This window comes from Micromonospora sp. NPDC085948 (genome assembly GCF_040686315.1).
Classification (GTDB): Bacteria; Actinomycetota; Actinomycetes; order Mycobacteriales; family Micromonosporaceae; genus Micromonospora.
Genome location: NZ_JBFBJW010000017.1, coordinates 1 through 57,671, shown reverse-complemented (window position 1 = coordinate 57,671; position 57,671 = coordinate 1). Strand labels below are relative to the sequence as shown.

At 67.0% G+C, this 57,671-nt stretch carries 51 protein-coding genes and 2 pseudogenes (1 of these 53 running past the window's edge); 31 read left to right on the top strand and 22 right to left on the bottom strand.

The features are described 5' to 3' along the window. The 10 genes from AB0O48_RS30390 to AB0O48_RS30345 form a co-directional block, all read right to left on the bottom strand. Positions 1-778, bottom strand: partial view of a hypothetical protein gene (locus tag AB0O48_RS30390; RefSeq protein WP_365069386.1) — the 5' portion only. 257 nt of this gene lie to the left of the window's left edge; 778 of the gene's 1,035 nt are visible here — the first part of the coding sequence; the start codon lies at positions 776-778; its stop codon lies beyond the left edge, outside the window. After that, on the bottom strand, positions 772-2,490 hold the full coding sequence (locus tag AB0O48_RS30385) for a carbamoyltransferase C-terminal domain-containing protein (RefSeq protein WP_365069385.1): 1,719 nt from the start codon (positions 2,488-2,490) through the stop codon (positions 772-774). Before AB0O48_RS30385 ends, AB0O48_RS30390 begins: the two co-directional genes overlap by 7 nt. Continuing rightward, on the bottom strand, positions 2,487-3,443 hold the full coding sequence (locus AB0O48_RS30380; protein ID WP_365069384.1) for a thymidylate synthase: 957 nt from the start codon (positions 3,441-3,443) through the stop codon (positions 2,487-2,489). The genes AB0O48_RS30385 and AB0O48_RS30380 overlap by 4 nt, the downstream gene beginning before the upstream one ends. Beyond that, positions 3,431-4,450 (bottom strand): NAD-dependent epimerase/dehydratase family protein, encoded by a 1,020-nt coding sequence (locus AB0O48_RS30375; RefSeq protein ID WP_365069383.1) that lies wholly within the window; start codon positions 4,448-4,450, stop codon positions 3,431-3,433. Before AB0O48_RS30375 ends, AB0O48_RS30380 begins: the two co-directional genes overlap by 13 nt. A 618-nt stretch (positions 4,451-5,068) precedes the next feature. Continuing rightward, a complete protein-coding gene (gene ribD / locus AB0O48_RS30370; RefSeq protein WP_365069382.1) occupies positions 5,069-5,950 on the bottom strand; it encodes a bifunctional diaminohydroxyphosphoribosylaminopyrimidine deaminase/5-amino-6-(5-phosphoribosylamino)uracil reductase RibD in 882 nt (293 codons plus the stop codon). A gap of 26 nt (positions 5,951-5,976) precedes the next feature. Then, positions 5,977-7,128, bottom strand: coding sequence for a hypothetical protein (locus AB0O48_RS30365; RefSeq protein WP_365069381.1), 1,152 nt, complete (start codon positions 7,126-7,128; stop codon positions 5,977-5,979). Positions 7,129-7,305: 177 nt separating this feature from the next. Next, entirely contained in the window at positions 7,306-8,013 is a 708-nt protein-coding gene (locus AB0O48_RS30360) for a creatininase family protein (protein WP_365069463.1), read from the bottom strand. 27 nt (positions 8,014-8,040) lie between these two features. Beyond that, complete coding sequence (locus tag AB0O48_RS30355; RefSeq protein WP_365069380.1) at positions 8,041-9,315, bottom strand: hypothetical protein; 1,275 nt, start codon at positions 9,313-9,315, stop codon at positions 8,041-8,043. A 216-nt stretch (positions 9,316-9,531) separates the two neighbouring features. Then, the gene (locus AB0O48_RS30350; protein ID WP_365069379.1) at positions 9,532-9,726 is read right to left on the bottom strand and encodes a DUF397 domain-containing protein; all 195 of its coding nucleotides are present in this window, start codon (positions 9,724-9,726) and stop codon (positions 9,532-9,534) included. Further along, the gene (locus AB0O48_RS30345; RefSeq protein WP_365069378.1) at positions 9,723-10,616 is read right to left on the bottom strand and encodes a helix-turn-helix transcriptional regulator; all 894 of its coding nucleotides are present in this window, start codon (positions 10,614-10,616) and stop codon (positions 9,723-9,725) included. Before AB0O48_RS30345 ends, AB0O48_RS30350 begins: the two co-directional genes overlap by 4 nt. Positions 10,617-11,128: 512 nt before the next feature. On the opposite strand from AB0O48_RS30345, the gene AB0O48_RS30340 reads away from it, so the two are divergent. From AB0O48_RS30340 to AB0O48_RS30265, 16 genes and pseudogenes are all read left to right on the top strand, one after another. Then, complete coding sequence (locus AB0O48_RS30340) at positions 11,129-13,582, top strand: nitrate- and nitrite sensing domain-containing protein (RefSeq protein WP_365069377.1); 2,454 nt, start codon at positions 11,129-11,131, stop codon at positions 13,580-13,582. After that, positions 13,579-13,986, top strand: a complete 408-nt coding sequence (locus AB0O48_RS30335; RefSeq protein WP_365069376.1) for a roadblock/LC7 domain-containing protein — start codon at positions 13,579-13,581, stop codon at positions 13,984-13,986. Before AB0O48_RS30340 ends, AB0O48_RS30335 begins: the two co-directional genes overlap by 4 nt. Before the next feature lie 16 nt (positions 13,987-14,002). Further along, a complete protein-coding gene (locus tag AB0O48_RS30330) occupies positions 14,003-14,569 on the top strand; it encodes a hypothetical protein (protein WP_365069375.1) in 567 nt (188 codons plus the stop codon). Beyond that, the gene (locus AB0O48_RS30325; protein ID WP_365069374.1) at positions 14,566-15,915 is read left to right on the top strand and encodes an ABC transporter substrate-binding protein; all 1,350 of its coding nucleotides are present in this window, start codon (positions 14,566-14,568) and stop codon (positions 15,913-15,915) included. Before AB0O48_RS30330 ends, AB0O48_RS30325 begins: the two co-directional genes overlap by 4 nt. 20 nt (positions 15,916-15,935) lie before the next feature. Further along, positions 15,936-16,748 (top strand): methyltransferase domain-containing protein, encoded by an 813-nt coding sequence (locus AB0O48_RS30320; protein ID WP_365069373.1) that lies wholly within the window; start codon positions 15,936-15,938, stop codon positions 16,746-16,748. A 24-nt stretch (positions 16,749-16,772) separates the two neighbouring features. Continuing rightward, positions 16,773-17,651 (top strand): branched-chain amino acid ABC transporter permease, encoded by an 879-nt coding sequence (locus AB0O48_RS30315; RefSeq protein ID WP_365069372.1) that lies wholly within the window; start codon positions 16,773-16,775, stop codon positions 17,649-17,651. Next, on the top strand, positions 17,648-18,637 hold the full coding sequence (locus tag AB0O48_RS30310; RefSeq protein WP_365069371.1) for a branched-chain amino acid ABC transporter permease: 990 nt from the start codon (positions 17,648-17,650) through the stop codon (positions 18,635-18,637). The genes AB0O48_RS30315 and AB0O48_RS30310 overlap by 4 nt, the downstream gene beginning before the upstream one ends. After that, positions 18,634-20,145, top strand: coding sequence for an ATP-binding cassette domain-containing protein (locus AB0O48_RS30305; RefSeq protein ID WP_365069370.1), 1,512 nt, complete (start codon positions 18,634-18,636; stop codon positions 20,143-20,145). Before AB0O48_RS30310 ends, AB0O48_RS30305 begins: the two co-directional genes overlap by 4 nt. A gap of 201 nt (positions 20,146-20,346) precedes the next feature. After that, a complete protein-coding gene (locus AB0O48_RS30300; protein WP_365069369.1) occupies positions 20,347-20,709 on the top strand; it encodes a hypothetical protein in 363 nt (120 codons plus the stop codon). 16 nt (positions 20,710-20,725) lie between these two features. Beyond that, positions 20,726-21,517, top strand: a complete 792-nt coding sequence (locus tag AB0O48_RS30295; RefSeq protein ID WP_365069368.1) for a methyltransferase domain-containing protein — start codon at positions 20,726-20,728, stop codon at positions 21,515-21,517. A 126-nt stretch (positions 21,518-21,643) separates the two neighbouring features. Beyond that, the gene (locus AB0O48_RS30290; protein WP_365069367.1) at positions 21,644-22,315 is read left to right on the top strand and encodes a hypothetical protein; all 672 of its coding nucleotides are present in this window, start codon (positions 21,644-21,646) and stop codon (positions 22,313-22,315) included. A 252-nt stretch (positions 22,316-22,567) separates the two neighbouring features. Beyond that, the gene (locus AB0O48_RS30285) at positions 22,568-23,479 is read left to right on the top strand and encodes a tetratricopeptide repeat protein (protein WP_365069366.1); all 912 of its coding nucleotides are present in this window, start codon (positions 22,568-22,570) and stop codon (positions 23,477-23,479) included. After that, positions 23,469-24,206 carry a hypothetical protein gene (locus AB0O48_RS30280; protein WP_365069365.1) on the top strand — a complete coding sequence of 246 codons (738 nt, stop codon included), beginning with the start codon at positions 23,469-23,471 and terminating at the stop codon, positions 24,204-24,206. Before AB0O48_RS30285 ends, AB0O48_RS30280 begins: the two co-directional genes overlap by 11 nt. 209 nt (positions 24,207-24,415) lie before the next feature. Then, entirely contained in the window at positions 24,416-24,676 is a 261-nt protein-coding gene (locus tag AB0O48_RS30275) for a hypothetical protein (RefSeq protein WP_365069364.1), read from the top strand. Between the two features lie 347 nt (positions 24,677-25,023). Then, positions 25,024-25,716, top strand: coding sequence for a hypothetical protein (locus AB0O48_RS30270; protein WP_365069363.1), 693 nt, complete (start codon positions 25,024-25,026; stop codon positions 25,714-25,716). Positions 25,717-26,161: 445 nt separating this feature from the next. Next, positions 26,162-28,444: pseudogene (locus AB0O48_RS30265) on the top strand (EAL domain-containing protein); the annotation flags it as partial. 105 nt (positions 28,445-28,549) lie between these two features. On the opposite strand, the gene AB0O48_RS30260 reads toward AB0O48_RS30265, so the two are convergent. Then, positions 28,550-29,566, bottom strand: a complete 1,017-nt coding sequence (locus AB0O48_RS30260; RefSeq protein WP_365069362.1) for a DUF6545 domain-containing protein — start codon at positions 29,564-29,566, stop codon at positions 28,550-28,552. 579 nt (positions 29,567-30,145) lie between these two features. Here AB0O48_RS30260 and AB0O48_RS30255 point away from each other — a divergent pair. Beyond that, positions 30,146-30,610: a helix-turn-helix transcriptional regulator gene (locus AB0O48_RS30255; RefSeq protein WP_365069462.1), complete on the top strand. Its 465-nt coding sequence runs from the start codon at positions 30,146-30,148 to the stop codon at positions 30,608-30,610. 51 nt (positions 30,611-30,661) lie between these two features. On the opposite strand, the gene AB0O48_RS30250 is transcribed toward AB0O48_RS30255, so the two are convergent. After that, positions 30,662-31,180, bottom strand: coding sequence for a phosphoesterase PA-phosphatase (locus tag AB0O48_RS30250; RefSeq protein WP_365069361.1), 519 nt, complete (start codon positions 31,178-31,180; stop codon positions 30,662-30,664). A gap of 467 nt (positions 31,181-31,647) precedes the next feature. Here AB0O48_RS30250 and AB0O48_RS30245 point away from each other — a divergent pair, with 467 nt between their 5' ends. Genes AB0O48_RS30245 through AB0O48_RS30235 form a run of 3 tightly spaced genes read left to right on the top strand, consistent with a single transcriptional unit; the run spans position 31,648 to position 34,168 of the window. Continuing rightward, entirely contained in the window at positions 31,648-32,088 is a 441-nt protein-coding gene (locus AB0O48_RS30245) for a hypothetical protein (RefSeq protein WP_365069360.1), read from the top strand. A gap of 11 nt (positions 32,089-32,099) precedes the next feature. Then, positions 32,100-33,329 carry an MAB_1171c family putative transporter gene (locus AB0O48_RS30240; protein ID WP_365069359.1) on the top strand — a complete coding sequence of 410 codons (1,230 nt, stop codon included), beginning with the start codon at positions 32,100-32,102 and terminating at the stop codon, positions 33,327-33,329. Positions 33,330-33,337: 8 nt separating this feature from the next. Further along, the gene (locus AB0O48_RS30235; protein ID WP_365069358.1) at positions 33,338-34,168 is read left to right on the top strand and encodes an SAM-dependent methyltransferase; all 831 of its coding nucleotides are present in this window, start codon (positions 33,338-33,340) and stop codon (positions 34,166-34,168) included. Between the two features lie 962 nt (positions 34,169-35,130). Here the strand turns inward: AB0O48_RS30235 and AB0O48_RS30230 are convergent. Then, positions 35,131-35,985 carry a hypothetical protein gene (locus tag AB0O48_RS30230; RefSeq protein WP_365069357.1) on the bottom strand — a complete coding sequence of 285 codons (855 nt, stop codon included), beginning with the start codon at positions 35,983-35,985 and terminating at the stop codon, positions 35,131-35,133. Positions 35,986-36,026: 41 nt separating this feature from the next. Next, positions 36,027-36,125, bottom strand: a complete 99-nt coding sequence (locus tag AB0O48_RS30225) for an LPXTG cell wall anchor domain-containing protein (protein WP_357567816.1) — start codon at positions 36,123-36,125, stop codon at positions 36,027-36,029. 271 nt (positions 36,126-36,396) lie between these two features. On the opposite strand from AB0O48_RS30225, the gene AB0O48_RS30220 reads away from it, so the two are divergent. From AB0O48_RS30220 to AB0O48_RS30180, 9 genes are all read left to right on the top strand, one after another. Beyond that, entirely contained in the window at positions 36,397-36,603 is a 207-nt protein-coding gene (locus tag AB0O48_RS30220) for a hypothetical protein (RefSeq protein WP_365069356.1), read from the top strand. Between the two features lie 497 nt (positions 36,604-37,100). Beyond that, positions 37,101-37,679, top strand: a complete 579-nt coding sequence (locus AB0O48_RS30215; protein ID WP_365069355.1) for a hypothetical protein — start codon at positions 37,101-37,103, stop codon at positions 37,677-37,679. Between the two features lie 79 nt (positions 37,680-37,758). Beyond that, positions 37,759-38,481 (top strand): tryptophan 2,3-dioxygenase family protein, encoded by a 723-nt coding sequence (locus AB0O48_RS30210; protein WP_365069354.1) that lies wholly within the window; start codon positions 37,759-37,761, stop codon positions 38,479-38,481. Between the two features lie 125 nt (positions 38,482-38,606). Then, positions 38,607-39,647 (top strand): aminotransferase class V-fold PLP-dependent enzyme, encoded by a 1,041-nt coding sequence (locus tag AB0O48_RS30205; RefSeq protein WP_365069461.1) that lies wholly within the window; start codon positions 38,607-38,609, stop codon positions 39,645-39,647. Next, positions 39,644-40,882, top strand: a complete 1,239-nt coding sequence (locus tag AB0O48_RS30200) for a tryptophan 2,3-dioxygenase family protein (RefSeq protein WP_365069353.1) — start codon at positions 39,644-39,646, stop codon at positions 40,880-40,882. The genes AB0O48_RS30205 and AB0O48_RS30200 overlap by 4 nt, the downstream gene beginning before the upstream one ends. After that, complete coding sequence (locus AB0O48_RS30195) at positions 40,879-42,114, top strand: nitric oxide synthase oxygenase (RefSeq protein ID WP_365069352.1); 1,236 nt, start codon at positions 40,879-40,881, stop codon at positions 42,112-42,114. Before AB0O48_RS30200 ends, AB0O48_RS30195 begins: the two co-directional genes overlap by 4 nt. An 8-nt stretch (positions 42,115-42,122) precedes the next feature. Further along, a complete protein-coding gene (locus AB0O48_RS30190) occupies positions 42,123-42,614 on the top strand; it encodes a hypothetical protein (RefSeq protein WP_365069351.1) in 492 nt (163 codons plus the stop codon). After that, a complete protein-coding gene (locus AB0O48_RS30185; RefSeq protein ID WP_365069350.1) occupies positions 42,611-44,266 on the top strand; it encodes an oxidoreductase in 1,656 nt (551 codons plus the stop codon). Before AB0O48_RS30190 ends, AB0O48_RS30185 begins: the two co-directional genes overlap by 4 nt. A gap of 772 nt (positions 44,267-45,038) precedes the next feature. Further along, positions 45,039-46,142, top strand: coding sequence for a site-specific integrase (locus AB0O48_RS30180; protein WP_365069349.1), 1,104 nt, complete (start codon positions 45,039-45,041; stop codon positions 46,140-46,142). A gap of 746 nt (positions 46,143-46,888) precedes the next feature. On the opposite strand, the gene AB0O48_RS30175 is transcribed toward AB0O48_RS30180, so the two are convergent. Together AB0O48_RS30175 and AB0O48_RS30170 are read right to left on the bottom strand one after the other, a co-directional pair. Continuing rightward, the gene (locus AB0O48_RS30175; RefSeq protein WP_365069348.1) at positions 46,889-47,545 is read right to left on the bottom strand and encodes a cation transporter; all 657 of its coding nucleotides are present in this window, start codon (positions 47,543-47,545) and stop codon (positions 46,889-46,891) included. Further along, positions 47,545-47,910: a metalloregulator ArsR/SmtB family transcription factor gene (locus tag AB0O48_RS30170; protein ID WP_269683527.1), complete on the bottom strand. Its 366-nt coding sequence runs from the start codon at positions 47,908-47,910 to the stop codon at positions 47,545-47,547. The genes AB0O48_RS30175 and AB0O48_RS30170 overlap by 1 nt, the downstream gene beginning before the upstream one ends. 786 nt (positions 47,911-48,696) lie before the next feature. On the opposite strand from AB0O48_RS30170, the gene AB0O48_RS30165 reads away from it, so the two are divergent. Further along, positions 48,697-49,368, top strand: coding sequence for a 4'-phosphopantetheinyl transferase superfamily protein (locus AB0O48_RS30165; RefSeq protein WP_365069347.1), 672 nt, complete (start codon positions 48,697-48,699; stop codon positions 49,366-49,368). Positions 49,369-49,463: 95 nt separating this feature from the next. Here the strand turns inward: AB0O48_RS30165 and AB0O48_RS30160 are convergent, their stop codons facing one another. Next, entirely contained in the window at positions 49,464-50,633 is a 1,170-nt protein-coding gene (locus tag AB0O48_RS30160; protein WP_365069346.1) for a lipase family protein, read from the bottom strand. A 603-nt stretch (positions 50,634-51,236) separates the two neighbouring features. Here AB0O48_RS30160 and AB0O48_RS30155 point away from each other — a divergent pair. Continuing rightward, positions 51,237-52,778, top strand: a complete 1,542-nt coding sequence (locus AB0O48_RS30155; protein ID WP_365069345.1) for an MFS transporter — start codon at positions 51,237-51,239, stop codon at positions 52,776-52,778. A 59-nt stretch (positions 52,779-52,837) separates the two neighbouring features. Here AB0O48_RS30155 and AB0O48_RS30150 read toward each other — a convergent pair whose 3' ends face one another. From AB0O48_RS30150 to AB0O48_RS30130, 5 genes and pseudogenes are all read right to left on the bottom strand, one after another. Then, positions 52,838-53,233 (bottom strand): metalloregulator ArsR/SmtB family transcription factor, encoded by a 396-nt coding sequence (locus tag AB0O48_RS30150; protein ID WP_365069460.1) that lies wholly within the window; start codon positions 53,231-53,233, stop codon positions 52,838-52,840. 74 nt (positions 53,234-53,307) lie between these two features. After that, a complete protein-coding gene (locus tag AB0O48_RS30145; RefSeq protein WP_365069344.1) occupies positions 53,308-54,081 on the bottom strand; it encodes an alpha/beta fold hydrolase in 774 nt (257 codons plus the stop codon). A gap of 138 nt (positions 54,082-54,219) precedes the next feature. Next, positions 54,220-54,456, bottom strand: coding sequence for a DUF5988 family protein (locus AB0O48_RS30140; RefSeq protein ID WP_365069343.1), 237 nt, complete (start codon positions 54,454-54,456; stop codon positions 54,220-54,222). Between the two features lie 108 nt (positions 54,457-54,564). Beyond that, positions 54,565-57,303 (bottom strand): type I polyketide synthase, encoded by a 2,739-nt coding sequence (locus tag AB0O48_RS30135; RefSeq protein WP_365069342.1) that lies wholly within the window; start codon positions 57,301-57,303, stop codon positions 54,565-54,567. Beyond that, a pseudogene (locus AB0O48_RS30130) lies at positions 57,300-57,671 on the bottom strand (hypothetical protein); the annotation flags it as partial. The pseudogene AB0O48_RS30130 and the gene AB0O48_RS30135, both read right to left, overlap by 4 nt.

The window sequence follows — 57,671 nt, the reverse complement described above, 5'->3', positions numbered from 1 at the left end:
CCTCGGCAAGGCGCTGGGTCATCTGCCCGGTGTGCCGGTAGCGGTCGGGCAGGAGCAGGACGGTGGTTAGGGCGTGGCGGTAGAGTCCGTCGACGTGTTCGAACGCAAGTCGGCCGAGATAGCTGACGTGCGGCCAGCGTTCGGTGCGGGTCCATTTGCCTGCGACCGCGTGTTCGTTGGTGCGAGCGGCTGGTGCGAAGTATTGGTCGAAGGCTTCGTCGCGGTCGTACTGGTTGCCGATGTATACCAACGGCAGGGTTCGAGGTAAGCGGGCCAGAGCGTCGGGGTCGGCGGTGTCGAGTGTGTGGTCGTCGACGGGGAACAGCAGCCGCACCGCACCCGGGGTGGGATGCAACGCCGCTTCGCAGACAGTCACGTTGTCCATCGCGCGTAACCGGTGGCCTGCGGGGAGTTGCCGGTCCTTGTCCCAGAGCAGGGTTGGGGTTCCGGCGGCGGTGTAGTGCGCCAGGAGGTGTCGCTGGCGGTGCAGGTCGCAGGTGTGCCCGGTGGTGCCGCAAACGGTGGTGTTGCGGCCGGGGATGGGCCACCGCCATTCCAGAAGAAGCGCGTCGATGGTCGGCAAACCGTGGTCCCACTGGTAGGTGTCGGTCAGGTCGTGACCGGCCTCGTTGAGGTCGCGGTTGGCTTGCACAAAGACGACCTCGTGGCCGCTGGCGCGTAGGCCGTCGATGAGGGTGCGGCGATGGCTGCGGCCCCCGTCGGGGGTTTCTCGGATGCCGCTGCCGAGGAAGCCCCAGAAGCTGTAGCCGATCAGCACTTTGTTACCCACCAGCCTTCCACCATCAGGGCGTCGAGTCCGCTCTCGGCCAGGCAGTCCAGGGCCATGTCGGGAGTTCCACAAATCGGCTTGCCCTTGATGTTGAGGGAGGTGTTGATCAGCACGGGATGACCCGTGAGTGCGGCGAATTCGACCAGCAGGTCAGCCAGGAAGCGGTTACCTTCTGGCGTGACTGTCTGTACTCGAGCTGTGTCATTGGTATGGACTACGGGGGGAATGGCAGCTCGGGTCAGGTCGGTGACGCCCGACGCGAATGACATGTACGGAGCGGATTGCCCAAGGGTGAAGTACCTTGCCGCCGCGCTGGCCAGGACAACCGGGGCGAACGGGCGGAACGGCTCGCGGAACTTCACCGTTGAGTTGAGCCGGTCGACGACGTCCGGTAGTAGCGGGGATGCCAGGATTGATCGGTTGCCCAGTGCGCGTGGTCCAGCTTCGAGGGCGCCCCGAAATAGCCCGACCGTGTGGCCCTCGGCGAGCTTCATGGCCAGGTGTTTGAGTGGCGCCGCCGGCTGGAGTGCTCTCAGCCCTGGCCGGGGACGCTCCGGAAGTTCGAGCCCGGCGTAGGAGGGCCCGAGGTAGCAGCGATCGATGACTCCTCCGGGCAATGAACCGGTCGCGCGCAGAGCAACTGACATCGCCGCGCCGATCGCCGTCCCCGAGTCGCCGGGAGCTGGAGGAACATGCACCTCGTCGAAGATCCCTTCCTCGACGATCTTAGCGACGGCAACACAGTTCGCGGCAACGCCGCCGCCTACGCACAGCAGCCGCATGCCGGTGATGGCACGAGCGCGGCGGGCAAGATGCACCATCACCTGTTCGGTACGTTCCTGCAGCGCAGCAGCAACGTCGGCGTGTACCTGCTCAACGGCATCGTCTGGGCGGCGAGTCGGGCAGGTAGCGGCGGCGAGTTCGTTGCTTACCCTCGGATAGCCGGTGGTCATGACCCGCAGCGGGAACCAGCGTGGGTCGAGGCAGAAACCACGATCGGTCAGCGGGATCGCGTCGCGGAGCAGGGCGCGAAAGCGGCTCGGGTCGCCGGTGGCGGCCAGGGCCATCACCGTGCCCTCCTCGTCGTTGCGCCGCCAGCCGAGGTGCTCGGTGATCGCTCCGTACGCGTAGCCCAAGGATGCAGGATCGGTAATGTCTTCGGTGATCGTGTATCGGCAACCGCCGCCGGCCATCCGAAGCCCAGATCCGATGCTTGTTGTCTGCACTTCACCGAGGCTGTCCACCACCAGCACGGCTGCGGCATCGTAGTGGCTCGACGCGAAGGCGTACAGGCCGTGCGCGCGATGGTGCAACACCGGTGTGATCACCGCCTGCGGAAATTTCACGCGCAGCGTGTCGATACGTTTTCCGAACCGTGCATGGACCTTTCGAAAGCTGTCTGCCCGCGCCTGCGCACGGTCGCGGGTTTGCGGCATTCGTGCCCATAGTTCTGTTGCGGGCAGCGCATCCAGGTACCGAGCGCCGTCGAAGTTGTAGGCCACCTCGTCCACGGCGCTCGCATCCAGGCCCGCCTGGGCCACGAGCCAGGCGACCGCTCGCTCGGGAAATGCACGCGTGTGCTTCTCGCCCGACAGGCGCTCTTCCTCAGCGAAGCCGACCAGCGTGTTGTCGACGAACAGCGCAGCCGCGGAGTCATGAGTGAACGAGCACAGTCCGAGCACGATCTTGCTTGCGGTCATCGGGCGGCCCCCGTCACAGCGGCCGGTTGGCTCAGCCGGGCATACCAGCCGCGCAGGGCATCACCGAGTTCACCGCGGATGGCGTCGGCCGTCTCGCGGGCCGCAGGACGTTCTCCGGCGCTCCACTGCCGGTAGCTCGCCAGGGTGGCTGCCATGTCGCGCCAGGGCGATCCGGGGCCGGTGCTAACAGTGCCGTTGACAACTGCACTCAGGAACTCGGTCGTCGCCTCAGCGGGTACCGCCAGAGCTGGCATCACCGGCGACGGTGCGACCGGGGACGACACGAGGTCGGCGGCATTCTGGGCGTGCTGGTCGTAGAGGTGCAACGAATCGACGTGATGGTGGTAGGTGCCAAGCTTCACGCCAAGCCAGCCAGCCATCAGCTCGTGCAAGATCGTCGCAGTGAACAGGTCATACGGCAGACCAAGCCACACATCGTTGCTGCGCATCGTGGTGTGCATGTGCAGCTGGCCGTCGCGCAGGAAGAACCGATAGTTCAGGGTGCACGGCACGTCGCGGTGCCCAACGGTGTCTTGCTGGGGGTCGTAGATCTGGATGACTGCCTGGCGGCTGTCCGGGTCTCGCGTCAGGACGTTGCGTACGTGATCGAGCTGGTCGATCGTCCCAGCCCACCGGCGGATCCGAGGTCCGTAGGCGCCCCGGAGTCTACCGTCGTCGGCGTACCGCTCCAGCGAGCGGTTGTAGGTGAAAATCCACGGATCGTCAGACCCGGAAAGGATCCATAGTGCTTCCGCGACCGCGAACGCGGGGTTCAGAACGCGGGTCGGTGGTACAAAAACGAATCGACGTCGGGGTTCGGTCAGGATCAGATGTGCGCCGATTACCTCAGTGGTCGCCATGCCGCGCGGGTTAACCCGCTGTCCCTGCCGCACAACTTCTCGGCATACCGCCGCGTAGAGATCGTTCGCCGACGTGGCACTCAGATGGAGCATGCCGCAACCTCCTCGTTTTGCAGACGCGAGATGTAGCGACCTAAGAGCTCGGGCGGAAGTTGGCGCAGCCATTCGGCCTGTCGCGAAATGCCTGTCCGCAGATCCACCTTCGGCTGGTAACCGATCAGGGTGCGGGCCAGAGTCAAATCCGCCTCGGTGGCCGTCACGTCACCGAATTGCTCGGACGTGACCTTCACTGGAACGGGTTTCCCAGTCGCTTCCCGGGCAAGAGCAATCAGATCGGTCATCGAAACGCTTGTACCGCCGCCGACATTCACGACCGCCGCGTTTTCCCGGACATCGGCCGCCGCAATCGTGGCGTCTATGACGTCGCTGACGTAGGTGAATTCACGACGTTGAGCGCCGTCACCATAAAGGGTGTACTGGCCGCCGGTCAGAGCAGCCGCCAAAATTCGCCCGGTCGCCATGTCCGGCCGCTGCCGTGGCCCATAGACAGTGAAGTACCGCAAGGCTGTAACTCGTAGGCTGCTACCCGGCCGCTTGGCGTACGCCAAGCTCAGCTGCTCGCCAGCCAGCTTGCTGACCCCGTATGGGGAGATGGGCTGAGCAACGTCACCCTCGCGGCTAGCGGTGCTGTTCTCGCCGTAAACGCTCGACGAAGATGCGTACACTAAACGTGGAACGCCAGCCTCCGCGCACGCCGACAACAAGCGACCCGTGCTTTCAATATTCGCCGAAACGTAGCCGTCGAATCGGTCCCACGAGGGCCGAACCCCTGGTACCGCAGCGAGGTGGAAGACGCAGTCAACTCCGTCGACCAGAGAGGCAAGATTGGCCGCTATCAGATCGGCGACGACCAACGAGAACGCTGGCTTCTGGAGGAAGCTTCGGGCGTTGTGCCTGGCAATCGGATCGGTGTACGGGCTGCGTCGGTCGAGCCCAATAACGTCACAATCGCGTCGGAGTAAGGCTTCTACCAAATGCGAACCAATGAAGCCCGTTGCGCCGGTTACCAACACCTTCACGCGGCGGCTGTTCTGCGTCACAGGAATGCACCTTTCGCGTTCGCGAACTCAGCTGGGAGACGGCTGCTTCTCCTTGACGTGAACCTGGGGAAGCTGACTTATGGCATCGCTGGGCTATGTCCCCAGGGTCTCGCGACCGGTGCATGGCTGGGAATGCCGACTTACGGTCCGACCTTGTGTACCGACCTGCGGTCCGACTTGACCCTGAGCAGTGCTAACTCACGAGAACGAAGGGCACGTCCCGGCAGTGTGAGTCGGGCCTGTCGCATTGGCGGGCCGGTCCGGACGCGTTCGCGTGTGAGGAGGGGCCGCGGTCGTTCGGTCCTCAGGAGCACGTCCTGACGGGCATTCTCAGGCACCCCCTCGCGTCGAGGAGCGGATGCCGCTGCCGAGCGGCAAGCCGGTGGTGCACCCGCTGGATCCGGCCAAGCAATCCGACCGGGCTCCCGGTGACGGGCATCGACCAGAGTGAGGTGAGGGAGTCTTGGGCGGCGTCAACGTCGTCGGGAGTAGCTGGCAGGTAGCGGGGCTGTCACGGGGCCCGGCCTCGACCGTAGACCAGGGACTCAGGGCTTGACGCGGGCAACGGTGTCGAGCGTCGGCTCTGACCGGCTGCGCGGTGTACTCCGTGCGTAGGTCTTAACTCGGAAAACTTATCTGCGCCCCGCCGCCGGTCCGTCGAAAGCGGAAAGTCATCGAGCCATCGCTTGCATTAATGCTGATCAACCGAAAGTTGGTCGTTACAAGGTCAGAGTCCATCACGTCAAGCGCCTGGCTCGGATCAGTGCGCGCTACAACAACGATGAGTTCATCGACGGCCTGCAGTTGAGGCTGTAGCACGGAGGCGTGCTCTCGTCCAACGAAGCACGCGCTGCGCACGCCGGCCTGGTAGGCGTCTGGCAGCCACTTCAGCAGGTCGGCGCCGACATCGACATTGGCCGGTATGCCGAAGTGTGCGCTTGCGTGTCCCCTGGGTATGCCCTCCTCAAAGTTGCTGCCCGCAACGACGAGGTCGAAGTTGGCGCGCACGTCGAGAAGGAGTCGTCTTTCTACAACTGGGGAACACCCCTCGCCCGCTGCAAAGGCCCAAGTTAGGTAGGGCCTGCGGCGCACGGTTGCGGTCAGCCACGGCTCAAGAACGGTCAGAGCTTCGTCGCGCAATACATCGGTCTCGACCTGTATACCCGCAGCGGCAAGCATCGAGGCGCCACCCTCACCGCGGGAGGTTGGATCGAGGACGCCGATGATGACCCTGGCGATGCCGGCGTTGATTAGCTCCTGGCGGCAAGCTGGTGTGACGCCGACGTGGTTGCATGGCTCGAGCGTGACCACGGCTGTACCACCACGTGCCGCAACTCCGGCTGCGGTAAGAGCGTGCGCCTCGGCGTGTGGCTCCCCCTTGCGGCGGTGAAACCCTGCGCCCACCGTCGTCCCGTGTTGGTCGAGGATCACGCAGCCGACAGGCGGGTTTGGGCTCGTGGTGCCCAGCCCGAGAGCGGAGAGCGCGATGGCATGCCGCATCGCCGACAAATCTACGCCCGATGCCATCAGGCAGTCTCCACAAGGTCATCGAGGAACGTTCGGACATCGGACAAGTGACGGTGCGCGCCGATGGCGGACCCGATTTGCCCGAGCTGTTGCAGGATACGGCGCGATCCAGCGCGGCGAGCTATCGGCAGGGCGGTATGGGCGGTAGCCGCAGCTTGCTCGGGCTGATCAGCTGCTAGATGAGCTGCGGCCTTGGCAACTAGGGCCGCAGTGAAATCCTGACGGTGGAGCGTCGGAATCGACGGAATGGCAGCGTCGAGCACCGCGATGGCTTCAGCTGGCCGCCGGCCTAACCTCAAACAATTGCCTCGATGAACCTCTATATAGCCTCTCGTGCAGTAGGAAGCGTGCTCGCCCTCAGGCCGGCCGGGACTATTGTCTGCGGCCCACTCGTGCGCGTCCTCTAGAAGCTGCATGGCCCTGCGATGCTCGCCAACTACGGCGAGCGCGTGAGCATTTTGTACGCGCAGCGCTGCCCGCACTGGGCTGGGCACCTTCTTGTCTAGCATCATGGCGGCTTCAGCTTGCTCGACAGAGCGTTCCGGATTTCCAGCCATGAGCCAGTGCTGGCTGCTGCGGTATGTCGCCCAGGCCGTCATGATCGGGTCAGAAATCTCCTCCGCCCAGGTGAGTGCCTTTCCGGTCCAGCGCTGGGCGGATGGGGCGTCGTTGAGCGAGTGGTTCAACCACGCTGCCGATTCGGCATATTGGGAAGCAAGGCGGATAAGGCTGGTGCGGAACTCCGCAGGTGCATCAGGGAGCATCTGGTCGAGCAGCGCGAGCTGACCCGTGACACCGATCAGCGCATACTGCGGCCCGAGCAGCTTGTCGTTCTGAACCAGCAGGTGCCACTGGGCCCGCAGCAGATAGACCATCTCGTCCCAGGTTCCCGGCGACGGCTGCTCAATTCCCTGGTAAGCGGCGCTGGTGGCGTCCGTACGCCGTGGGCTGTAGAGGTCAAGTTGAGCGTCGCTCGCTGCGCCGAGAACCTGGCGCAATGCGTTGCGGCGCTCCTCGCTCGGCCAGCGGTGCTCGCCGCGTTCCAACTTGCCGATCCACCGAAAATCGACGTATTGGGCGGTAAGGACCCTGCCGGGGTAGAGCCGGTCTAGGGCAGCATTCACGGCATCGGCCAGCTCACTTCGTGACATGCACTGGCTTGGCCGTCGCGGGGAAGGCAGGCGCTGGCGGGCATTGCTGAGTAGGGTGTTCGGGCTGATTACCGTTTCTGGATGACGAGGCATTACACGCTCCTACCCGGTCCACCGAGCACGCTCCTACTCAGGTTTGGCGCAGCGTTCAAATCTCGGCGCCGCCGCCGCCTCTCTTCAAAGCGGAGGCTCAATGTTGATGGCTGATAGATGATCGCCAAAAGAGTCCGTGAGGCTTTGAATTAGCGCATGTCCCTTCGCCGCAGTGCCAGCCGAGGGTTGGCCGATCACCCCGGTATCCGTGTATGCGCCCATGCCTCCAACGAGGAGCATGCTGCGTTCGTCGGCGAAGTAATCGCCGTCTTCGAACCCTGCGCGCACGACCTCTGGTGAGCTATGCAGCAGAATTGATACTTCCAACTCGCCGGCGTGCATGTCGCGATGCCCATCAGTCTTTAGCCCGGCAGCGGCGCGTGCCCTTTCCCAGTCAGAACGATTCGGAAACAGTGTCATGCTGCCCGGTCGCATTGCATTGGCGGCTTGCACGATGTTGCTTAGGACGTAGTTCCCGCCGTGGCCGTTGACGATTGCGAGCTGTCTGATTCCGCTGAGAGCGAGCGACGCCTGGATGTCCTCCACGATGGCTGACAACGTCTTATGACTGATGCTGACGGTGCCGGGCCACGCGGCGTGCTCGTGGGAGCAAGACACCGTGATTGGCGGTAGCACCAGGACGTTGTACCGCGCGGCGATCGACGTGGCGATCGCCGAAGCGATCAGGGTGTCCGTGGCCAGCGGCAGGTGTGATCCATGCTGCTCAAAACTGCCTATCGGCAGTACCGCGACGTGCGGCGCGCGAGCAGCAACCTCGGTGCTGGTGGTCATCGGGATCAGGTGCACGGGGCTATCTTGTCACCGACCGAGCACTGCGGCGCGATGTGCATCGACGAAGGCGCGCACAGGGGCGAGTGTGGTGTGGCGGCGGAGCGCGACGGCAAGCGGTTGCGACGCTCGGATGGCGCGGTACGAGCCCGTCTCGCTAGCAAGCCGCAGAGCCCTCATGCCGTGATCTGCTGCTCGCTCAGGATCGTTGGGCAGGTAGCACTCGCCGAGGTGTGCGTTCCAGATTCCGGCGTCGAGCAGGGGAACCATGTGATCAGCTTCCAGGAGCTCATTGAATATCGCTGCTGCGGAGACCGGGTCGCCGATTAGTTGACGGCAGCGTGCGTCGATCGCGGCGACATAGCGGAGGTCGCAGTGGCTGGCGAACTCGTCCTCAGCGTCGTTCGCGGCGCGCTGCAAGCCACGGCGGGCAGCAGCGATCACGCCGTCGGTATCTTCGTCGCCGTTCGTGGCCAGTGCTTCGGCCATTCGTGTCAGACAGAGCGCGCGTGTGCGGGGTGGCACCGGACCGTAAGCCAGGGATTGGCGCGATAGCGAGATTGCGGTGCGGACAGCGCCCTCGTCCAGGGCGCGCTGACTCTGGCGCATCAGGATGTAAGCGCCGAGCAGTTGGTCGTCGGCTTCGCCTGCGCGTCGGCGTGATCGTTCCAGCCACGACCCACCATCGGTAGCTCCAGTGTTGTCGGCGATCCAGCTCATGAACTCCGACCATCGAGCATCCACGCTCGCGAGGTGTGGCCGGCGACCGCCTCTCTGCAGCTCGTCCAGGATGTCGAGATGTCGGCGAACCTGAATGCCGAGCTCCGGCGTTACGTGAGGGCTGGTCTGCTGTGTAAGGCATTGGAGTTCATGAAGCCATACCTCGATGGCATCTAGCTGGTCTGCGGTGAGTGAGTCTTCAAGGCCCAGGCTGAGGCGGGCCAGTGGTGCGGTTGGCGCTATCTGAGAGCCGGGATGGGAGGAAGCGACGGCGGGTGAGCGGCGTGGGCTGTAAAGGCCTAGCCGCGCATCTTCGCTGGTGGCCAAGACCTCACGAAGGGCTGCACGCCGCTCGACGCTGGGCCAGCGGTGCTCGCCGCGTTCGAGTTTCCCGATCCAGCGGAAGTCGACGTACTGCGCCGTCATGTCTCGGCCTGGGTGCAGCTTGTCGAGGCTGCTGTTCACCGCATCGGCTAGCTCCGTGCGTGACATCTGCTGGCCGCGCCGATTCGGCGACGGACGGGACCTGCGGGCGTCGATCAGCAGGGCGTTCGGCTCAATGATCGCTTCAGGGTGACGCGGCACAAGCTACCTCCACGGCACATGAACCCTCTGCCGGCACGGGACGACACGATAACGCTCCAGCCACAGAGTCAGCATCCCAACATCAACGAGCGTCGCGCGACCCCAGTATCGAAATCTGGGTGCCCTGTAGGCACGGAAAGCCGCGGCGCCGGACAACGAGCGATCAGTACCGCACTTGCGGCACTCGCATGTCACCGGGGCGTCCGGAGGCAAGGATCATCGGCTGAGTTTGCCAGCACGGACGCCGCTGGTGAAGGCGCTCCAGGAGGCGGGCTCGAACTCCAGTACGGGGCCGGTGATGTCCTTCGAGTCGCGTACACCAACGGGGCCATTGTGGGCTGCGGCGTACTCGACACAGTTGCCGTCATCGCTGTAGCTGGACTTACGCCACTGCCTGGGCTGCGCGGTCATGCGGAAACTCCTTTAAAGGGTGTTGACATCTCCTGCGCCACAGCGCGGAGCAGACCAATGCTCATTTCAGGTGTCAGCGCGGCGGTCTTCAGCCGGCTGTGCAAGCTCAGGTAGGGCCGCACCTCCTCTGGTTCAGTGTGAATCAGATCATTCGTGAGGGTGTCCACTGCGACGGCCAGGCAGTCCGGCGTGTCGCGATACCGGTAGATTGAATACGCCGACTTGTACGCGCTGTGGCCCTTGATCGAGATGCCGATCGGCAGCACCTGAACCGTCACGGTGGTGGGGTGCGCCGCGCAGACCGCGATGATGTGCTGGAGCTGGTCCGCAACGATGGACGCCTCTGCGGCGCAGCGCCGGATCGCGATCTCGTCCAGTACGACGTCGTACCTTGGCCCACCGGCGGAAAGCAGCAGTTGCTGGCGATGTGCCCTCGCGGCGACCGCCGCGGTGGGGTCGAAGGCCTCGCCGTGACGCGCAGGTTCGCTCCGCAGCCGAGCGTCGGCGAACGCAGGCGTCTGGAGCAGCCCGGGGAACAACGCTAAGGCGTACTCGGTGATGGTCTTGGCGCCGCTTTCGAGGTCTGCGTAGGTGGCCTGCCGGACGCCCATGCGTTCAGCGTCCGCCATCCACCATCCGCGCGCCCAGCCATCGGTCGCCGCATCCATGATGGCTGTTCGCCGTTTAGCCCCAACAGTTAGGTAGTCACAGATCGCGCTGACGAGATCAATGTCGGGGCCAAGGTGGCCGTTCTCTAAGGCGCTGAGCTGCTGGCGCGAAAAGCCGACGGCGCGGGCGAGTGGCTCCGCCGACATTCCGTGCTCGTCACGCAGGCGCTTAATCTCGCGTCCTAGCCATTTTCGGCGAACGTATGGACTGGGGCGGGTCACCGGCTGCCTCCAGCAGTCTGTGTCAACCCGGTCGACAAGCGCGGCCGGCTGGGCCTGCTCAATGTACCCCTGAGGACCGCAAAAATGATCTTGGTGGTGCTGGTGGTCCGTCGTGGAAGCCCAGCTCAGAGGGAGGTCGGACCAAAGGTCGGTACGCAAGGTCGGACCGCAGGTCGGTATTCCCAGTCGTGGCCGGTTCCGTGATCGTTGATTCGCAACGAGTTAACCGTCAATGGGCTAATAGCGTCTCCGTCCAGCACGGCATGCCGGAGCGCAACCCAGCCCGCCACGGCTAATCGGCCGGATCGGCGATTGATAGTCGCGCCTGCGGCTAGTCCCGGCACGACGACTGAGCCGATCTGCACAAGGAGGCTGATCGCGATGGGCGACATAGTCGCTGCGGCGCGTCGTTGCGGAGTGGCGCCTATGAAAGTCCGGGCAGCGATATGAGCGCGCTCACTGGGGGTACTGTGCGAATCTCGCGGATAAGAGTGGGCCGTCGGTTGGCGGATATGTCGGTGCGGTGGAAGGCCGGGCTGATCGTGCTACCGACGGTGCTGGTCGCGGTGGTGTCGGCGGGTTTCGGATTGTGGTCCTCGGTGGGGGCGGCCCAGGCTGCCGCTGGCGCCGGGAACTTGTTCTCCGTCGGCGCGTCGGCAACCGAGGTGACGCAGCGTCTGCAGTCTGAGCGGATCGCTGCAGTGGGTCTGCTGCTACCCGGGTCGACGGTGAAGCCTGCGGATTTCGAGCGGGCCGTGCAGGGCACCGATGAGGCGATCTCCCGATTCCGGGTGCTGCGAGGAGAACTCGAAAACCCGCCCGGGGGCGTGCGTGGTGTTCTATCCCGCGCTGACGCGGGGTTGGCGGACGTGCAGGCGCAGCGGCAGCGGGTGCGCGGAGACGGCCTGGTGGCGCTGTCCGCCGTGGCGTTCGGGTACCGGATCGTCATCGCCGATCTGGGGGATCTGCTGTTGGCGGTGGCTCAGAGCGGCGTGCAGCCGCAGCTCGCAGATGAGATGCGCGCGTCCGCGGCGGTGTCGCGGGCCCGTGAGGCGGTGGGTCAGCAGCAGGTGGCGGTGTTGCAGGCGGTGGCGGCGCGGCGGTTGACTCCAGCGCTGCACGCGGAAGTCGTGGCCGCTCGTACGGGCCAGGACGAGGCGTTGCGCGAGTTCGACGCGTTGGCGCGCCCGTCATGGAGGGCGCGATTGGGACGCACGTTGACTGGCGGGGACGTCCTCGCCGCGGTGCGGCTGGACGGACTGGTGTCCGGCACCGGGGTGTATGAACCGGTGCGGTTGCCGGGCGGCGCTGAGCAGTGGAGCCGAGTGATGACCAGTCGCGCGGACCTGTTGGCCCAGGTGCAGGCGGCGGTGAACGATGACATCGCGGCTGCCGCCGACGACCTGTGGATAGCGCAGGTCCGGGCCGCGGCGGTGCAAGCTGCGGTGCTGTTAGTGATGTTGCTGGTCGCCGCGGTAACGGCGGTCCGGGTGGCCCGGTCGCTGGTCGCGCAGCTGTCGTCGCTGGAGCAGGGCGCCCGTCGGGTCGCGGACGTGGAGCTGCCAGCCCTGGTGGCGCGGCTGCGGGCAACGTCGGATCCAGCGGCGGCGCAACGGCTGGCCGAGGACACCGGCCGCGTGGCGGTGCCGGTGGTTGGCGGGGACGAGGTCGGCCAGGTCGCAGGCGCTTTCAATCTAGTGCTGGACGTAGCGGTGAACGCGGCGGTGGGGGAGGCACGGGGACGTGCCCTGGTCATCGCCATGACCACCTCCGTTGGTCGACGCGTGCAGGCCCTGACCGACCAACTACTGGGCAGCATCGATCGTCTTGAGCGCGACGAGGAGGACCCGGACCGGTTGGCGAGGGTGTTCGCCGCCGACCAGCAGGCCACCCGGCTGCGCCGTTATGGATCGAATCTACTGATCGTTGCCGGTGGTGGCCCTGGCCAATCACAGCCACATCCGGTGGTGCTCGCGGACCTGGTCAACGCCGCCTTGTCAGAGACCGAAGGCTTCGCCCGAATCACGATGGAGGAGCTGGTCGAGGTCGAGGTCGACGCCCGCGCGGTCGATGCCGTGAAGTCGATCCTCGCGGAGCTGCTGGACAACGCCACCCGGTTCTCCGCCGACCAGGTGCGGGTCTTCGCGGAATGGTCCAGGCATGACGTGCAGATCCTCGTCGCCGACTCCGGCCTCGGGATGACCCCGGAGCAGATCGACCGCGCTAACGCGCTGTTGGCGAGCCCGGAGTTGGAAGTTGCCGTCACCCACCAGATGGGCTTGGTCGTGGTCTCCCGGCTGGCGGCGGAGTTCGGGGTACGGGTACGGCTGGGCGCCACCCAGCCGACCGGCGTCACCGCCGAGGTCATGGTGCCGGCCGAGTACGTCACCCGGGTGCACGTGCGCGAGATCGTCGTGCCGAGCCAGTTCCAACACCCTGCCCGGCTTGCCCCTGCGCCGCCCGCGCACCCGGCCGCGCCCTGGGCGGGGACCGGCTGGGCCGGTCCGACCCGGCAAATCCCGGTGGTGCCCGCGCCACCGGCACCTGCGCGCACGGACGTGACGACGGAGCTGCCGCCCGTGCCCCGCCAGCGGGGCCCGATGCCATTGCCGGTGGCCGCGACGCGACCGGCGGACCCGCCGATGTTCCGGCAGATGGCGGCCCAGTCGCCCTGGCTGTGGCCGCCTGCGGCCGGAGAACGCGATTTCCATACCGCTGCCGACAAGGGCTGGCAGGCGGCGGCGTCCGCCGCCGAACCCGCCATCGATGGACGCACGACCTCCGGTCTACCTCGGCGTCGTCCCCAGGCGCACGTCGTCCCTGGTGGCATGTCGGCGCAGGGCACGCCCTCCGGGCCGCCTGTGCAGATCGACCCAGCGGCGATCCGGGCGCAGGTCGCCGGCACGATGCGCGGTCTGCGGGCCGCGCCCCCCATCCCTCCCCTTCCGACAGGAGAACGCCGATGAGCCTCGCTGCTACTGCCCGCGATCCGCAGCTGTCCGCCGTCCTGAATGGTCTGGCCGAACAGATACCCGATGTGGCGCACGTCGTCGCGGTGTCCGGCGACGGGCTGCTGCTGGCCAGCACCGACCGTCTGGACACCGACCGCGGCGATCAGCTCGCGGCGATCGTGTCCGGTCTTGTCAGTCTGGCGCGCGGCGCCACTGACCTGCTGGAGACCGGCGGTGTGCACTTCCAGATGCTGATGATGCGAGAGGGAATCCTCGTGGTGCAGCAGGTGCCCGACGGGTCGTCGTTGGCGGCTTTGGCCCGCGCCGGGTGCGATTCGGCGCAGGTTGCCTACGAGCTGGCCGCCATGGCGGTCCGCATCGGCGATGCGGTCAGGCCAGGACCGCGCACGGCCGGCTGAGTCGCGGGCGGCGGCGATGAGCATGAGCGCGGGCTCCGGCGTGACAGGACGTGCGGCCTCGACGGTCAAGGTGCTGGTGACCGGCGGCGCGGGTGTGGGCAAGTCCTGCTTCCTTCGGGCCGCGCAGCGTGGCCGCTCGACGCTGCCCGGCCAGCCGGGCGTGGTCGGAGAGGTCGGCTACGCCACTCTGCCCAGCGGCGTCACCGTCGTCCTGCACGTGACGCCGGAGCTGCGGCGCTGGTGGTGGGTGTGGGACCACCTCGCTCTCGGCGCCTGCGGCGCGATCGTGCTGGTCGATGCCACCCGCCTGCCGGTGTCTTACCCGGCGTTGGACTACCTCGATGCCCGTGACCTGCCATACCTGGTCGCGATCAACCGCCCACTCGGCGGCACCCGCAACCGCCACGAGATCCGCGACGCCCTGCGGGTTACCACGAGGGTGCCGGTTGTGACCTGCGACGCAACCGAGCCCGACTCCGTCCTGGCCGTCCTGCATCACCTGACTGGCCCCGTTCTACCACCCCAGCACCACGCCCCCCGATCAAGGAATCCCCTGACTACTACGAAAGGCCAACTCTCGTGACCCCTCAACCGCCCGCCCGCCGGCATCGCTGGCGAATGGCGATCGCCGCCTTCGTTGCTGCTGTTTTGATCGCTGTCGCTGGCTGCGACGGGTCGAGTCTCAGCGACTCGGATTCCACCGCCAACGAGATCCGCATCGGCTTGATCGTGCCGAAGAGCGGGCCCTACAAGGCGATCGGTGATGACCAGGCCGCGGGGTGGCGGCTGGCCCTCGAGAAGCTGGGCGGCAAGCTCGGCGGCCGACTCGTGAAGGTGATTGAGGCCGACGAGGGCGACGGCAAGGCCACCGCACTCGCGTCGGCGCGCAAGCTCATCGAGCAGGACAAAGTCCTCGCCCTTGTCGGCGGGGGGACCGCCGAGACCGTGCAGACCTTGTACCCGCTGCTGAACGAGTCCAAGGTGCCGCTGATCGGCATGGGTGGACGGCCCTCCACGGTCGAGAATCCCGCCTACCTGTGGTCGACGTCGTGGCTGAGCCAGGAGACCGGTGCGTCGATCGCCGGCTACCTGCGCACGACGGTCGGCAACGGCCGGGTGTGGGTGATCGGCCCGGACTACATCGGCGGCCGTGATCAGATCGGTGGCTTCGTCACCGCCTTCCGCAAGGCGGGTGGGCAGTTGGCGAACCCGGGTGGAGAGCCGACGTGGACGCCGTGGGCGCCGGCGCCGACGACCGAGTTCTCCCCGTACCTGACGAAGATCAAGGAGGCCAAGCCGGCGGCCGTCTACACCTTCTACGCCGGTGCGTCCGCGATCGAGTTCGTCAAGCAGTACCGCCAGTACGGCATCACCACGCCGCTGTACGCCTCGGGCTTCCTGACCGAAGGCGCGCCACTGGCGGCGTTGAAGGAGCAGGCCAAGGGCATCTACACCGCCCTGAACTACTCACCGACGCTGGACAACGCGGCCAACAGAGACTTCGTACGCCGGTTCACCGCAGGTAACGACGGGAAGCTGCCGAACGTGTACCACGTCTGCGCGTGGGACGCGGCGCTCGTGTTGGACAGGGCCATCTCGGAAGCGCTCGCTCAGCCTGATGCCCCCGCGACTACACCCAGCACCACCGGCACCGCATCCGCCTCCAGCAGCCCTGCACCGAGCGGCAGCCCGGCTGCCAGCCGCCCGGCTGCGTCATCCGCCGCGAGCGGGGCGGCCACCGGGCTGACCTCGCAGACGCTCACCGCGGCGTTGCCGCGGGTGGGGTCGATCGATTCTCCTCGGGGCGCCTGGCAGTTCGGGCCGACGAACCACACCCCTGTGCAGGCGTACTACCTGCGGGAAGTGGCCCAGGACGGGCAGGTGTGGGTCAACCGCACCGTGCAGACGCTCACCACCCTCGGTTCCTGACTCCGAAAGGCATAGACACCATGAGCGCGACGACGACCAGTGCGCAGGCCGGGTACATGTTCGACAACGCCACGGACGAGGCCGCCAACCAGCTTCGTCACCTCGCTGAGATCCTCGACGCTGGCACTCGCCGGACCCTGTTCGAGCTTGGGGTCGGGCCGGGCTGGAAGGTCACGGAGATCGGCGCCGGGGCCGGCACGCTGACGACCTGGCTGGCCGACCAGATCGCCCCGGACGGGCACGTCACCGCCGTGGACCTCGACCCCCGCTACATCCCCGGCGGCCCCAATGTCACCGTCCGGACCGGCGACATCCGTCAAATGGAGCTGGAGGGGTCGCAGCAGGCGATCGTCGCCCGTCTGGTGCTGATGCACCTGCCCGAGCGGGAGCAGGTCCTCGCCGACCTGACGCGCGCTCTCGCCCCGGGCGGCGCGATGGTGGTGGCGGACTGGGACTGCACCTGGCGGGACATGATCCGCCGCAGCCCCAGCCCTCGGGCCACCGAGCTGATCGAGCGGTTCCAGGACGCCCTGCTCGCCTTCGGCGAGTCCCGCGGGGCGGACATGGGCTGGGCGCAGCGGGCGCCGGAGGTGATGCTGCGTCTCGGCCTGGTCGACGTCGACAGCCGGATCGAGTCCCGCTCGTGGCGCGGCGGCACCGGCATCTGCCGGCTGCACCACTCCAACTCGATTCAGCGCGAGGCTGAGCTGGTCGCCGCCGGCATGAGCCTTGACGACCTGGCCGAGCTGCGGGAGGTGCTGATGGACCCGCAGCTGATGCTGTCGGGCTACCTGATGCACACCACCATCGGCCGGCGCCTCGCCTCCGCCTGACCTGCCTTGGGAAGGAGGAGTGCCGTGGGCCTAAGCGGGCTCGTCAACCCCTACACGATCACCGCGGTGGACGGAGTCGCGTACGGACTGCTGCTGTTCGTCATCGCGGCCGGACTCACGCTGATCTTCGGCGTGGCCGGGGTGTTCAGCATGGCCCACGGCACCCTCTACCTCGCTGGCGCGTACCTCGCCTGGCACCTCGCCGATGGCGGTTGGACCGGCCTCGGCCTGGCCCTCGCCGCCGCGATCCTGATCGGCGCACTCGGGGGCGCGGGCCTCGCCGCAGCCGTGCGCCCCCTCACGGACCGCCCGCTGGACCAGGTGCTCGCCACCCTCGGGCTGGCGTACATCGCCGCCGACCAGTTCAGCACCGTGTTCGGCGCCGAACCGCGCTCCGTCGACCCACCCCGCGCGCTCGCCGGTTCGGTCAGCCTCGGCGGCTACCAGTACCCGGTCTACCGGCTGGGGTTCATCGCGGTCGCCGCTCTGATCGTGGTGCTGCTGTTCTGGCTCGTCGAGCGCTCCCGCACGGGAGCGGTCGTGCGGGCCGTGGTCGCCGACCCCGCCATGGCCGCCGCCACCGGACTACGCACCCGCACGACTAGGGCCGCCGTGCTGGTCGGTGGGGGAGTCCTCGCGGTCACCGCCGGCGTGCTCGGCGCCCCGGTCATCGGCCCGGCCCCCGGCGTGGACACCACGATCCTGGTCTACTCGCTGATCGTCTGCGTGGTCGGCGGCCTCGGCAGCATCCGCGGCGCCCTGCTCGCCGCCCTCGGTGTCGGACAAATCCTCACTCTCGGCGTTGCTCTCGTTCCTGGCGCCGCCGCGTTTGTCCTTGCCGCCGCGATGCTGATCGCTCTCACCGTCCGGCACCGCCCCTCGCTTGCGGGACGGCCCGCGTGACCACCACCCTCACACCCGCACCCAACACCGCCACGACCGAACGCCGACCCGTCGGCCGGGCGGCGCGCCTGGTACCTGTCGCTTCGGGGATCGTCGTCGCGGTGGCGGTGGCGCTGCCGTGGATGGTCGACGCCTACCTCGTCTCGCTCGCCGCCACCGCCTTGGTCATGGCCATGCTCGCGATGAGCGCGCAACTGCTGGTCGGACTGGCCGGGCAACCACCGCTCGGGCAGGCCGCGTACCTCATCGTCGGCGCGTACACCGCCGCCACCCTCGCCACGCTGACCAGTCTCGGTCCGGTCCAGTTGCTCGCGGCGACCGCCGCCGGGGCCATCGCCGCCGCCGTGACCGGCCTGCTCGCGGTACGGGTCCGGGCCACCACCTTCCTCATGGTCACGTTCGGCATCGGCGAACTCGTGCACGCCGCCGCCGGCCAGTGGGCACCGGGCGGCAGCGAAGGCACCCACACCGAGCCAGTGGTCGCGTTGCCCGGCCTGGCACCATTGGTCCGACCCGGCTGGGTGTACCTGTACGTCCTCGCGTGCACCCTGATCATCGGCGCCGCGGTCATCGTCATCACCCGCACTCGCTTCGCTCTGCTCCTGCGTGGCATCGCCGCCCACGAGCCCCGCGTGCAAGCCGCCGGCCACCACACCAGCCGGCTTCTTCTCGCCGCCTACACCCTCGCCGGTGCGATTGCTGGCGCGGCCGGCGCGCTGCTCATTGCGGTGACCCGATACGTCTCACCTGCCGACGCCGCCATGGGCATATCTGCCCTCGCCCTCGCCGCCGCGCTGATGGCGTCCGGCAGCATGATCGGCGCCTGCGCCGCCGCGATCCTCCTGGTGACCGCCCGGGACTGGGCCGGTGGCCTACTCAGCGGCCACGGCAGCACCCTGCTTGGCCTGAGCTTCCTCGCCCTGGCCTACCTGCCCCGACACCGGCTGGCCGGGCTCGTCAGTCGACGCAATCGGGGGCGGACATGAGCGCACCACTGCTGCGACTGGACACCGTCAGCCGCGCCTACGGCGCCCGCCGCGCCGTCGACGAGGTCAGCCTCGACCTGCACCCCGGGGCCCGGCACGCCCTCATCGGACCCAACGGCGCCGGCAAGAGCACCCTGCTACACCTGATCGCCGGCACCCTGCGCCCAACGTCGGGGCGCATCCACTACGCCGGACACGACATCCACCGCTGGCCGGCCCACCGCCGCGCCCGCGCCGGCATCGCCCGCACCTGGCAACACCCCGCCCTCGCCCGCCCGCTGACCGTCGCGCAGAACGTGCTACTCGCCGTGCCCGGGCAGCACCTGGCCGCGCTGCGCCTGCAGCCCCGCGCATCGGCGGCGGCCCTGGACGCGCTGGACCAGGTCGGGCTGGCCGAGCACGCCCAGTCGCCCACCAGCCAACTCTCGTACGGCGACCAACGCCGCCTCGAAGTCGCCGTCGCCCTGGCCGCCCAGCCCCGACTGCTCCTGCTCGACGAACCCTCCGCCGGCCTCGCCACCACCGAGGTCACCCGCCTCGCCGAGCTGATCCGCGCACTACCCACCGACATCGCCGTACTGGTGGTCGACCACAACCTCGAATTCGTCACCGCAGTCGCCGAAACCGTCACCGTCCTGCACCACGGCCAACACCTCACCACCGGCACCCCCACAGAGGTGCGCACCCACCCGGACGTGCGCCGCGTGTACCTCGCCGAGGCGGACGCCACCAAGCACGAACCCGCAGCACCGGGCGGTGCCCCCACCGGCCAACCGGGTGGGCCGCCGGTCCTGCGGGTGCGCAACCTGCGCGCCGGGTACGAGGGCGCACCCGTGCTCACCGGCGTCGACCTCAATGCGCGGGCCGGAAGGGTGAGCGCCGTCGTCGGCCGCAACGGCGCCGGCAAGACCACTCTGATCAACACCATCGCTGGCCTAAACCCCGCCCTGCCGGGCACCGAGATATTCCTACACGACCGGCTGGTGACCGGACTGGCTGCCCGCCGCCGTTCTCGCGCCGGCGTCGGCCTCGTTCCGCAAGGACGCCGCCTGTTCGCCGGACTCACCGTCGCCGAGCACCTCGCGCTGCCCCGACCGCACCCCGGCCGCACCCGCACCATCACCGCACGGCAGATCCTCGACCTGTTCCCCGCGCTGGCCGAGCGCCGTCACCACCGGCCCCACCAACTCTCCGGCGGCGAACAGCAAATGCTCGCCTTGGCCCGCGCCCTGCTCGCCGGCCCGCAGGTGCTGCTGCTCGACGAACCCTCCGAAGGCCTCGCCCCCGCCATCGTCGGCCACCTCGCCGAAATCATCACCAGCCTCGCCGCGACCGGCAGCGCCGTCCTGCTCGCCGAGCAGAACCTCGCCCTCGCCCTCGACATCGCGCACGACGTCGCCGTCCTCGACGGGGGCACCATCGCCCTGCACGCCCCCGCAGCAGACCTGCGTGCCGACCCGACCCGGCTACACGACGTGCTTGCCGTACCAACGGGATCCACACAATGACCACCACCGCCACACTCCGCAGCCCAGCGAGGCTACCTCGGCGCCTTGCTTGCACCCCTGCACCTGGCGGGTCCGGCTCCACCAGGTGCAGGGCCGCCGCCCGAACGTCCACCGCGGGCGGCGGCGGGTGGTCGGCGACGCGGACCCGAACGACGTCGCCGGCCACCCACCCACCGCTGCCCAGGTATGGGCGGTGACGCCGTGAGCGAGGACGACACGAGCCTCTGGCTGCTCACCGACCTGGCACGCTGCACCACCTGCGAGCAGTACCTCCAGCCCTACGTCCCCGCCCCGCGTCGCCGGTTCTATGTCTGCTTCTGCCCTGGATCCCTGTACGACGCGCAGCACCTGGAAGCACTCGTCGTCGGCTTCGCCGCCGCCTACGACCGGCGCACCGCGGCCACCCGGCCACTCATCACCTACCAGCGATGGCAGGAGTCCACCCGAGCCGACCTACGCCAACACCTGATCCGGCTTGTCGAGCAGGCCCTCGTCCACAGCCCCGAGGCCGTCGAGCTGCGCTGGACCCACAGCGGCACCAGCGTTCTCGCGAACCAGGGTTGAATCTAGGAGGAAACCGATGACGTCTACCCAGCAGCGCAATCAGATAAGCCGCAGCACGCCGCCCCGAGACCTCACGAAGCTGTTCGACCCGATTACGGCACGTGAATTCGCGCGTATCGGAGTCCGAACCGGGCAGCGAGCTCTCGATGTCGGCGCTGGCGCTGGTTCGCTAACGCGTCACCTCGCCGGCCTGGTCGGATCGTCGGGTCGCGTCGTCGCCCTAGACGACGACGCGAAACTGCTCGACCCCACCGCGATCGTCCACGTCTACGAACGCGACCTCTGCCACGGGCTGCAACTCCCCGCCGAAGCCACGCGGTTCGACCTGATCAATGCGCGCTGCGCGCTGGCGCCGCTTGCCAACCGAACCGACCTGCTCGACGAGATGATCTCCCTACTGAAGCCGGGCGGATGGCTCGTCCTCGGCGACATTGTCTACTCCCGCATGTGGGTGCACCGCGCCCCCTCCCACGAAGACGCGGAACTACTCGCCACCGTTGTGCATCGCGTCCTCGACGTCCTCGCCAGCCAGGGCGTCGACCTGCACTGGGGCGACAGGGCAGCCTCCCTGCTGCTGCACGCCGGGATGAACCACGTGCACGCCCGCACCACCGCACGCACCTGGACCGGCGGCGGCCCCGGCTGCCAGCTCTACGCCGACAACGTCCACCAACTGGCAGACCAACTCCTCGGCGACGGTGCGGCGGCAGAGGACCTGGACCGCTTCGCCGAGCTGATGGCCGACCCGATGGTGGTGCTGCGCTCCTACCAGTTCACCTCCACCATCGCCCAAGCCCCCGCCCAGTAGCGCGCCCGCGCCAGAACGAAACCTCAGCGCTTGGCCGCCACTGCCCGCACACCGAGGTGATGACCGGCGGCTCGCGCCTGGCCCGACAGTCCCCGCCAGCCCTTCGACGAACACAGGGGAACAACCATGCACCTCACGATGCCCCGAGCACCGCAACCGACGCGAGGGCTTCACCAGACGCCCGCTCGCAGGGCAATCGACCACGCCGCCGAACGGCAGACGCTCGGCGACCTCACGGACGCCTACCAATGGGCCGTCTACGCCTGGACACTCGCCCACCACGGCGCGTCCGCAGCGGAGCAACTCGACGCCGCGGTGCTGCTGGCACCCCTGGCCGTGCTGACCGGACACGCCGACCAGGCCGTCACCGCCTACCGCGACTTGGTCGACCTCGCCACCGCCGAAATCGGCCTCAGCCACGAGCGGACCCTGTACGCCCGCGCCGGCATGGCCGAGGCACACCACCGCGTCGGCCGCTGTGAGAAGGCAATTCGAGACCTTGCAGACGTCTACACAACTGCCGCACGCCGGCACGGACCCGAAGCGCCAGTCAGCTTGAAAGCGCTCACACAACTCGCGTGCCTCTACCGCGACTGCGGATGGCGCGACCTCGCCCATCGCTGCCTCACCGTCGCCACGACCACCGCCGCACGCTACCTGCCCAGAGGCGATCCACATCGCACCCGCATCGCGGACATCGATGCCACGCCCGCCAGTGAAAACCACCGCGCCGTCTGCACCCAGGCAAGACCCTCATGGCCAGCACTGTCTGGCGTGTCAACCGCGAGATCCACCTGATCAGGAGAGGAATACGCCATGCCGTCGCGGAGCACGCAGGCTAGCCCATGGACGCCTGCGTTCGTTGCTGACGCGGTCGCCGCGACGCTCAGGCGTGCCGTCGAGCACGACCTACACCAAGCGATCAGCGAGGTGGCCCGCGAGCGCGGCCTATCATCCGCCACGATCGACGAGTGGGTGGCGCGAGCCCGCTCGGTGCCAGCCGCCCCCGTCCCGCCGGGACTGGTGACCTGCCATTACTGCGATCACCCGATGATTCTGGTGCAGCTGCCCGGGTGCCCGCCGGTCTACGTGTGCATGCCCGCCTGCGGGCGCGCACCCGTGCCAGCGCAGGCGCTGCGCGATGCGGTCGCCCAAGCAGTGCTGCACAGCGCCCCTCACCTCGTACCTCCCGGCAAGATTCATTGCGCTGCCGCATACGCACCCGGTGGCATCCACCGCGTCGCGGTCGGCGCCGGGCCCACCGACCTGCACGTCACGTGGCGATCCGAGCCCCGGCAGCTCGTCGGACCCCGAATGTCCATGGCACAACGCCTCACCTACGCCCGGACCCGCGTCGAACACGGCGACCATGCGCGCGCGATCGAAGCGCTGCAGACCGGCCTGCTGCATACCGATCCCACCGACGACCTGCCCGCCCTGGACGTCGCCACCGCAAACGCCGCCGCCCTGCTCGCGGAACTCACCCTCACCAACGACGACCCCAGCGCCGCGCTGCCCTGGGCCCGGTGGGCTTGCCGTTCCTTGCGACGCCTGCGCGGCGGCACATCACCGGAGGCACGTGCCGCCCTCAAGGTCCTGGCCACCGTGTACCGCCGCACCGGCAAACTCCCCGAAGCGGCCGACTGCTACCGCGATCTCATCCGCCACCACACCCTCGCTGACGGTCCCCGGGCATTGCCCACCCTCGCTGCCCAAGCGATCCTCGCCCTCGTCCTCTATCAAGACGGGCGCTGCGTCCAAGCGCGCCAACTCCTCGCCCGGGCCACCGCCGAGCACCGCGCCGCGTACCCGGGTCACCGCGATGGCCCGCGCCTGCGCCAAGAACTAACCCGCATGCGTGCCACCTGCGTCGACCAACGCCACGGCCACCCGGACGGAGTCGACGACCCGCCACACCTCGCGGCGGCATTCACCGATGGGAGCGCAAACCATGATTCCTAGCACCAGCCGCGCTGATCAGAACAACGGCACCGACACGCCGACCGGCGGACAGCAGTGGCGCACAGCGGCGCAGACAACACTCACGCGATTACTGACCGACCAACTCGAGCGGGTCAACGTCAGCACCGGGCACCGAGTCCTGGACCTCACGGGCGCCGCCGACATCGCGCACGTGTCCCGTCTGGTCGGCGCGAGCGGACAAGTCACCGCCGTCGACGCTTCAACCGGAACGGATTCACCTGCTGATCCACGCGGCTACGACATCGTGCTCGCCCACCGTCAGCCAGACCACCTCGACGCGCTCGCACCGGTGATCGCGCTGCTCCGCTCCGGGGGCTGGCTCATCCTCGCCGGCGCCATCGTCGCCCCGCCGGTCGTCTACACCGCTGTCCCGGGTGGCACCACAATCATCGACAAGGTTATCCGGGCGATCAACGCCCTTACCGGTTCGCCGGCAGCCTGTCCATCGACCGACGCCACCATCCGGCTGCTCGTCGCCCTGGGCATGGACCAGGTGTGCGCCACCAAGCATACCGAGACCAGCCGCGGCGGCGGACCCGTATGTGTCTTGTACCGCCACGCCGCCCGGCACCTGCGGGATCAGCTCACCGGCACCGTCGGGTTCACCAACGCCGAACTCGACCAGTTCGACCTACTCATGCAGGACCCGGGAGTCCTGCTACGCGTCGGCAGCAACGTCACCCTTCACGCCCGCATGGCCACCTGATGCTGACTGCCCCGCAGCCGGCAACCACGCGCGCCTATCGGCCTAACGCAGGGTCGCGACCACCATCGGTTCGCCCGCCAATGTCTCCGACCAGCCGATCCAAGAGACGCCCGTCGCGACCGACCCGTCGCTTAGTGACCGCAGCCCTCGTTCTGTGCGGCAGGCCAATCTGACCAGGCAGTGAGGAATTGCGCTCGGACCATGGGTCGATGGCGGGCAAGCGGCGTCGCATCTACACGACGCTGCTCGCGGATCCCACGCGGACATGGACAGTGCGTGAGCTCGCCGCCACGGTGGATACCCCTTCTGAGGGCACCATTCGCCCTTCAGAGAGCACCGTCCGCGACACCTTCAACGTGCTGCTCGCCGACGGACACCTGCGGCAGGTGCCACACCGGCGATCCCTGACGGCCATGCTCACCGACCGCGGCCGACAGGCACTGACCAACCTGCTCAGCAGTGCCACCTAGCGCCTACAAGCCGACCAAACAGACCGAGCGACGTCCATGCGCATACGTCCTGCCAACCGACCACACCGACGCCGGGTCGCCTCACCGCCGAAGCGTGCCGGCGCCAGCCCTCTGACCACTTACCTATCCAGCGAGGAATCATCGCCGCGATGCCCATGTCCCGAACAACTACTCTCGCCCACCTGGTGATTGCGAGCGCTCTCGGAGTCCTGCTCACTGCCTGCCAATCAAGCACCCCCACCGGCGAAACCGGCTCGCACCCTGCGTCCGCATCACCACAGCAGCAGAGCACCACGATGCCTGCAACGGCCGCCACCGGTCCCGGCCTCACCCCGCACCAACGCCTGATGACACTGGCCTCGAGCGTCGCCAGCACCCCCGCCGATGCCTCCACCGGCCTGCCGTACACCTATCTGCACACTCAGTCGTGGACCCGCGCTACCAACGTGATTACACGCTCTGATGTGTGTCGCTGGCGCCGCGACTCCGACAGCTCCGGCCGCGAGTTGACACGCCGCCTGCGCGATGTGCCTGGCCTCACCCACCGCCCGACACCGGCTGAGCGGAGTAGTTTCCCGGCAGCACCAAAGAAGACCACGCGATACCTGGCGGGCGAACTGCAGCCGTATCTGGCGGAACCGCTGCCCGTCGATGCCACCACGCTCGCCGGCTCCCTAGCACCACGCGAGCTGGCCAACGAGCCTGCCTACCCTCGCATGCTCGTCCACGGCGTCATCGGCCTCGCCACTAGCCAATATCTCAGCCAGGAGCAGCGCGCGGAGACTCTGCGCGTCCTGGCCGGCGTGCCGAACATATCCTTCGAAGGCGAGCAGACAGACCTGGCCGGACGGGCCGGCCTTGGCTTCAGCGTGACTGCCGACGGCTCCACAACGCAGCTCATCCTCAACCCTGGCACCGGTGAAGTCCTCTCTGCCCATGAACAGGTGACCGGCGCTAGGGCGGGCCTCTTCTCCCTCGTGCTGATCCTCGAACGCGGCCGCGCCGCCACCGACACCAGCACACCTTCCTCACGACCCTGACCTAACCGGCTCGTCGGGTGGGGGAGGCATGAATTGAGCGCGCAAGATCGGCGGGGACACGGATGTGCCACCTGCGGCGTGGATTTCGCGTCCATCCCCTTAGTCACTTCTCCGTTGCATGGAGTGACCAAGCTGCGAGCGTCAAGGGCGATGGCGTACCTCATGTGGCGGCGTGGTCACACTAGGCCACCAACTCTCGCGCCGAGTCCGCAGGCGATTGCCTTTCGTTACGTCGGTGAGTCCCAGTGCGCGGTAAGTGACGAAAACGACTCTTTGCAGTTGATAATGGTCTACACGCGGTCATATGTTCCAACCATGAGAGAGACGGGAGAGGGGGTTCAGTGATGCGCAAGGGCGTTGAGTGGGACTAAGGTTGGCTTCACCTGTTAATGTGGACGATCTGCTGCAGAGAGGGCTCGGGTTGATGAATACGGGGGAATGATTGATGTCATCCCGACGACGCGGGCATGCGCTGGTACTGCTGACGATCACAGTCTTTGCGGTGGCGCTCTCAAGCGTTCTGTGGGCGACGATGAACCTAAGTCAACCGACACCGTATTATTTGGTGTACCCAATCATGGGCACGGCCGTGATGGCGGTCGGTGCCGTCTTTTCGGCGCCTGTGCCGCCCCGTATACCTTTTCGGATCACGCTGACGCCGACCGCGACGCTGTTGTGCGCATCAGTCTTGCCTGTGCCGTGGGTAGTTATCTGCGCAGCTGTCGGCGTCAGCGTGGCCCGAATTCTCACACGATACCCACGTTCCGCTGGTGTGCATAAGGCTATCCACAACGTCAGCATGGATGTCGTAGCCGCCGCGCTGGCCGCCGTAACTATGCACGCTTTCGGTATACGCCCGAGATTTGAGGAATCGGGGCTGGCAACTTCCCGGTGGCAACTCTATGTACTCGGATTCCTTGTCGCAGGGATCGCGGTGCTAGCTCTACAGGAAATAGTCACGACGGCCGCAGCGACGCTGGCTACTGGACGTCCCGTCCTGACGGTTCTGCGCTACATGTGGCGTACACGACTGATCGTGGGGTTAGCCGAAGTCGGCACGGCAGGCTTGGTTTCGGTTCTCACCAGCCTTGATATGCGGGCTTTGATAGCTTTGCCTGCCGCGATGTTAGTCCTGCACCTGGTGCTGACACATCGCCTTCGGATCCGTGAGGAACGGCGCGCTTGGGAGCACCTCGCTGTGCTGAGCGATGCCTTGGCCAGCCGGGACATCGATGTCGTGATCCGGACCGCGGCTGCCGGCGCGGTGAAGCTCTTCGGTGCTCAGGCTGCGGACATCGAGATTGCCGGCGGCGGCCGGTTGGTACGTGCCGATCGCGACGGAGCGGTGGTGTTCGACGGTCCGGCGGCAGAGGTCCCTGTGTACGCCGCTGGCGCTCCGCTGCCGATCGCGCACGAGATTGGTGCCAAGACGATTGGACTGCAAGGCACGTTGAGGCTGTACCTTCGGGGTCCTCGCGACAGGTTGTCCGCTCGCGAGCGTTCGACCCTGCGGGCGTTTTCGGCGACGCTGTCGACGAGCCTGGACATCGCGCATGCCTACGCCTTGGTGAGGCACGAGGCGCATCATGACCGCGACACCGGCATGCCGAACCGTGCGACGCTGCTTGCCCGGGTTGCTGAGAAGGCTGCGAAGACCTGTCACGTGGTGGCAATCCGGCTAGAGAACTACGAGTTCCTGGCTGACGCGGTTGGTCGCGATAAAGCTCTCGTCCTGCTGAACGAGCTGGCGGCACGGCTCAATCGCACATCGAGAGACGCGGCGGAGGTCGCCCGGGTTGGCGACGCGGAGTTCGCACTCGTGATGTGGGCGACGACAGAGATGAGCGCTTACCAGCGGGCGTGCTACGCCGTGGCGACCCTGCGCCGACCCATTCACATCGGAGGCTCGCTGCTAGCGGTCCGGGTGAGCGCAGGAATGACTTCGGGCGTCCCCGACGAAGCCGCCGCTCTACTCGACGCGGCGGAGCGGGTGATGTGGTGGGCCATCCGGCAAGGCCAAGACCGTTTGGTCACGTATCAGGCTGGCCCGATTCGGAGCGTTCCGCTTGCACGAGAGCTCGAAGACGCACGCATGTCGATCTCCTTCGAACCTATCGTTGATCTCGCCGGCGGCAGCATCACGATGGTTCAGTCCGTGCCCCGTTGGCTGTACTCGCGCTATGACGTGCTCGCCGCCGACGGGTACGCGTACCAACTCCTTGACGACCAAGACGCGTTGGAGGGTCTCGCGAGAACAGTGTTGACCCGATCGATAGCCGCCGCCGCGACGTGGCGGAACGCGCTCCCACGCGCTGCACTGGTCGTGCCGGTCCCCGCCCGCGCCGTGACACCCCGGTTTGCCGATGGGTTGCGAGAGGCGCTGCAAGGCAGCCTGGCAGGCTCCTCGCTCGTGCTCGCAATAGGTCAGCCAGCGGATCTACCTCCCGGCGATGCCTCGGAGCAACTCCGTCATTTGGGTGTCCGGCTGCTGCTAGAGGACTACGGCAGTAGTACACGGAGTATTGAGTCGCTGAATGCGGCACCGTGGCATTTCCTGCGAGTGCACCCGGCCTACGCGCTGGACGCGGGTTGGCGCCCCGCGCGGTCGGTAATACGCGCGGCCGTTGACCTAGCGGTGGATCTCAACCTAGCAGTCATCGCCCCGGGCATCGCCAGCGACGACGAGCGACGCGAACTAGCTGCTCTCGGTTGCGCCCTCGGAAGCGGCCCGCACTTCGGCGGCGAGATGTTCCCGTCCCAGATCAGGGATCACGCGACACTTTGGCAGCCGTCAGCTTTGGACGCCGCTGCAGCGCAGGTCCTGCCGCTCCGTCTACGCCGCGCCGGCCCAGCCGTTTCGAGTCACAGCCCTGTTCAGCGGGGTGATCGGGAAACTATCGAAGCCCGTGGACCCAGGTTCCTCGGGCCGCGAGCCGTAGGCCACCGGGCTCCAGCGAGCGAGTTCCGCAGCGACGAGGGGGGAGTCATGTAGCGCAAGACCGACCAGCGCCAGGCGGCGGGCCTCCGCGCGAACGTCATATGTGGCAAGCCGTCGCTGAGGTAACGGTGGAACGTCATCCGAGGGGGACTCCGTTTGATGGCGCCGTAGGGCCACCGCCACCTGAGCCGCCTCGACCACCGCAGCCGTACTGGTGGCATCTAATTGATAGCGCTGGGCACGCTGGGTCGCGCTGTTGTGTACCCGCCGCGAGTACCACGGACGCAGCAACCGCAATGCCTCGTGCACCTCGACGGCCCGCCGGTATCGCTGGCGGCTGCCGCCAATTTCTACCGGGACCCTTTCAGTAGTAGTGGTGGTGATGATTGCGGCCTCTGGCATGCCCGCTCGCAGGGTCATCCACAGCTGATTGACCTGCCAGTCCGTTCGGCGGTCGGTCCACCAACTCGTTGGCCACCACAGCCGCTGGCTGCGGATCGAGTTGGCGGTGCCGGAGGTCATTGCCCGGCTCGCGACCGTCGCAGCGTTGGCCAGCCGCTGGAAGAGCAGGTCCGCTGCCAGCTCCGCTTCAGCCTCAATGGCTGCGTCGACCTCGGCATGCAGGGCGTCGCCACTGTGGTTGAGGACAAGGTGAGCCAGCTCGTGCAGGATGCCTTGCGTTCGAGGCAGCATCGGTAGGGCCGAGTCAACAATGATGACGTCTGCGTGCTCGAGCTTGATGAGAAACGCAGAGGGGAGGTCCATACCGAGGTGTTCGCCGCGAAGGTGGATCGGGCGGCCTCGGCCGTGGGCGATAGCCTCGCACCAGGCATCGACGGTGTATGGAGCGGGCGGAGGCGGCAGCCCGGCATCCCGCAGGCGACGTGCGATACGGCCGCGTGCCCAAATCATGTGGGCCTCCTGGCATTACAGTCGGTCGGTGACCAGAGCCCCAGCGACGGTCGTCGCCGATGTGAAGACGGCCGTCCAATGCTCAGGTGAAGCCGCTGAGCGCGACGGTCTGCGGGGACAACGTACTGGGAAGGAGCGCGGCTCCCCCTGTGCCACGTGTGGTGCTGTTGCAGGTCGCTGGCAGGAGTGTCGGCCAGGATCGGCAGTGGCCCCGAAGTCTGCTGCTCCGAGGCCACTGACGCCAGCTCGCTTCGACGCAGGGGTGCCGCGTGACGGCAACCGCGGCAGCATGTGCCCCGCGGATATCTGCCTGGCGCAGGCTCTCCGGCGCGCATCGCGCATCCCCCCGATCCCGCTTCTAGATGCGCTGCCCGTCTCCGATCCGGCATCGCCGGTTCCGCCAGGTGTCGAAACAACGGACACCTGTTGCAACACTATGGTTGTCCGATACCGTGTCACTGCCACAGCAGTGGCCGTGCCCGAGCAAGCTTCGCACCGGGCGGCACGGCTCCGCAACTGTTGTGGTCGAAAATTCACTTTGCCCACGATAGTGGCGCGTCGAGGAGCTGGGGAGTGACCATGACGGACTCTGGGGGTGGACCAGGGTCGCAACCTTCGGCTGGGCCAGGGGCTGGAGGCTCCACGTTCGCGGGTCGACTCCAAGCCCTGTTCGACGAACGCCTGAAGAAGGACACGGAGAAGAAGTTCACGCCCGAGGAGGTCTCAGCCGCCACAGGCCTGTCGGTGTCCTATCTGAACTATCTCTTGAGCGGCGAGCGGGACAACCCCACCATGAAGAACATCCAGCGTCTGGCTGACTTCTGGGGTGTTAGTCCGAGTTACTTCTTCGACTCGGCCGAGCCTGCCGACCATGCTTCGGCTCCCGAGGCGGACCCTGACCTCGCTCAGATCACAGTCCTGGCGCGAAACCTACCTCCCGGCATGCCAAGGGCTACCTTGCGGGCGATTGTTGAGCAGGTTGCCGCTTTGGAGGCGCGGCGGAACCCCCCGCCGCGTCGCGGCGGTCGACCCGGTTCCACCTGACACGCCTGAACTAAACGGCAACGCTCCTGGTGGGCGTGGACACGCCGTCGGTCAAGCCAGCACAAGGAATATCGGCATCGAGATGACCAGGCCCGCGCCGGTACCAGCCACCACCTGAGCAGGCGTATGGTCGCGCAGCCGGATGCGGGACCAGCCGATAAGGGCAACAACCGGAACAGCGAGAAGCAGCAGCGGTGGACCAAACACGCTCACCAGCACGGCGGCCGAACCAGCCGCGACTGCTGCGTGCACGCTGATCTTCCAGACGAGGTTGACCGCGGTCAAGATCAGTCCAATGGCGAACGTCGCGACGACCAACGCCGTCAACGAACGGGGCGCGCCGAAGCCAACCAATATCGCAAGTCCGCCCATGACCGACAACAAACCCCACACCATTGGTGCTCGGCGCTGCTCTCTAAGCCCGACGTGCCGGTCGGTGAGCTGACCCCGGCGGACACCGAGCCAAACGACGCTCCTCGGGAAAACCGAGCAGAACAGCGCAGCCGTCAGGCCCCAGGCGAGTCCGATGCGGGCAGTGGCTGCACTTTGGATCCCGATGACGATCGGCATAGCACCCGTGAGATGGGTCGGAGCGAAGACCTCTGTCGCTACGCGCGCCACTCTGCCGGCGAGGCTGGCGCGCTGGGGCAGGTCGATAGTTACGTTCAAGGGGTAGGGCCTCTCCGTGGACGCGCCATCACCTCACTGGGCACGTGCGAAGTGCGATTCGCCCCGTTTGGCGATGCTTCAGGACACTCGTTTGTGGAAGTTCCATGGCTGCAAGCGGTAGAGGGGGTGCCTCCGGAGCGTGTTGGTGGCTATGCTGCCCCCTTAGCGTCTCACCACTATTGTGGTCGGCTCTTGAGCGTAGTCACTGATCGGCCACTTGGTGGGGCCGGGGCGCTGCTCGGCGCACGGTGTGCCTCGGCGCGCCCGCCTCAGGAGGTGAAGGTATGTGGCGGCGGCAAGAGCGCCGGGCTGAGTGGCTGCTCCGTCGGGTGGCGGTTGAGCTACCCGTGCCGTTGACGGTCCAGTCCTTGATCGCGGCACTGGAGACTGCACGAGACCGGCCGATTCAACTGGTAGCGATGACATCTCAGACCTCGACCCTGCCGTGCGGCCTCTGGGTGGCGACGCCCGAAACGGACTACGTCCTCTACAGCAGGGCGACGTCGATGGTCTTGGAGGTGCAGACCCTCCTGCACGAGCTCATGCACATGGCACTGGATCACATAGGCAGTCCTGTAATAGACGGGGCCGGCGAGGTCATGGCTGAAGTGTTCAGCCACGAGGGTGTCGACTCTGTGATGGCCCGATCGCCAAGGACTTATGACCAGCAGCAGGAGCGAGACGCTGAGGTGGTCGCGACATACCTCGGGGCGCGGTTGGATGGCCTAGGAGATGTCGTCAACGTCGCTGGCCTTCACGACGACGCCGCCGCAGTGGTGTACCGCATTGCTGCAGCATTGACGGACTAGACGGGGCCAACATGCTGGTGGCGATCGGCCATATAGTCACTGCGGTGCTCGCTATGGCGGCGTTTCTGATCAAGCTCGGAGCGCTGAGGCGAGACCCTGAGGATCCCAAAATTCAGGCGAGCGTCGCAATCTGCCTTGGCTGCGGAGTGGCCGTCATCGTGGGCTGGGCGCCGGTGTATACCGCGGTCGATCAGGCCACCGGTATACCGAACGTCACGAAGATCCTGGAGAACGGCTCCGTTCTGGTAGTGGCTGCTGCGGTGCAGATATTGTTTCTATATCTCGGTGACCCGGAGAAGGCTCCGCGCCGGCTCCGGGTCCGGTTGGTGCTGCTTACCGCCGTACTTTGTCTGATGGTAGCCATGTTCGTGGCGGCCGACGTCGCCGTATCCGAGCCTCTGCACTTCGCGGAGAAGTATGCGGAATTGCCGGAAATCGGCGTTTATATGCTGGGCTATTTGATCTGCCTGGCGGTAGCAATTGGCGACATTCTGCGAATGTCGATCCGCTATGCGAAGTTCGCCGAGCGACGGCTGCGTGCCAGTATGAGGCTGCTCGCGATTGGCGCGACTTTCGGTGCCGGATACGTAGTACACAAAGGTCTCTTCATTGCCTTGAAGCTGCGAGGCATCGATCCCCCGTGGTCTGAACCGATCGTGTCGCAGGCGCTAATCACGTTGGCGCTGCCGTTAGTGTGTACCAGTCTCGTATTTTCGTCGGCATGGAGATTCGCTGATGCGGTGCGAGCGCTGCCGCGTCGACGTCGCCTTTATCGGCGACTACATCCACTGTGGTACGTCCTCTTCCAGGCGACGCCTACTATCGCGCTTGACCCTCCTCGTAAACCTGAGCGGGCCAGAGGTGTACTGCTGAGCGCTGGACAGCACTTGTATCGACGATGCGTAGAGATCGCTGACGGCCTACAAGCGCTCGGCCCGCTGGACGCAGGAGTCATTGCTGAGGCGAAGCGAAGCGCGGCAGGCGCCGGTTACAGCTTCGACCGGGCTGCCGCGGCTGGCGAGGCAGCGGCAATTCTAGCCGCCATGCGGAGGCTCAATTCGCCGGCAAAGGCCGGGCCGGAACTGCAGGAGGAGCCTGGTCTGGAGCCGCAGGAATCGCGTGTTTTACATCCGGATGTCGAGGCGGATGCGCAGCGGTTGGCCCTGGTATCGGACGCGCTCGTCGAGCTGCTGGCAAGGGATTCCAATAGCGCGGCAGTAGTGCCCGCGCATCGAAAGTAGGAGAAATCTTGGCTGACCAGGGGACTGCTGCCGGCGGCGTGGACTTCGGTCGCGCCACGGTCGCCCGTATCTACGACTACCTTCTCGGTGGTGAGAGGAACTTTCCCGCTGATCGGGTGGCGGCGCATCAGCTCCTGCAGGCTGTCCCGGAGGCTCGGGATATCGCCTGGTCGAATCGCCTGTTCCTGCGTAGAGCCGTACATGTGCTGGCCGAGGCCGGCATCCGGCAATTCCTGGACTTAGGCTCGGGCATTCCTACCCAAGGTAACGTTCACGAGGTCGCGCAAGCAATCGCTCCAGACAGTCGGGTGCTCTATGTCGACATCGACCCCGTCGCGGTTGTCGCATCCAACGAAATCCTGATGGGCGGCCCGCACCGTGCGCTGGAAGGCGACTTCACCCAGCCTGAGCTTCTACTGGACATCCTCAGCGACAGTGACCTTGCGACGGTGATTGACCTGAACAGGCCAGTCGCTGTGCTGTACTGTGCGGTGCTCCAGCAAGTGCCCGATAATCGGATAGATGCCGTTATCGCACCCATTCGAGACCAGCTTGTTCCCGGAAGCGCAATGGTCATTTCGCACCTGAGCGCCGCAGACGTGACCGACGCCTATGACGAGACAGCCGTCTCCACGGCAAAGAGTGTGTTCAGAGCTCAAGCGGCCACCGAAATTACACTCCGAACGGACGCGCAGCTCGGCGCTCTGTTTGGTGACTTCACCATTATGGCACCCGGACTAGTGCCACTCAGCGATTGGCGTCCAGAGTTGAGTGGGCCCGACCCCTACTCCGCTGCACCGACTCGTTCGCCGATGCACGGAGCCGTCGCTACCCGCTGACGCCTGATCGCCGGAGCTGACTAGCTACCGGTACTGGTCGAGGTACCTCCGTGGGGCCAAAGCTGTCCGGTCGATGACGTAGTGAAGAGCGAGCCGCGACCAGCGGGGATTTGAGGCCGGGCGCCCTCCCATCCCTCATCGATCCAATGAGCCAGGCCAGATGTCGGTGGCTTCGGCCATAATCGCCCTTCGTGAGTCTTGGTTCGGGATGCCCCAACTGCGTGTAGCTCAACAGCCGGCGACCGTTACCTGCTATCTACGCGGCGGGGATACGAGTGGCACGGACGCGCACCACGGATGGTGGCCGTACCTGTGGACGGCTGCTCGCCGATCGCTACGATGGGCACGCTGGGACGGTCTAGCACCGGTCATCGCATTGTCGGTGCAGGCGTTCATACTCGTGACATGTCATCTCTTGCCGCTAGCCTGTGTTGTGGCGCCACCGGCGGTCGACGCCATTTGGCTTCGGTCTACGCCGCAGGGATCAGGACGACTCACACCAGCACCACCATGTTGGCACCGCGAGTTCTGGTGGTTCGGGGTCGCAGCGTAACGAGGTCGACGACGGGGCTGGCGCATCTCCTGCGGCCGCCGATCCAGCCGCAGTCACCTCGCCGGCCGATGGTGGTGGCTTGGATCTGCTGCGGGTTGCTGTGTCTGCTCGCGTATGGCGTTGTCGCGGCACCGGCAGCTGACCGTGCGGCATGCGCCCTGATGATGGGCCTCGTCGGTTTGGTGGGTGCCCCTGCGGCGGCTCTCGCACTGGCTCGGTCGAGTAGCCGTCGCCACGGCACGCTGGCTGGCCGCGCATGGCAGGTCTGGCAGGCGGGATCATGGTGTGGGCAGTGCGGGCAGGCGACACTTCCCGTGCCGTGGGCGGGCCGCGAGGTCGTCGTACCGGCGGCAGATGTGCATCACGCCGTCGAGGAGATCGCCGCCGGGCGGCTGCCAGCACTGGCCGGCTACCGCTGAACGGGCGTCGTGACGGCCTGCGCCCACAGGTCGCGTAGTGGCAACCACGAGGATGCCAGCTCAGCCCAATAGCAGGTGAAGACTCCTGCGATGGGCCTCGTGGGGTCGCTCCACCAGATAGCGACCACGACCTGTCCCGCCCGGTCACCGTTCGGGATTCGGTAGGCGTACTCGATGTACTGCACGGTGCGACCGGCCACGGTGCTCTGCTGCGTCGGAGCCGCCGCACCCGACGCCAGGGCGGCCGCATTGGCCGCCTGACTGCGGTATCGGGCCTCTGCGGCCTCCCGGTCGGCGAGGTTGCGGTACGTGATCCAGTAACTGGTGACGATGCCTGCCGTACAGCGGGTTCGAGTCGTCTCACCGTTGCCGCGCTGCGCTTCGCTGATGGCATCGACGGAACACCCTCCGACCCTGCCGAGCCAAGGACCAGCGAAATCCGCGATGTCGGGCGTCGGCAGACTGGCCCGGTTGACCGCTGCCTGGCGCTGCGCGAACGCTGCGCCAGCCGATGCGGTGGGCGCCGTAGCCGTCGGTGTGTGACGAGGCGGTGGCACGACCGTGTAGCGCAGGCCGAATCCGATGGACGCACCCGTGAGCAGGGCCGCCAGAGCGAGCGCCGCAGGTCCGCGCGCCCATCGCCTCCGTCGGACGCTTCTGCCACCGGACGCCATGGACCGTGTCGGGTCGGAGCCAGCGGGATGCGTGCCGGTGCGGATGCCGCTCTCAGGTGGGGTAGCGGTGCGGCGAACGGGTTCGACCGCAGGCGCCCGGCCGGGCGCGGTGGTGGGGACGTCCTCGATCGAGGATGGCCAGACCGCCCGGTCCGGGTGCTGCGTCGTCACTGGCTGCTCCTTCCGCCTGCGTCAGCTGGGCCAGCTTGTGCTCATCGTGGCTTGCGTCGGCCGGCCAGCAGCAGCGCGACGCCGGCGATGAGGGCCGCGCCCCCAGCGGCAGCGATAGGAGCGATACTCCCGCCGGTCACCGGGAGCGACGGCGCCGATGATTCTGCGGTACCGCTGTCGTTGCTCGGCCGGTCGCCACGGTCCGTGGCACCCCCGCCTGGCTGCTGCGGAGTCCGCCCCCCGCCTGGCGCATTGCTCGACGGCCGAGGACTTGCCCGGGTTGGTTCCGGCGAGGGCGGGGAGTCGGGCGGGGGAGTACTCGGATCGGGCTCCGGCGGCGCGGTGGTGGGATCGGGCGGGGGAGTGGTGGGGTCGGGCTCCGGCGGAGGATCGGTCGGGTCGGGAGCACTGGTGGCGGTCGGCTTCGACGCCGAGGGCTCCGTCTCGACAGTGGACCGTTGTGGCTTCGGCTTGTCAGGGCTGGCTGTAGCGGTCGCCGAACTCGAAGGGCTCACCTCAGCCCTCGCCGGTGAGGCGGAGAACGCGCCGATCATCGCAAGGGCGAACGCCGAAGCCGCCAATGCCGCTAGGCGTTGCCGCACCTGCGATTCAGGTTGATTCACGATCTATTACCTCCCCGTGTTGCATGTTCCTGGCCGGCGGTGGTGCATCCTGCCGCCGCATCCAATGGCGGATTGGACGCTAGCGTTTCCGCCACCAGGGCACCAGCTTTACCATCTCCGCGATCTACCTTTATTGCCACTGTCTGTGCAGCTCAGCATGGTTGCGGCTGGCCGATGTGGTTGTTTGGTATCCGGCTAGGTGTAGTCGCATTGGTAGACACACACAAAGGTGCTGTGGTGGATTCGATGCCGAACAACCCAGTCCTCGACAACGGGGGAGGGACATGGGTTCGGGCTCGCCGCCGTATTGCGGTGGGCTGATGCGTTGTGCCCCCAGTTAGGTGCTGCCGAATGAACGGTCGAGCAAATCAATCCATCTCTGGCATGAGGGGCAGCCGAGAACGGCAGGGAGCTCTCGCGCTGATGCCCTCTGCCCATGGCGCAGCGCACCGCGTGAGCCTGCCTGCTCGCCGAGCTGCTACGGCTCTTGTCATGCTCCTTGGTCTCTCGGCGTCGGCACTGACCGGCTGCTCGGAGGCCGACGACACGTCCGTGACCGCGCCGATGGCGTCGTCCAGCACCGCCGGGTTCGGCACTGCTGGGACATCCACGGGCCCGCCAGCGACCTACCGAAGCGTTGACGCGCTGTGTCCGGCGCTGGATTTCCGGCCGCTGAGCGAACTGTTCGGCCCGGTGGGACAGCAACAGCACCAGAGCCGTCCGATCGGTGCCACCACCAACCTGACGTGCACGGCGACGCTCGGTCAACTGCCCCGAGGCGTCGTCGTGACCGTGGCGGCCACCATCGGGGCGCCGGAGGCCGGGCGGGTCATGTACGAGGGACTGCGCCGCGTTCATGACGAGACCGAATCCGTTCGGGACATCTCTTCCCTGGGCGCTGGCGCCTACACGTACACCGACGCGGCCGGAAGCCACATCGTCACCTACGACGCCAACCTCTACCTCACGCTGACGGCCGCTCCGCTGCGCCTCAACGCAACCCCGGACCCCGCCCTGGTAGAGCCGACGTCCCGCGTGGCCGCGTCCGCGCTGTCCGCGCTGCGCGCCTGACCCCTACCTCACGCCGAACCCATACAGCATCCCCGCCGGGCCGCGGCGTAACCGATCCGATCCATGCGGAGGACCACCCTTGTCCACGACACCCCTGCCCGCAGTGCTGCCCGGCACCGCAGCGACCGACTACGCCCGCTACATGCGCACCGACGTACTGCTCTCCCTGCAACGCAGCACCACCGAGGGGGCGCACCCCGACGAGCTGCTGTTCCAGGTCGTCCACCAGTCCTCGGAACTGTGGTTCAAGCTGATCTACGACGAGTTGGCGCGCGCGCTCGACCACATCGCCGACGACCACCCCGGCGCGGCCGAGATGCTCGTCCAGCGGGCGGCCCAGAGCCTGCGGCTGGTCACTCAGCAACTCGACATCCTGCGGCACCTGCACCCGATGCAGTTCGCGTCCTTCCGCGGCGAACTTGGCAACGGCTCGGGCTTCGAGTCGCCCGGCTGGAGACTAATGCGCCAGGCCACCACCGAGCTCGACATCGCGGTGAGCCGGCTACTGGCCTCACTCGACCTCACGCCGATCGACCTCTACCGAGGACAGCCATCCGACCCGCTGTACCGGCTCGCCGAAGCGCTCGTATCTCTCGACGAGCAGATCGCGCTGTGGCGTACCCAGCACTACACCATCGCCACCCGCATCATCGGCCACGGCGTGCTCGGCACCCGCAACACCCCAGTCGACAGCTTGAGCCGGCTCATTTCGCATCGCTGTTTCCCCACGCTCTGGGAGGCGCGGACCGAGCTGACTGATTCCAGCCCTCGCGGTCGCCAGAGCAGGCAGGCCCAGCAATGAGCGCCACAGCCGTCCCGATCCCGGCGGGCATCCGCCGTCGATTTCCGAGCCTGGAGCAGACGGTGCACCTGGCCGCCTGCAGCATCGGCCCGCGCAGCACCGCGATGGACCAGGCGCTGGCCGCGATGTTAGACGACCTGTCCCGCCCCGGCTTCTGGAGCGCCGCCGAGGAACAGGTGACCGACGCCCGGCGCCGATTCGCCCACCTCATCGGCGCCGAGGTCGACCAGGTCGCGATCCTGCCCAACGTCAGCGTCGCCGCCCACCAAGCCGTGTCCAGCCTGCGCTGGCGGCGCCGACGCGAACTGCTGAGCACCACAGCCGAATTCCCCGGCGTCGCGCACGTATGGCTGGCCCAAGAAAGCCGCGGCGCGCGAGTGCGCTGGTGCGGCCCCCGCGCCGGCCGGGTCAGCTCCACTGACTACCTGCGCGCCATCACCACCGACACCGCGCTGGTCTCCGTGCCCGCCGTCACTCACCAAGACGCGACCCGCCTGGACATCCGACGCGTCGCCGACGCCGCCCACGCCGCCGGCGCCGCCGTGATCGTCGACGCCTACCAGGCCGCCGGCGTCATGCCCTTGCACGTCGACGCACTGCGCTGCGACTACCTGATGGCCGGCACCGGAAAGTACCTGCTGGGCCTGCCCGGAATCGCGTTCCTCTACGCACGCCACCCCAACGGACCCGCCCCGGCCCTGACCGGCTGGCTCGGACGCATCGATCCGCACGCCTTCGACGCGACGCGACTCGACTTCCCGGCGCACGCCCGCCGCCTCGAGACCGGCACACCATCGGTACCGGCGGCGTACGCCGCCGTGGCCGGACTGTCGCTGATCGAAGACCTGGACCTGACCGCGGTCCGTGAACACACGCAACGGCTCCTGGCCTGCGCCGCCGACCGGCTCACACGGCAAGGCGAGATCGTGGACCTGGCGCGCAGCGTGGACGAGCGAGGCGCGCACCTCACGCTGAGGGAGCCACGCGCATGGGCGATGGCCGCCTGGCTTGAGGACCACGGTATCGCCGTCGCCCCCCGCCGCGGCGTCGTACGCCTCGCCGTTCACGCCTACACCAACGCCGGCGACATCGACGCGCTCTGCGACGCCATCGGCGAGTACCGAGTCAAATCCCGCAGCGGGACGCCGATCGGAGCATCACGGTGACCAGCGCGCAGCCCCTGCACCGGTGGTTGGCGCAGCGCCGCCCCTCGGCCGACCGTTTCCCTTTCGACGCGGTCGCAACGGCCTACCAGCACTACGGCAAGCACTTCATCCCCGACGAGTGGACACAAGCGCTGATCGCCGCACGGGACCGGCTCCCGCAGCTCAAAGGCACCAGCACCACCTACCTGTCCGCGTTCCTTTCCGGCGCGCTCGACAAGATCGACGGCACCTTCGACTACCGGTCATACCTAGGGTTGGCTCTCCTGCCGATACCGGACGCGAGCCAGGGTTCGGGCGCGGCAGCGCAACAGCTCGCCAACCGCGACCGCCTCCACGCGATCCTGCTGACAGACCTCATCGCCTTCGAGCTCCGAGCTGCCCACGACGACCAAGCGCCGCTTCCACAACTGCGCCCGTCACCGCCTGTCGCAGCAAAAAGACTGCGACACGCGCTCCGCGCGGTGATGCCAGCACTGCGGCGCCTCAGCTTCGTCGAGGACACGACGGGCCCCTCAGAGATCGCTCAGCTGCGACGCGTGACCGCCGCCGTCGACGTGGATCTCACCGCCGAGGACCGACGCGCCCTGCAGGTCAGCATGCTGCCGGTACATACGGTTCACGACGAGTGGATGTTCATTCGCGTCTTGCAGGCTTTCGAGACGACCTTCGCGTTGCTGGCGACGGACCTCACCGAGATCATCAACGCCGTACAGGCCAGCCGGATGCCCCTCGCCGCGACCAGGCTGTCCGCAGCGGCGTCACTGCTGCGCGAGAGCGCTTCGCTCTGGCCGCTACTGGCCACGATCCAGCCCGAAGCGTTCCACGCGTTTCGCCCGTATACCGACGGCGCGAGCGCCATCCAGTCCCGCCACTACAAAATGTTCGAATCGCTGTGCCGCACACCAGACGGCAAGCGGCTGAACTCTCCCGCGTACCTGTCAGTTCCCGAGGTCCGCACGGCGATCATGCAAGGCCAGGTCAGTCTCGATGACGCCCTGGCGGCGGCCCAGCAGTCGGCCTCCACCGACACATTCCTCACCGCCGCGATGCGCGAGTTCACCGCAGCGATCACCCAGTGGCGACAGACCCACTACCGCCTCGCCGTGCGCGTCCTCGGACCCGAGCGCAGCGGCACCGGCTACACCCAAGGAACCCCCTACTTGCACGACGCCCGCAGCGAGCCGGTGTTTCGCCACCGCCCACCCGCCGACCCGGACGCCGGAGTCGACGGATGAACACTGCAGACGTCGCCAACCCGTCTACGTCGACGACGCAGAACTCTGTCCTCGACGAAGCGCATGCCTTCCTCCGTTTGCTGCACCATGAGACCGGCCAAGCGGGGTTCACCCGGCGCTGGCGTGATGTCCGCGCGGAGATCACCACCACCGGCACATGGCGGCACACCACCCGGGAATTGACCTACGGCGCCCGGGTAGCGTGGCGCAATTCCGCCCGCTGTATTGGCCGGCTGCGCTGGCAGAGCCTGCAGGTACACGACCACCGCCACACCACCGACGTCACCGCCGTGCAGCGTGCACTCGTTAGCCACCTGCACCACGCAACCAACGCCGGCCGCATCCGGTCAACCATCACCATCTTCCCGCCCGTCCCGGCAGGCGGCTCCGCGCCCATACGCATCATCAACCCGCAGCTCGTCCGGTATGCCGCCTGGACCGATCGAGGACCCATCCTCGGCGATCCTGCCAATCTCACGCTCACGCGCCTGGCTACCACCCTCGGCTGGCCGGGCCCGCCAGATCGCGGGCCGTTCGACATCCTGCCGTGGATCGTCGCCACCGATGACGGCCACCTACACGCGCTACCCGCCGACCAGACCGACATCCTCGAAGTTCCGATCCAGCACCCGGAGCACCGCTGGATCGCCGACCTCGGCCTGCGGTGGCCGGCGGTGCCCGTCATCAGCAACATGCTGCTCTCAATCGGCGGCGTGCAGTACCCCGCCCCGTTCAACGGCTTCTTCATGGGCTCCGAGGTCGCTGCCCGCAACCTTGCCGACGCCGACCGATACCACCAGATACCCGCCGTCATCGACGGCCTCAAGCTCGACGAGAACGACCGTCTGCGACACGACAAAGCCTTGCTCGCGCTTCAGGAAGCAGTCCTGCACAGCTACGACCGCGCCGGCGTGACGATCACCGACCATCACCGCGAAAGCGAGCACTTCGCGCGGTTCGTCCGCCGCGAAGAGGCCGCCGGCCGCACCGTCGTCGGCGACTGGACCTGGTTGAACAGCTACCCCATGACCCCCCAGGACCCGTCCTGGAAGCGCTACTACAGCCCGGCCGCCCTTCGGCCGGCCCTCTGCCCCGATCCCGCTGCGGCCATCCCCGCCGCCGGGACCGGTCTGAAGGTCCCCCACGTGGGCTCGACGGCAACCGTCGCCGAGCCCAACCACGAGCGTGCCGCTCCCTCCACGGCCGCTGCCGTTTGTCCCGCAAGAACCTAGGAGGAGCAGTGTCAGCATCCATCCAGTCGCCGCCCGAGATTGACCAGCAGCCGGCAACCGGCAAAGTCCGGCGGACCCTGTCCGCCGTCGTCGGCCTGATGGTTATCGCTGCCGGACTCGCCGTGGCGGCGGCACCGGCACAGGCAGCGTCCGGCTGCCGCAGTGCGCCCTACAGCGCCAGTTTCGGCCTGGCCGACAACTTCATGGTCTTCGACGGCGTCGAGGTCGCATCGGCACCGCGCACGGGTACCTACCGCACCACGAGCCAGTGCCGCGACATCCAGGTCAAGAACACCGGAGACGGCGGCAGCTGGGGTGCACCCTTTCATGCGTGCGTCGTCTACTCAGGCCGGGCGACGTGCGCCAACGGCTGGACCTACGTACCGCCGCGGCAGTGGCGGAACTTGGCCACCAACGTCAAGGACGGCACCCGTTTCAGTATCTGGATCAGCGTCAATCTCGGCACCTACGATGGTGCCTACGCGGTCGGTGACTGGTGAACCAGCCGCTGACTATGCCGACCGATCAACTTCGGCCGGGCGGCGAACGGGAGGCAGCGTCGGGACTTCGGTCCCGCGCTGCCCTCCGGGCAGCCAACGACACCCGACCGGCGCCAATCGACGCGCGTGGGAAAATCGCCGTGATCACCGGCGCCAACGCCGGCATCGGCTACCAAGCCGCCCGCCAACTCGCCGCAGCAGGCGCAACCATCGTCCTGGCCTGCCGGCACCCCGGGCGGATGGCAGAGGCGGCCCGAGCCATCCGCAAGGAGAGCCCCAACGCCGTCATTGATGAAGTCAGTATCGACCTGGGAAGTTTTCGTTCCATCAGAGCCGCAGCCAGCGCGATCATCGAGGGCCACCCACAGGTCGACATCCTGATCAACAACGCGGGGGTGATCGGCGAGCCCGGATGGCGAACCCTCGACGGCTTCGAAACCTGCTTCGGTATCAACCACCTGGGCCACTTCGCGTTGACCGGACTCCTGCTGGACAAGCTAATCGCCGCGGCCGACGCGCGGATCGTCACCGTCAGCAGCACCGCCCACCGCGCCGCCCGTCTGAACCCGCAAGAATGGCCCAATCCACAGAACCCCAACATCTACCACGCCTACGCCGCGAGCAAACTGGCGAACCTCCTGTTCGCCTACCACCTCCACAGCCTGATTGCCGCAACCGGAGCCCCAATGCGCAGCATCGCCTGCCACCCGGGCTGGGCAGCAACACGGCTGCTGTCGCCCCGGCCGCGAAGCGCGAAACACCGAGCAAGCGTGGCTGCCCTACAGGCAATCGGCGCCATCATTGCGCAGCCGGCAGAAGACGGCGCGCAGCCCCTACTGCGCGCTGCCACTGCCGACGTTCCATCCGGCGTATACCTCGGACCAAGCCGTTGGTGGCGAACGCGAGGCCCCGCCACAATCGAGAAATCAAGCGCCAACTCCCAGGACGCGCAGGCCGGCCGCCTGCTTTGGGACCTGTCGGCTGAACTGTGCGGTGTGGACTACGCAAGTCTCGCGGGGTCGGCGGCAGCCGGCCTCACTCCCGATCTGCCCGGAGATCACGGCACCTCCGAACAACGGAAGGCGCCTAAGCAGCCGGACGTGAGACCAGAACCACTTGTCCTCCCGGATGGTGAGGTCCTCACGGTACGGCCCTCCACTGCAGCAGACGTTGGGGCAGTGGAGCAGCTGCACCGAAACTGCTCAAACCGAAGCCGCCACCAGCGCTACATGGGCGGCTCATCGCCTACACCGGAGAAACTGCGCCGCCTGCTCGATCCACCACAGGGCCTCACCCTCCTAGTGACTGAGGACCGGTCAGAGCACGGCAAGCCGATCATCGCTGTGGCAAACCTGATCGCTCAAGGTGCTGATGCGGAGATTAGTCTCCTTGTGCGAGATGACTGGCAGCAGCGCGGCATCGGGACGGGCCTGCTGCGGCACCTGCTGGACTACGCAGAGAAGTCCGGCAAAAGGGCCGCTGTGATGCATATCCAATCACAGAACACGCCGATGTTACGAACCGTGGCGCGGCTCGGCCGTCGATCTGAAGTCAAACGAGAAGGTCCAGTTGCTTCTCTAAGGATCCCCTTGACTGCGGCCTCTAACTCCCGCGAAGGCGCCAAGGCGGAAAGAAGAGCAGCATCGAAGTAGCGAGCGATCCTGTCGTTTGGCAGCTGGCCGGGCCCGGCGTTCGTCGAGGCCGGCCCAGCCAGCGGAAGGAGAGAGAGCAAACCAGCAGACAATTACCACTGTCCTAGGACGATCTAGTGTGTGTTCGGCAGTTCACGATCATGAGAGGGTGCTTTTCCAAGTCTGGTTCTCGAAGCGAGCCTAGCCAGAGCCGACGAGCGGCCTGGCGGGACAGCGTGGCACTTCTCTGCGGGAGAGGCCCATACGGCGCCGGGGGTCGGTGGAGTACGAAGGGAGGCGACGGAGGTGGGAGGAGTGCTTCCGTCAAGCGAGGATTGGCACAATTGGGAGGATGGCGAATTTGGCGATCAACGCGGCTCGGATGACGCTGAGGCCTCCATTCGAGCACGCCACCGAGGCTTTCCCCTCGCCGAACTGATCGAAGAAATGGAGGAATCTCCATTCTACTATTGCGTCACCCCTATCAACGATCGGGGCCGTTTGGCCGACCGATCGGCGCTCCGCCTTATGCATTGGAGCGCCCTTCAACCAATCGAATACGAGGTGGAACCCGGATCCCTCCTCGTAACAAGGTCAGGTTCAGGAATGTGGACAGTCACCCGGCAAGGCCACCTGTACATTCCGTCAAGCGTCCGACTCGCCGTCGGAATCAGGCCGATAGATCGCCTCCTGGTGGTAGCGGACTTGCGAGGCGTGGAACTCCGGCTCTTCACGATGAATAGGCTCGACCGTGCGCTCGGGCTCCAGCAAACTCTGAGAAAGGTGACAGAGCATGGCTGACGCCGTAGGTGGACGCCTGGGAGGCGGCGCGGAGTTGGAGGCAGTGCGATTTCTGATCGACCGGCTGGGGGTGAGTGCCGATGAAGTCTTCAAAGGCGCTGCGCCGTCGAAAGAAGTTCCAACTTTTAGCGAGCATATTTCAAGAGTTTCCGGCGCTGTTGCCGAAGGCACGCGTCGGGTATATGGGACCTACTGGCGGAAAATTGAAGAAGTTTGGGGTGATCGGCGCATAGATGAACCTTCGCCCATGGAAATAAGGCACCTCGCCGAGTTCATCAAGAAAAACGTCGTCGTGCGGCGGAATTCACGTGGCGGACGAACCGCCGTGGAACATTTTATTTCAGCAATGCGTTGCCTATACGGCTATGCGGTGGCTGATGGTGTGATTTCGGAAACGGCGGATCCCGCTGCGCGGGTCGCCAAGCCTCGTCGCCTTGCAAGCACTCGCCGGGCGCTCTCTGACAATCAGTTGGCTGCGATAAACAAGATGGTGGCAAAGACCGGAAATGATCCTCGGCTTGATTCGATTCTGCTGAGGCTTCACGAGGAGACGGCCTGTAGGCGAGGTGGTGCTCTCGCGCTTCAACGAGAAGATTTAGACCTCGACGGCTGTCTCGTGCAACTGCGGGAGAAGGGTGATACAGTGCGGTGGCAGCCGATCTCGCCAACGCTGGCCCGTTCACTTGCGCAACTCAACAAGGATCGAGGGTCTGGTGGCCAGCTGCTGAGGTACCGGAATGGGGCATCGATCACGCGCCGTCGCTACGACTACATCTGGCAGCGGTTAGGCAAATCGCTGCCTTGGGTCGCTTCGCAGCAGATCAGCACTCACTGGCTCCGCCACACGACTCTGACCTGGGTAGAGCGCAACTTCGGCTATGGCATCGCTCGTGCTTACGCTGGGCATGACGGCAGATCTGCCGCCGGGACGACAACGACCTACGTTAAGGCGGACATATATGAGGTGGCGAAAGCACTTAGCGCGCTTTGCGGTGAAAAGCACCCGCTAGTCGCTGACCTTGCGTCCTGCACTGTACGACCACAGCTCTCACGACATGCCGGCGATGCGCCCGGCCGCGCCATCGTGGCTGGATGAGCCTTAGTTCTAACGGTTTCCGCGACTGGCAATCCAGATCGTCTTCGAGGGCATCCGCGCTCTTCCCGCCGGCGAATGTTGGCAACCAGGAACGTCACCGCCGGATCCAGCTCCAACCGGCTGTCGGCCGGGCGGGGCAGGTACCGATAAGCGGGCGAGTAGGACTTGAAGGCGTGGGAGCTCGGCGTACAGGGTCATGCCGGTGCGTGGAACTGTTGCGTGCCCGACCAGCGGTGCGGTGGCGGTTATCCGCAATCGTGCCAACGAGCGGTCGTGACGCCGAGTACTAGTAACCTGTCGGCGAGGTTAGAGGTGGGCTACCTGCCGATGTGCAAGTATTCGGTAGCGACGCCATCGCTGATGCGGTCGATGAGGTGGCGTGGCGCCGCCGAGGGTCGCCGCGCCGACCGGGCGCCACGGTCTAGTGGCAACCGGCGCGGCGGGCCCATGGGCGGTTCGAGCAATGGTGATGGCGGCGGTGACAGCAATGACGGCCTAGGGCGGGAGGCGAGCTCCTAGGCTGAATGCCACGCCGCTGTGATGGGGCAGTGGCAGGTGCAGGACTTGGAGGTTCACGGCGGTTCACGGCAGGTGCGCCTAGCGAACGCCTTGGGGGTCAGGTCCGTGGCGGCGAACGCGGCGGCGCCGGCGAGCCCTACCCACCGGTGTCGGCCAAATGGCCGATGGCTGGTTGCTTGGCCGAGGGTGCCGGTCGGTGCGCCGCTGGGACGGCCGGTGTGACGCCTTCAGTCGTCATCGTCGTCTTCTATGAGTTCGCCTTCCCATGCTTCGCGGCCTTCGTGGATGGCGAACGCGGCGATGATGAACCCGGCGACTGGGTCGAGCCAGGCTGCGCCGGTGACGGCGTACAGGCCGAGTCCGGCGAGGGTGGAGATGCTCAGCAGCACACAGATCTTAGTCTCGGCGGCGTCGGCGAGAATCAGCTGGTCCCCGCCGAGTTGCATCGCGACGCTCTTCTTGGCCCGCGCCAGCAACGGCATAATCACCACCGAGGCGACCAGGAGCACCAGACCGACGATCGAGGTGTCCGGCTCCTCGCCACCGATGAGGCTGCGCACGCCTTCAATCACTACGTAGGCGGCAAGAACGAAGAACGTGATCGCGACGGCCTTGAGGGTGCGGCGCTCTTTGGCCTCATTGGCCTCTCCGTGGCGTAGTCGTGCCGCCAGCCGCAATCCGACTAGCACTGAGGCGGCCGATTCGATGCCGGAGTCCAGGCCGAAACCGACCAGCGACACCAAGCCGGCCAACAGGCCCACGGTGATCGCGACCACGCCCTCAACAACGTTATAGGCGACAGTGAACTGCGCCAGGCGCAGTCCGCGGCGGGTCAGCCGCTCGGTCTCCTCCGCGCTCAACGCAACCGGTGGTGCGGTGCTCATCAGGCTTCCTCCGTCGTGCAGCCGTAGGTCGGGCACAGCGCCACTGCCGCGCCGGTCGCTGCCAAGAGATGCTCGGCTGCGCGCAGCAGGTCCAGCAGTTCCGGCCGGTCCAGCGCGTAGAACATTTGCCGCCCCTCTGGGCGCGCGACCACCAGGCCGCAGTCACGCAGGCACGCCAGGTGCGCTGACACGGTCGACTGCGCCAGCCCGAGATGAACGGTCAGGTCGACCACGCGCGCCTCTCCGTCGGTCAGCCGACGCAGGATCGCCAGCCGCGTCGGATCCGCAAGTCCGCGGAACAGCGCCGCCGCCGGGGCCAATCGCTCTGCACGCCCTGTGGACACCACGCCACTTCTTATCGTCATTTCACGATGATACCGTTCCAGGCGAATGGATCGTCAAGTGAGGATGACAGCGATACCAGCCAGTCGGCGACGGTGGTTGGGGACACTGGCCGATGCGGGCGCTCGACGCTGGTGCAGCACGTGCTCGCCTCGGCGCCGAAGTGGGCCCCCTTGCTCAAGGGGTGGCCATCCTGGAAGTGGCGTTGCGACCGTGGTGCCGATCTGACGGTGGTACGGGGGCGTCAGTGGATCGTGACTGCCACCGTCAGTTCTGTATCCGAACTGAGGAAACGCAAGCAAGAGGGGCGACCGCTACGGTCGCCGCCGATTGCCGCCGCAGGGCTCGGCCGCGCAGACCGGGCGCTGCCGACCGGACGATCGAGCGTCACGGCACCGCGGGGCCGACGCGGAAGCGCACCGCGACATTCATCCGACGGGCGAATACGAGCAACGGCGTGCAAATCGGCTGCGTTCCCGGCTACGGCACCGGGCTGATCCTGCAGCAGTTCGCATCGCCCATGTAGACGTCCTGAGATGGGTCCCGCGATGACCATCCGAGCCCGACGCCGACTGGCCGGCTACGGCGACCACATGCGCCTACCCACCTGCGAACCAGGGCCAGCATCGCCGCCAGTGACGGCAACTACGACGCGGTATCCGACGTCGCGATCGTGCATTAGATTTCTGGTTGGCGACTAGTGGTCGCTGCAAGCGCTCGAGTGCGCACCACCGCGAAGGTCCACTTCAGCTATGCCCCCTCGGTGCCGGAGGCCGGATGCTGATGCGCCGAACCGTCGAGGAGATCGCATGATCGAACGGTTACTGCCCGCAGGTGTGATGTCAGCAGAAACCTTCACCGACATCCCGGGAGAAACACCGTTTCCTGGCGAGGAGACGCTGGTCGTGCGGGCCCTCGAAATCCGTCGTCGGGAGTTCATCACCGCGCGACGCTGCGCCCGCGACGCGTTGAGCAAACTCGGCTATGTCCCGGGGCCGATCCTGCGCGGCGCCCGCGGTGAACCCCAATGGCCGGCAGGGGTGGTCGGCAGCATCACCCACTGCGCCGGCTATCGAGCTGCGGCCGTGGCCAAGGCTGGAGAATTGGCATCGCTTGGCATCGACGCGGAGCCCAACCAGCCGCTGCCCGAGGGCGTCGGCGGCCTGGTTCTGTTGGCCAGTGAGCGGTCAGCGCTGAGAGAGCTGGCTGTCGCGAACCCCGCCGTCCACTGGGACAGGCTGCTGTACAGCACCAAAGAGTCCATCTTCAAGGCCTGGTACATGCTGACCCGCCGGGAGCTCGGCTTTGAGCAAGCCACGGTGGAGGTTAACCCGGCAACGGCTACATTCCGCGGACGGCTCCGCGTCGACGGTGCCAGGATCGACGGCGGCCCGCCGCTGCGGGTGCTGACCGGCCGATACCTGATCGAGCGCGGCATGGTGGCCACCGTCGTTATGGTTCGGGACAACGGCGGCGATTGACCCTGCTCATCCTGGCGGTTCACTCCCGAGGAAGGCTTGCCCGGCTGCGGGTACCCTTAGGCGTTGTTGATTTTCGCCGGCGCGAGGTGCCGTTGTCAGTGAGGGGCGGGTGCCCGGTCGAAGCGGTCCGCCGTCCAGGTCAGCAGATCCGGCAATGCAGCCCGCAACACGCCGTCGTGGTCGGCGCCTGGGTAGAGAGTGAAGGTGACGTCGGTGCGAGCGGCCGCGAGCTCCTGGGCGGTCCTTTGCGTCATGGCAGGGATCACGGTGGTGTCCGCGGCACCTTGAGCAATATACACGGGAGCGGTATAGCGCTGGATCGGGATTTCCTGAGAGGCCTGCAGCGCGATCATGCGGGCCAGGGCGGTCATGTCCGTCAGCACGTCGTTGTTGGTCAGTCCCCGCGCGGCGATGACGGTTCCCAGAGTGTCGAGGCAGTGGCTCGTCTCGGCCATGTGCAGCAGGCTCAGCCCTGTCTCGGTGAAATAGTTGCGCAGATCCACGTCAGAGTTCGTCGCACGGATCCCCGAAGCGATGATGAACAGAACGGAGGTCGCCGCAGCGGCGGGCTGCAGAGGCGGTAAGGCGGCGACTGTCGCCTGGAACTGGGTCGGCGGCGCGGTGGAAATTGCGCCGCGGAAATTCAGCTCGGGGGCGTATCGGGCGTGCACGGCAGCAGTCCAGAGAGCAGCATGACCACCCTGCGACTGGCCCACCACCGCCCACGAGCGGCTCAGCGAGCGGTCCACCTGCCGGGCGGCTCGAACCATGTCGATGGTGGCATGAGCGGCCGACGGGCCGTTGATGTACGGGTGAGGTCCGGGTGTGCCCAGACCCTCGTAGTCGGTAGCGACGACGGCGTAGCCGGCGGCTAGCCACGCTGACAAATACTCGATGTCGCGCGGGGAGCGGCCCGCTGTCGACGGCGCACAGACATCGGCCACGCCGACGGTACCGTGCGCCCAACTGATGATCGGCCAACCACCGGTGGGCCGTCGGCCCTCGGGTAGGAACACGGCACCGCTGACGACCGTGCGGCTGCCGTCCCAGCTGGTGGACAGGTAGCGCAGGCGGTGCGCGTGCCGGGTACCGGGCAGCCAGAGGGCGGTCGGCAACTGCTGCGCCGATACGACAGTGCCAGGTCGGGCAGGCCCCGGCGCAGCGGTCGCCGCCTGCCGGCTGGAGGCCGCGACCGGTCCAGCAACGAGAATGGTGGCGGCCAGTGCGGCGACCGATGTGATCAGTGACGTGATTCTGCCAAGCATGCCGAGTACTCCTTCGTCGAGGTGTCATCCGGATGAGCCGCATCGTGGCGGTGCTGCAGCGGGTATTTGCCCCGGGCGGTGCTGAATTCGCACGCAGCATGTGCCGCTTGCGGTGGGAATGCCTGGCACGCGGCGCGGGCGTCCATCCGGTCAGGAGGGGGCTGCTCCTGGTGGTCGCTGTCGCGTGTGGTGCGTCGCGTGCGGTCGCGCTTGCGCGCCGTTCCGGGAGGTGCTGGCCCGGACTAGGCACGTGGCAGCGCGCTGTCCATCTCCGCAGCTGCAGCGACGGGCGCCCGGGTGGGTGAACCGCTCCGCTCGCGTTGCCCGGACGGCCGGTAGTGGTCGTGAAGGCCGCGGTCCGAGTTCGGCGGTCGGGCCGCATCTGCGGATGGCGCCCACCACGACCCCGGGCGATTGCCACTGCGCTGACGGGGCGCACGCGCACCGTCAGCGCCTGGGCTGCGGATGGCGCATCCGTAGCGAGACCACGCGCGTCGTACACGCTTTTCATCGTCACAACACGATGATAACGTGCTTTCGGAATGATTGGTCCTCCCAAGTGTGAGCGGCACTTGCCGTTGAGTCGAGCCCGGGAAGGTGCACATGAGTCAGTCGGAGAATCCGCGACGATGGTGGGCGTTGGCGGCACTCGTGCTGGCAGCCCTGACCTTGGGTTTCGACATCACGATCCTGAACGTGGCGCTGCCCACGATCGCCGGTGAGTTGTCGGCGGGCACGGATGTGCTGCAGTGGATCGTCAACGCGTACGTTTTGGTGCTGGCAGGGCTGATGCTGACATGCGGGGCGCTGGGTGACCGGTATGGCCGCAAGCGGTTGCTGCTGATCGGGTTGGTTCTGTTCGCCGCCTCGTCCGCCGCGGCGACGTGGGCCACTGAGGCCGAGGTGGTTATCGCCGCCCGGGCAGTTATGGGCCTCGGCGCCGCAATCATTCTTCCGGTGGCGTTCGCGGTATTGCCGGCGTTGTTTAGCGCGCAGGAGCGTGGCCGGGCCGTCGCCTTGGTGGTGCTCGGTACCGGAGTGGGTATCCCGCTCGGGCCGCTGATCGGCGGGTACCTGCTGGAGAACTTCTGGTGGGGATCCATCTTTCTGATCAATGTGCCGATGGCGATCGCTGCTGCGCTGGCGATCGCCGCGCTGCTGCCGGAATCTCGCGATCCGCATCCGCCGCGCCCGGACGTGGCCGGAGGGCTGTTGTCAACGGCCGGGCTTGTCACGTTGGTATACGGCATCATCGAAGGTCCCGGCCGGGGCTGGGGTGACCCGCTGGTCGTCGGCGCGCTCGCGGTCGCGGCAGTCACGCTCACGGCGTTCGTGATGTGGGAGCTACGAACCGCCGAGCCCATGATTGACCTGCGGTTGTTCGGCAAGCCGCAGTTCCTGTGGGGCAGTATCGCCGGGGTTCTGGTCACCTTCGGGCTGCTCGGCATGTTGTTCGTCGTACCGCAGTACCTTCAGCTCGTGGTCGGTTTCGACGCGTTCGAAACCGGGCTACGCCTGCTGCCGATGATCGGTGGACTGGTCATCGGTGCGCCCACCGGTGAGCGGCTGGCCGCGCGGTGGGGCTACCGGGTGCCAGTCGCGCTGGGTCTGCTCGTCTTGACCGCTGGCCTTGCATGGGGCGCTACGACAGACCTCGACACCGGCTACGGCGTCATTGCCGCCTGGCTCGCTGCCGTCGGCGTAGGCATCGGCCTCGCTCTGTCCCCGGCGATGGACGCGGTGCTCGGTGCGCTGCCACCGGAGCGGTCCGGTGCCGGAACCGCAATCACGATGACGCTGCGCCAGGTTGGCGGCGCGCTGGGTGTCGCGCTGCTGGGCAGTCTGCTCGCCCAAGCCTACGACGACCGGGTCGAGGTGCCCGCTGGCGTGCCCGAACCGGCCGCCGACGCGGCCCGGGACTCGATCGCGGGCGCCTTGGCCGTAGCTGCACGGATCGGCGATACCGCCCTCGCCGACAGTGCCAGAGATGCCTACCTCCAAGGTATGACGCTGGTGCTGCTGACCACCGCGGCGATCGCGCTGCTCAGCGCCGTGCTCACTGCGGTGCTACTGCCGGGTCGTCCCACGACGGCTGCCGAGCCGGCTGCGCAGCAGGCGGCTGCGGACGCCACCACGTCCCGATAAGTCCTGCGGAGACTGCTTGACTGAGCATTCAACTTCTTGTCGATTGCGAGGCGGTGCTGTCACGGTCGGCCCGCCTCGCCCGTCGAGGTCGATCGGCGAGCTCCGGGGCCTTGCCCGTAAGCGGGGCACAGCGCGACTGCGTCACCGGCGGCGGCGAGCAGGCTCTCGGCCGCCAGGAATACATCCAGCAGTTCGCGGTGAGTGAGGAAGTACACCGAAGCCCGGCCCTGCGGTCGGTAGTCGACCAGCCCACATTCGCGCAGGCAGCTCAGGTGCGCCGACACGGTGGACTGTGCCAGTGCAAGCTCGGCGACGAGATCGACAACTCTGGCCTCACCCACGGCAAGACGTTGCGCGATCGCCAGCCGGGTCGGATCGGCCAAACCGCGGAACAGCGCTGCCGCCGGCGCCAGGTCGGCTCGTCGGTCAACGCCAGCGCGTCCCGCGGTCTTCATCGTCACGCGGTGATGATACCGCGAAGTGAGGACGGCGGCCGTGGGCCGCAGCGGCCGGCGACTGTCAGCAGGCGTTACCGGACGGCGGAGGTCTGGCTGAACTCCGAGACGGTCGCGGTGATGACGGCGCATACCTGCGCGAACTGCTCGGTGAGGTAGAAATGGCCGCCCGCGAAGGTACGCACATCGGATGGCCGGTCGGTGTGCTCGGCCCACGCCCGGGCCTCCTGCAGTGACACTTTCGGGTCGCTGTCGCCGACCAGGACGGTGATGGGACACCGGAGCTTGGCACCAGGGCGGTAGCGGTACATTTCGATCGCCTTGTAGTCATTGCGGGCCACAGGGAGGATCATCTGCTGAAGTTCGGGGTCGGCGAGCAGGCTGGCGTGGGTTCCGTTGAGTGCCTGCAGCTCCGCCAACAGGCCCGCGTCGTCGCGAAGGTGCACCGTCTCGTCGTCGCGGTGGGTCGAAGGTGCCCTCCGGCCGGAGGCAATCAGCCCGGTGACGGTCACGGCCCGCTCGTGCTGCAATTTTCCCGCGACCTCGAAGGCGATCGTGGCGCCCATGCTGTGGCCGAACAGTGTCATGGGCCGGTCCGCCCAGCCGGTCAGTACGCCGGCGAGTTGCTCGGCAAGGTCGTCGATGTTGTCGATGAGTGGCTCGCTGCGTCGTTCCTGACGGCCGGGGTATTGCACGCCGACTACATCGAGCAGCGGCGACACGGCTCGCGCCAGAGGCCGGAAGAACGTCGCTGAGCCGCCCGCGTGGGGCAGACACACCAGCAGTGCCGCGTCGGGTCCTGCACTGTTCAAGCGGTGCAGCCAACGCGTGGTTTCAGTTTGTGACATGGCGTCCTTCCAGGTGGTATCACGGCCCGCCGGCAGGGCCGGGCATGTACGTTCCGCGGCCGCAGCGGCGACCGAGGGCGACGTGACGACGATCGCCGCTGCGACGTTCCCAAGGCGTGCTGGCCCGGGCGCGGTGTTCTACTCGGCGACTCGGGTCCGCATGGTCCACCGGAACACGACCGGCCCCCCGGGCCCGGACGTGTTCCCCTCGTCTCTCTCGAAATGCTCGTGTCCGCCGAGGTGCGGTACCTTCACCTTCGTTGCGGTTTGCGGAATGTGGCGCTGCCGCTCGGACGGCGGCAGGTCCTCCGGGCCGCCTTTCAGGACGACGGCCACAGTCGGCGGATCGAAGATCGATCTCGATTCAGCGCTCACCCTTCACCTCCATGTGTCATTGCGGGTCGGCACACCGGATCCCAGGTCGTCGTGGCATGCGCCATGGATCCGGTTCGTGTTGTTCGCGGCCCTGCCTGCTTAGGGGTGTCATCGGCCGCTTTCCGGGTGATGCCGGCGCCGCCAGTTCGCGATGACGGGCAGCAGATCCTGCAGGGACGACCGGAGCTGGTCGTCCAAACCGACAACGGCGGCCAGGGCCGCTGCGTCCTGTGCGTCGATCGCCTTCCAGAACTCTTGTTCCGCCGGTGAACCGTGCGGCTCGGCGGCTTCGGCTTGTGGCGCGCGTGCATCAGGCTGCGGCCAGTACCGGTGCCGCTGGAAGGCGTACGTCGGCAGCGGCACCGTTCGTGCGCCGCAACCGGTGAACAGCGGTGACCAGTCCACGGCCATGCCACGGGCGAACAGTGACGCCAGCGCCGTCAGCACGGTCGCCGCCGTAGGGTCTTGCTGATCTAGCACGGCGGTGATAACAGCAGCGGGTGACTGCCCGATGACGTACGGGCGGACCGCATCAGCCAGAGCGCTACCCGGACCGGCCTCGAGGTAGGCCGACACCCGGCGCCCGGCCAGCCACGTGGCGCCACGGGCCAACCGTGCCGAATCGGGCTCGGTGGTCCAGAAGTCCGGACGGCGCAACTCGGCTTCGGTGGCGGGCTCACCGCTCAGGTGTGACACGATCGGAAAGTCCGGCGGCCCGAACGTGGCGTTCGCGACCTGCTGCGCCAGCGAGTGCGGCGGCTGTCCATCGCCGGCCGCAGCTGTCTGTGGGCCGTGCGGAGGTCCTAAGGCCGCTACCAGGGCACAGGCATCGGCCAGGCTGAGCACTCCGGCCGCGTGTGCGGCCGCCACCTGTCCGACACGCTGGCCCAGCACGGCGTATGGCCGGACTCCGAAGTGGTGCAGCAGCCGGTATGTGGCCACCTCGAGCGCGAACGTGCCAGCCCACGTATCGGCAATCTGCCCGGCGGCACGCGCGCCGGCAGCGGCGAAGATCTGGGCCAACGGACGGTCTAGGTAGGGGTCCAGCGTTGCGCCGATCTCTTCGAGCGCCTCGGCGAATACCGGGAACGCACGGGACAGGCCTTCGCCCATGCCAGCGAACGCGGACGACTCGCCCGGGAACAGTAACGCCACCCGCGTGCCGGCCGTTGCTACACCGCTGATTACGCCCGGCCCCGGCCGCCCGGCGGCCAGCTGATCCAGCCCGGCGAGCAGTTCCTGACGATCGCGGCCGAGTATGACCGCGCGATGCTCCAGTTTTGCGCGGGCATGCAGCAGCGAGAAGCCCACGTCAGCTGGTCGTTGGTGCGTCGATGCAGGCAGGAATGTACGTAGCCGCGCGGCCTGGGCGCGCAACCCGGCAGCTGATCGGGCCGACACGATCCACGGCACCACTGGCGGCGTGCCTGCGAATTCATCGATTGTCGTGTCGTCGCTCGGCTCTGCGCCGGGGGCGTCTTCGAGGATGAGGTGAGCATTGGTCCCGCTGATCCCGAAAGACGACACTGCGGCCCTGCGGGGCCGCTCGTACGCTTCCCACGCGCGGGGCTCGGTCAGCAGCCGCACCGCTGCGGCCGACCAGTCCACGTGCGGCGACGGCCGGTCGACATGCAGGGTTCTGGGCAGCAAGCCATGCCGCATCGCCATGACCATCTTGATGATTCCTGCGACGCCGGAGGCGGCCCGCGGATAGCCGATGTTCGACTTGACCGATCCCAGCCACAACGGCTGGTCGGCGGGCCGGTCCTTGCCGTAGGTGGCCAGCAGCGCTTGCGCTTCGATCGGGTCGCCCAGGCTGGTGCCGGAGCCGTGCCCTTCCACGACGTCGATGTCGTGCGGGGACAGTCCGGCCTCGGCGAGGGCTCGTCGGATCACCCGTTGCTGTGCCGGTCCGTTGGGGGCGGTAAGCCCGTTGCTGGCGCCGTCCTGGTTGACCGCGGAGCCTCGCACGACTGCCAGCACGGGATGGCCGTTGCGGCGGGCGTCGGACAGCCGCTCCAGTAGCAGCAGACCGGCACCTTCGCCAGCGCCGAACCCGTCAGCGGCCGCGGAATACGGCTTGCACCGTCCATCGCTGGCGAGGGCGAGTTGTGGCATGCCACCGCTGGGCACCAGCGGGTCGGGGATCAGGGCTACACCCCCGGCCACCGCCAGGGCACACTCCTGCTGCCGCAACGCCTGCGTGGCAAGATGCACAGCCACCAGAGACGACGAGCATGCGGTGTCGATGGTCACCGCCGGGCCTTCCAGCCCGAACGTGTAGGCCAGCCGGCCGGAGACCACGCTGCCCGCGTTGCCCGTGACCGTGAAGCCTTCGTTGTCCTCGGCCGGCACTTCGATGGCGGTGTATTGGGAGCCCATGCATCCGACGTAGACGCCCGCCGGGGTGCCGCGCAGTGACATCGGATCGATCCCAGCGCGTTCGAACAGCTCCCAGCAGACCTCCAGCAGCAGCCGCTGCTGCGGGTCCATTGCGACCGCCTCGCGTGCGGAAATGCCGAACAGTGCGGCGTCGAAGTCGGCGATGTGGTCCAGGAAGCCGCCGTATCGGGTGTAGACGGTGCCGGGGGTGCTCCGCTCGTCGCCTGCCTTCGGCTGCCGGCCCCGATCGCTCGGGTAGGGCGAGACCGCGTCGACGCCGCCGGCGACCAGGTCCCACAGCGTGTCCGGGCCGTCAGCGCCGCCGGGCAGCCGGCATGCCATGGCAATGATCGCGATGGGTTCGTGCTGTGCCGTGGTCAACTGCTGGTTGTGTTTGCGAAGCCGGTCGGCTTCGAGCATCGCCGCCCGGAGCGCCTCGACGAGCTTCTCGGCGGGTACGGTCATCGCCGGCTCCCGGTGGCCGGCTGCGGGTCGTCGTTGGTCTCGCCCAGCGCGGCACGTACGAGGTCTTCGGCAGCCATGGTGGCGATCGCCGTGGACGGCTCGTCCGCGGTGGTGACAGCCGCAGCGTGCCGGTCGGGGGCCAGCTGCAACAGAGCGTCGAGCAGGCCGGCCTGGCGCAGCCGGGCTAGGGGGATGGTGGCCAGGGTGCTCCGGATGTCGGCCTCATCGGGTTCGTCGGGCTCCGGTTCCGCGTTGCTGCCGTGGCTTGGGGCGAGTTGGGTGTGTAGGTAGTGGGCGAGGGTGTCTGGTGTCGGGTAGTCGAATACCAGCGTGGCGGGTAGTCGCAGCCCGGTCACCGTTGCCAGCCG

Excerpts from the sequence above, each read along its gene's own strand:
- AB0O48_RS30385 (WP_365069385.1), bottom strand. The coding sequence starts at position 2,490 with ATGACCGCAAGCAAGATCGTGCTCGGACTGTGCTCGTTCACTCATGAC.
- AB0O48_RS30380 (WP_365069384.1), bottom strand. The coding sequence starts at position 3,443 with ATGCTCCATCTGAGTGCCACGTCGGCGAACGATCTCTACGCGGCGGTA.
- ribD (WP_365069382.1), bottom strand. The coding sequence starts at position 5,950 with ATGCGGCATGCCATCGCGCTCTCCGCTCTCGGGCTGGGCACCACGAGC.
- AB0O48_RS30365 (WP_365069381.1), bottom strand. The coding sequence starts at position 7,128 with ATGTCACGAAGTGAGCTGGCCGATGCCGTGAATGCTGCCCTAGACCGG.
- AB0O48_RS30360 (WP_365069463.1), bottom strand. The coding sequence starts at position 8,013 with ATGACCACCAGCACCGAGGTTGCTGCTCGCGCGCCGCACGTCGCGGTA.
- AB0O48_RS30350 (WP_365069379.1), bottom strand. The coding sequence starts at position 9,726 with ATGACCGCGCAGCCCAGGCAGTGGCGTAAGTCCAGCTACAGCGATGAC.
- AB0O48_RS30340 (WP_365069377.1), top strand. The coding sequence starts at position 11,129 with ATGTCGGTGCGGTGGAAGGCCGGGCTGATCGTGCTACCGACGGTGCTG.
- AB0O48_RS30335 (WP_365069376.1), top strand. The coding sequence starts at position 13,579 with ATGAGCCTCGCTGCTACTGCCCGCGATCCGCAGCTGTCCGCCGTCCTG.
- AB0O48_RS30330 (WP_365069375.1), top strand. The coding sequence starts at position 14,003 with ATGAGCATGAGCGCGGGCTCCGGCGTGACAGGACGTGCGGCCTCGACG.
- AB0O48_RS30320 (WP_365069373.1), top strand. The coding sequence starts at position 15,936 with ATGAGCGCGACGACGACCAGTGCGCAGGCCGGGTACATGTTCGACAAC.
- AB0O48_RS30305 (WP_365069370.1), top strand. The coding sequence starts at position 18,634 with ATGAGCGCACCACTGCTGCGACTGGACACCGTCAGCCGCGCCTACGGC.
- AB0O48_RS30295 (WP_365069368.1), top strand. The coding sequence starts at position 20,726 with ATGACGTCTACCCAGCAGCGCAATCAGATAAGCCGCAGCACGCCGCCC.
- AB0O48_RS30290 (WP_365069367.1), top strand. The coding sequence starts at position 21,644 with ATGCACCTCACGATGCCCCGAGCACCGCAACCGACGCGAGGGCTTCAC.
- AB0O48_RS30285 (WP_365069366.1), top strand. The coding sequence starts at position 22,568 with ATGATTCTGGTGCAGCTGCCCGGGTGCCCGCCGGTCTACGTGTGCATG.
- AB0O48_RS30280 (WP_365069365.1), top strand. The coding sequence starts at position 23,469 with ATGATTCCTAGCACCAGCCGCGCTGATCAGAACAACGGCACCGACACG.
- AB0O48_RS30275 (WP_365069364.1), top strand. The coding sequence starts at position 24,416 with ATGGCGGGCAAGCGGCGTCGCATCTACACGACGCTGCTCGCGGATCCC.
- AB0O48_RS30270 (WP_365069363.1), top strand. The coding sequence starts at position 25,024 with ATGACACTGGCCTCGAGCGTCGCCAGCACCCCCGCCGATGCCTCCACC.
- AB0O48_RS30260 (WP_365069362.1), bottom strand. The coding sequence starts at position 29,566 with ATGATTTGGGCACGCGGCCGTATCGCACGTCGCCTGCGGGATGCCGGG.
- AB0O48_RS30255 (WP_365069462.1), top strand. The coding sequence starts at position 30,146 with ATGACGGACTCTGGGGGTGGACCAGGGTCGCAACCTTCGGCTGGGCCA.
- AB0O48_RS30250 (WP_365069361.1), bottom strand. The coding sequence starts at position 31,180 with ATGCCGATCGTCATCGGGATCCAAAGTGCAGCCACTGCCCGCATCGGA.
- AB0O48_RS30240 (WP_365069359.1), top strand. The coding sequence starts at position 32,100 with ATGCTGGTGGCGATCGGCCATATAGTCACTGCGGTGCTCGCTATGGCG.
- AB0O48_RS30215 (WP_365069355.1), top strand. The coding sequence starts at position 37,101 with ATGCTCCTTGGTCTCTCGGCGTCGGCACTGACCGGCTGCTCGGAGGCC.
- AB0O48_RS30205 (WP_365069461.1), top strand. The coding sequence starts at position 38,607 with ATGTTAGACGACCTGTCCCGCCCCGGCTTCTGGAGCGCCGCCGAGGAA.
- AB0O48_RS30195 (WP_365069352.1), top strand. The coding sequence starts at position 40,879 with ATGAACACTGCAGACGTCGCCAACCCGTCTACGTCGACGACGCAGAAC.
- AB0O48_RS30180 (WP_365069349.1), top strand. The coding sequence starts at position 45,039 with ATGGCTGACGCCGTAGGTGGACGCCTGGGAGGCGGCGCGGAGTTGGAG.
- AB0O48_RS30175 (WP_365069348.1), bottom strand. The coding sequence starts at position 47,545 with ATGAGCACCGCACCACCGGTTGCGTTGAGCGCGGAGGAGACCGAGCGG.
- AB0O48_RS30170 (WP_269683527.1), bottom strand. The coding sequence starts at position 47,910 with ATGACGATAAGAAGTGGCGTGGTGTCCACAGGGCGTGCAGAGCGATTG.
- AB0O48_RS30165 (WP_365069347.1), top strand. The coding sequence starts at position 48,697 with ATGATCGAACGGTTACTGCCCGCAGGTGTGATGTCAGCAGAAACCTTC.
- AB0O48_RS30160 (WP_365069346.1), bottom strand. The coding sequence starts at position 50,633 with ATGCTTGGCAGAATCACGTCACTGATCACATCGGTCGCCGCACTGGCC.
- AB0O48_RS30155 (WP_365069345.1), top strand. The coding sequence starts at position 51,237 with ATGAGTCAGTCGGAGAATCCGCGACGATGGTGGGCGTTGGCGGCACTC.
- AB0O48_RS30150 (WP_365069460.1), bottom strand. The coding sequence starts at position 53,233 with ATGAAGACCGCGGGACGCGCTGGCGTTGACCGACGAGCCGACCTGGCG.
- AB0O48_RS30145 (WP_365069344.1), bottom strand. The coding sequence starts at position 54,081 with ATGTCACAAACTGAAACCACGCGTTGGCTGCACCGCTTGAACAGTGCA.
- AB0O48_RS30135 (WP_365069342.1), bottom strand. The coding sequence starts at position 57,303 with ATGACCGTACCCGCCGAGAAGCTCGTCGAGGCGCTCCGGGCGGCGATG.